The 56,133-nt window shown below is 59.6% G+C and carries 56 protein-coding genes (2 of these 56 only partly in view); 31 read left to right on the top strand and 25 right to left on the bottom strand.

Translation table 11 applies throughout. The features are described from left to right. Nucleotides 1-581: the 5' portion of a 3-hydroxybutyrate dehydrogenase gene (locus ACR0DJ_RS05960; protein ID WP_480684179.1), read on the bottom strand. The gene continues 193 nt to the left of window position 1, outside the view; 581 of the gene's 774 nt are visible here — the first part of the coding sequence; its start codon is at nt 579-581; the stop codon falls past the left edge of the window. A gap of 135 nt (nt 582-716) precedes the next feature. Continuing rightward, the gene (locus tag ACR0DJ_RS05955) at nt 717-935 is read right to left on the bottom strand and encodes a hypothetical protein (RefSeq protein ID WP_257598813.1); all 219 of its coding nucleotides are present in this window, start codon (nt 933-935) and stop codon (nt 717-719) included. On the opposite strand from ACR0DJ_RS05955, the gene ACR0DJ_RS05950 reads away from it, so the two are divergent. Beyond that, nucleotides 880-2,697: an extracellular solute-binding protein gene (locus ACR0DJ_RS05950; protein WP_480684177.1), complete on the top strand. Its 1,818-nt coding sequence runs from the start codon at nt 880-882 to the stop codon at nt 2,695-2,697. The genes ACR0DJ_RS05955 and ACR0DJ_RS05950 overlap by 56 nt on opposite strands. Nucleotides 2,698-3,256: 559 nt before the next feature. Then, on the top strand, nt 3,257-3,496 hold the full coding sequence (locus tag ACR0DJ_RS05945) for a hypothetical protein (protein WP_170344111.1): 240 nt from the start codon (nt 3,257-3,259) through the stop codon (nt 3,494-3,496). On the opposite strand, the gene ACR0DJ_RS05940 is transcribed toward ACR0DJ_RS05945, so the two are convergent. After that, entirely contained in the window at nt 3,485-4,108 is a 624-nt protein-coding gene (locus ACR0DJ_RS05940; protein ID WP_170344110.1) for a helix-turn-helix domain-containing protein, read from the bottom strand. The two genes, ACR0DJ_RS05945 and ACR0DJ_RS05940, sit on opposite strands and share 12 nt — an antisense overlap. Nucleotides 4,109-4,172: 64 nt before the next feature. Between ACR0DJ_RS05940 and ACR0DJ_RS05935 the strand changes: the two genes are divergently transcribed. The 4 genes from ACR0DJ_RS05935 (at nt 4,173) to ACR0DJ_RS05920 (ending at nt 9,348) form a co-directional block, all read left to right on the top strand. After that, a complete protein-coding gene (locus ACR0DJ_RS05935; protein WP_480684176.1) occupies nt 4,173-5,690 on the top strand; it encodes a class I adenylate-forming enzyme family protein in 1,518 nt (505 codons plus the stop codon). Then, nucleotides 5,687-6,346 (top strand): DsbA family oxidoreductase, encoded by a 660-nt coding sequence (locus tag ACR0DJ_RS05930; protein WP_257598816.1) that lies wholly within the window; start codon nt 5,687-5,689, stop codon nt 6,344-6,346. The genes ACR0DJ_RS05935 and ACR0DJ_RS05930 overlap by 4 nt, the downstream gene beginning before the upstream one ends. A gap of 76 nt (nt 6,347-6,422) precedes the next feature. Then, complete coding sequence (locus ACR0DJ_RS05925) at nt 6,423-7,631, top strand: multidrug effflux MFS transporter (RefSeq protein WP_480684175.1); 1,209 nt, start codon at nt 6,423-6,425, stop codon at nt 7,629-7,631. A 58-nt stretch (nt 7,632-7,689) separates the two neighbouring features. Beyond that, on the top strand, nt 7,690-9,348 hold the full coding sequence (locus tag ACR0DJ_RS05920; protein ID WP_480684174.1) for a tetratricopeptide repeat protein: 1,659 nt from the start codon (nt 7,690-7,692) through the stop codon (nt 9,346-9,348). 146 nt (nt 9,349-9,494) lie between these two features. Here ACR0DJ_RS05920 and mfd read toward each other — a convergent pair whose 3' ends face one another. Further along, a complete protein-coding gene (gene mfd, locus ACR0DJ_RS05915; RefSeq protein ID WP_480684173.1) occupies nt 9,495-12,953 on the bottom strand; it encodes a transcription-repair coupling factor in 3,459 nt (1,152 codons plus the stop codon). 21 nt (nt 12,954-12,974) lie between these two features. After that, nucleotides 12,975-13,499 (bottom strand): component of SufBCD complex, encoded by a 525-nt coding sequence (locus ACR0DJ_RS05910; protein WP_170344104.1) that lies wholly within the window; start codon nt 13,497-13,499, stop codon nt 12,975-12,977. 120 nt (nt 13,500-13,619) lie between these two features. On the opposite strand from ACR0DJ_RS05910, the gene hemB reads away from it, so the two are divergent. The 4 genes from hemB to ACR0DJ_RS05890 all read left to right on the top strand — a co-directional run bounded on the left by hemB (nt 13,620) and on the right by ACR0DJ_RS05890 (nt 18,472). Next, on the top strand, nt 13,620-14,618 hold the full coding sequence (gene hemB, locus ACR0DJ_RS05905) for a porphobilinogen synthase (RefSeq protein WP_257598820.1): 999 nt from the start codon (nt 13,620-13,622) through the stop codon (nt 14,616-14,618). Nucleotides 14,619-14,760: 142 nt separating this feature from the next. Further along, complete coding sequence (locus tag ACR0DJ_RS05900) at nt 14,761-15,336, top strand: lipid-binding SYLF domain-containing protein (protein WP_152458143.1); 576 nt, start codon at nt 14,761-14,763, stop codon at nt 15,334-15,336. Between the two features lie 168 nt (nt 15,337-15,504). Then, a complete protein-coding gene (locus tag ACR0DJ_RS05895) occupies nt 15,505-17,967 on the top strand; it encodes a penicillin acylase family protein (protein ID WP_480684172.1) in 2,463 nt (820 codons plus the stop codon). 109 nt (nt 17,968-18,076) lie between these two features. Beyond that, nucleotides 18,077-18,472 carry a nuclear transport factor 2 family protein gene (locus tag ACR0DJ_RS05890; protein WP_171362763.1) on the top strand — a complete coding sequence of 132 codons (396 nt, stop codon included), beginning with the start codon at nt 18,077-18,079 and terminating at the stop codon, nt 18,470-18,472. Between the two features lies 1 nt (nt 18,473). Here the strand turns inward: ACR0DJ_RS05890 and ACR0DJ_RS05885 are convergent, their stop codons facing one another. The 5 genes from ACR0DJ_RS05885 to trkA form a co-directional block, all read right to left on the bottom strand. Continuing rightward, nucleotides 18,474-18,779, bottom strand: a complete 306-nt coding sequence (locus tag ACR0DJ_RS05885) for a putative quinol monooxygenase (protein WP_480684171.1) — start codon at nt 18,777-18,779, stop codon at nt 18,474-18,476. Nucleotides 18,780-18,793: 14 nt separating this feature from the next. Further along, complete coding sequence (hflX, locus tag ACR0DJ_RS05880) at nt 18,794-20,071, bottom strand: GTPase HflX (RefSeq protein WP_257598824.1); 1,278 nt, start codon at nt 20,069-20,071, stop codon at nt 18,794-18,796. Beyond that, nucleotides 20,071-20,310 (bottom strand): RNA chaperone Hfq, encoded by a 240-nt coding sequence (gene hfq, locus ACR0DJ_RS05875; RefSeq protein ID WP_005982826.1) that lies wholly within the window; start codon nt 20,308-20,310, stop codon nt 20,071-20,073. Before hfq ends, hflX begins: the two co-directional genes overlap by 1 nt. 132 nt (nt 20,311-20,442) lie before the next feature. After that, the gene (locus tag ACR0DJ_RS05870) at nt 20,443-21,981 is read right to left on the bottom strand and encodes a TrkH family potassium uptake protein (protein WP_480684169.1); all 1,539 of its coding nucleotides are present in this window, start codon (nt 21,979-21,981) and stop codon (nt 20,443-20,445) included. Then, a complete protein-coding gene (gene trkA, locus ACR0DJ_RS05865; protein ID WP_480684168.1) occupies nt 21,981-23,357 on the bottom strand; it encodes a Trk system potassium transporter TrkA in 1,377 nt (458 codons plus the stop codon). The genes ACR0DJ_RS05870 and trkA overlap by 1 nt, the downstream gene beginning before the upstream one ends. Nucleotides 23,358-23,453: 96 nt before the next feature. Here trkA and ACR0DJ_RS05860 point away from each other — a divergent pair, with 96 nt between their 5' ends. Continuing rightward, nucleotides 23,454-23,933: a hypothetical protein gene (locus ACR0DJ_RS05860; protein ID WP_425078362.1), complete on the top strand. Its 480-nt coding sequence runs from the start codon at nt 23,454-23,456 to the stop codon at nt 23,931-23,933. 18 nt (nt 23,934-23,951) lie between these two features. On the opposite strand, the gene ntrX is transcribed toward ACR0DJ_RS05860, so the two are convergent. From ntrX to dusB, 5 genes are all read right to left on the bottom strand, one after another. Next, a complete protein-coding gene (ntrX, locus tag ACR0DJ_RS05855; RefSeq protein ID WP_152458151.1) occupies nt 23,952-25,361 on the bottom strand; it encodes a nitrogen assimilation response regulator NtrX in 1,410 nt (469 codons plus the stop codon). After that, nucleotides 25,358-27,622 carry a sensor histidine kinase NtrY-like gene (locus tag ACR0DJ_RS05850; RefSeq protein ID WP_170344732.1) on the bottom strand — a complete coding sequence of 755 codons (2,265 nt, stop codon included), beginning with the start codon at nt 27,620-27,622 and terminating at the stop codon, nt 25,358-25,360. Before ACR0DJ_RS05850 ends, ntrX begins: the two co-directional genes overlap by 4 nt. Nucleotides 27,623-27,745: 123 nt before the next feature. Continuing rightward, the gene (locus ACR0DJ_RS05845; RefSeq protein WP_480684167.1) at nt 27,746-29,113 is read right to left on the bottom strand and encodes a response regulator; all 1,368 of its coding nucleotides are present in this window, start codon (nt 29,111-29,113) and stop codon (nt 27,746-27,748) included. After that, nucleotides 29,113-30,201: a two-component system sensor histidine kinase NtrB gene (locus tag ACR0DJ_RS05840; protein WP_425078363.1), complete on the bottom strand. Its 1,089-nt coding sequence runs from the start codon at nt 30,199-30,201 to the stop codon at nt 29,113-29,115. Before ACR0DJ_RS05840 ends, ACR0DJ_RS05845 begins: the two co-directional genes overlap by 1 nt. Beyond that, nucleotides 30,198-31,181, bottom strand: a complete 984-nt coding sequence (gene dusB / locus ACR0DJ_RS05835; protein WP_480684165.1) for a tRNA dihydrouridine synthase DusB — start codon at nt 31,179-31,181, stop codon at nt 30,198-30,200. The genes ACR0DJ_RS05840 and dusB overlap by 4 nt, the downstream gene beginning before the upstream one ends. A gap of 182 nt (nt 31,182-31,363) precedes the next feature. Between dusB and ACR0DJ_RS05830 the strand changes: the two genes are divergently transcribed. The 7 genes from ACR0DJ_RS05830 (at nt 31,364) to ACR0DJ_RS05800 (ending at nt 38,549) form a co-directional block, all read left to right on the top strand. Next, a complete protein-coding gene (locus ACR0DJ_RS05830) occupies nt 31,364-32,494 on the top strand; it encodes a bifunctional 2-C-methyl-D-erythritol 4-phosphate cytidylyltransferase/2-C-methyl-D-erythritol 2,4-cyclodiphosphate synthase (RefSeq protein ID WP_425078364.1) in 1,131 nt (376 codons plus the stop codon). Continuing rightward, the gene (locus tag ACR0DJ_RS05825; RefSeq protein ID WP_480684164.1) at nt 32,491-32,988 is read left to right on the top strand and encodes a phosphatidylglycerophosphatase A family protein; all 498 of its coding nucleotides are present in this window, start codon (nt 32,491-32,493) and stop codon (nt 32,986-32,988) included. Before ACR0DJ_RS05830 ends, ACR0DJ_RS05825 begins: the two co-directional genes overlap by 4 nt. After that, the gene (locus ACR0DJ_RS05820) at nt 32,985-33,461 is read left to right on the top strand and encodes a CinA family protein (protein ID WP_480684163.1); all 477 of its coding nucleotides are present in this window, start codon (nt 32,985-32,987) and stop codon (nt 33,459-33,461) included. The genes ACR0DJ_RS05825 and ACR0DJ_RS05820 overlap by 4 nt, the downstream gene beginning before the upstream one ends. Before the next feature lie 197 nt (nt 33,462-33,658). Continuing rightward, nucleotides 33,659-34,840, top strand: a complete 1,182-nt coding sequence (locus ACR0DJ_RS05815) for an ammonium transporter (RefSeq protein ID WP_257598833.1) — start codon at nt 33,659-33,661, stop codon at nt 34,838-34,840. A gap of 142 nt (nt 34,841-34,982) precedes the next feature. Continuing rightward, nucleotides 34,983-35,663: an orotate phosphoribosyltransferase gene (locus tag ACR0DJ_RS05810; protein WP_170344088.1), complete on the top strand. Its 681-nt coding sequence runs from the start codon at nt 34,983-34,985 to the stop codon at nt 35,661-35,663. 225 nt (nt 35,664-35,888) lie between these two features. After that, nucleotides 35,889-37,379, top strand: a complete 1,491-nt coding sequence (locus tag ACR0DJ_RS05805; protein WP_170344087.1) for a replicative DNA helicase — start codon at nt 35,889-35,891, stop codon at nt 37,377-37,379. A gap of 123 nt (nt 37,380-37,502) precedes the next feature. Next, the gene (locus ACR0DJ_RS05800; protein ID WP_480684161.1) at nt 37,503-38,549 is read left to right on the top strand and encodes a Hint domain-containing protein; all 1,047 of its coding nucleotides are present in this window, start codon (nt 37,503-37,505) and stop codon (nt 38,547-38,549) included. A gap of 45 nt (nt 38,550-38,594) precedes the next feature. Here the strand turns inward: ACR0DJ_RS05800 and ACR0DJ_RS05795 are convergent, their stop codons facing one another. Then, nucleotides 38,595-39,134: a GNAT family N-acetyltransferase gene (locus ACR0DJ_RS05795; RefSeq protein ID WP_480684160.1), complete on the bottom strand. Its 540-nt coding sequence runs from the start codon at nt 39,132-39,134 to the stop codon at nt 38,595-38,597. 241 nt (nt 39,135-39,375) lie between these two features. On the opposite strand from ACR0DJ_RS05795, the gene alr reads away from it, so the two are divergent. From alr to ACR0DJ_RS05755, 8 genes are all read left to right on the top strand, one after another. Next, a complete protein-coding gene (gene alr, locus ACR0DJ_RS05790) occupies nt 39,376-40,410 on the top strand; it encodes an alanine racemase (RefSeq protein ID WP_170344084.1) in 1,035 nt (344 codons plus the stop codon). Continuing rightward, on the top strand, nt 40,407-41,189 hold the full coding sequence (locus tag ACR0DJ_RS05785) for an MlaE family ABC transporter permease (protein ID WP_170344083.1): 783 nt from the start codon (nt 40,407-40,409) through the stop codon (nt 41,187-41,189). The genes alr and ACR0DJ_RS05785 overlap by 4 nt, the downstream gene beginning before the upstream one ends. Beyond that, nucleotides 41,186-41,932 carry an ABC transporter ATP-binding protein gene (locus ACR0DJ_RS05780; RefSeq protein ID WP_425078370.1) on the top strand — a complete coding sequence of 249 codons (747 nt, stop codon included), beginning with the start codon at nt 41,186-41,188 and terminating at the stop codon, nt 41,930-41,932. The genes ACR0DJ_RS05785 and ACR0DJ_RS05780 overlap by 4 nt, the downstream gene beginning before the upstream one ends. 97 nt (nt 41,933-42,029) lie before the next feature. Next, the gene (locus tag ACR0DJ_RS05775; protein ID WP_480684159.1) at nt 42,030-42,512 is read left to right on the top strand and encodes a cytochrome b; all 483 of its coding nucleotides are present in this window, start codon (nt 42,030-42,032) and stop codon (nt 42,510-42,512) included. 77 nt (nt 42,513-42,589) lie between these two features. Next, complete coding sequence (locus ACR0DJ_RS05770; RefSeq protein WP_170344080.1) at nt 42,590-43,042, top strand: paraquat-inducible protein A; 453 nt, start codon at nt 42,590-42,592, stop codon at nt 43,040-43,042. Between the two features lie 174 nt (nt 43,043-43,216). Continuing rightward, the gene (locus ACR0DJ_RS05765) at nt 43,217-43,975 is read left to right on the top strand and encodes a DNA repair protein (protein WP_480686233.1); all 759 of its coding nucleotides are present in this window, start codon (nt 43,217-43,219) and stop codon (nt 43,973-43,975) included. Between the two features lie 121 nt (nt 43,976-44,096). Beyond that, nucleotides 44,097-45,461 (top strand): DNA repair protein RadA, encoded by a 1,365-nt coding sequence (gene radA / locus ACR0DJ_RS05760; RefSeq protein WP_480684156.1) that lies wholly within the window; start codon nt 44,097-44,099, stop codon nt 45,459-45,461. A gap of 40 nt (nt 45,462-45,501) precedes the next feature. Then, entirely contained in the window at nt 45,502-46,095 is a 594-nt protein-coding gene (locus ACR0DJ_RS05755) for a CvpA family protein (RefSeq protein WP_170344077.1), read from the top strand. A gap of 52 nt (nt 46,096-46,147) precedes the next feature. Here the strand turns inward: ACR0DJ_RS05755 and ACR0DJ_RS05750 are convergent, their stop codons facing one another. Continuing rightward, a complete protein-coding gene (locus ACR0DJ_RS05750) occupies nt 46,148-46,300 on the bottom strand; it encodes a hypothetical protein (protein ID WP_480686232.1) in 153 nt (50 codons plus the stop codon). A gap of 439 nt (nt 46,301-46,739) precedes the next feature. On the opposite strand from ACR0DJ_RS05750, the gene purF reads away from it, so the two are divergent. From purF to ACR0DJ_RS05735, 3 genes are all read left to right on the top strand, one after another. Further along, on the top strand, nt 46,740-48,263 hold the full coding sequence (gene purF, locus ACR0DJ_RS05745) for an amidophosphoribosyltransferase (protein ID WP_257598839.1): 1,524 nt from the start codon (nt 46,740-46,742) through the stop codon (nt 48,261-48,263). Between the two features lie 299 nt (nt 48,264-48,562). Further along, nucleotides 48,563-48,811: a hypothetical protein gene (locus tag ACR0DJ_RS05740; protein ID WP_170344074.1), complete on the top strand. Its 249-nt coding sequence runs from the start codon at nt 48,563-48,565 to the stop codon at nt 48,809-48,811. A gap of 42 nt (nt 48,812-48,853) precedes the next feature. Next, nucleotides 48,854-49,498, top strand: a complete 645-nt coding sequence (locus ACR0DJ_RS05735) for an SDR family NAD(P)-dependent oxidoreductase (RefSeq protein ID WP_170344073.1) — start codon at nt 48,854-48,856, stop codon at nt 49,496-49,498. A 60-nt stretch (nt 49,499-49,558) separates the two neighbouring features. Here ACR0DJ_RS05735 and ACR0DJ_RS05730 read toward each other — a convergent pair whose 3' ends face one another. The 4 genes from ACR0DJ_RS05730 to ACR0DJ_RS05715 all read right to left on the bottom strand — a co-directional run bounded on the left by ACR0DJ_RS05730 (nt 49,559) and on the right by ACR0DJ_RS05715 (nt 52,076). Beyond that, nucleotides 49,559-50,401 carry an ATP-binding protein gene (locus ACR0DJ_RS05730; RefSeq protein WP_170344072.1) on the bottom strand — a complete coding sequence of 281 codons (843 nt, stop codon included), beginning with the start codon at nt 50,399-50,401 and terminating at the stop codon, nt 49,559-49,561. Between the two features lie 116 nt (nt 50,402-50,517). Continuing rightward, nucleotides 50,518-51,399 carry a twin-arginine translocase subunit TatC gene (gene tatC, locus ACR0DJ_RS05725; RefSeq protein ID WP_170344071.1) on the bottom strand — a complete coding sequence of 294 codons (882 nt, stop codon included), beginning with the start codon at nt 51,397-51,399 and terminating at the stop codon, nt 50,518-50,520. Continuing rightward, complete coding sequence (gene tatB, locus ACR0DJ_RS05720; RefSeq protein WP_117868757.1) at nt 51,396-51,854, bottom strand: Sec-independent protein translocase protein TatB; 459 nt, start codon at nt 51,852-51,854, stop codon at nt 51,396-51,398. The genes tatC and tatB overlap by 4 nt, the downstream gene beginning before the upstream one ends. 6 nt (nt 51,855-51,860) lie before the next feature. After that, complete coding sequence (locus ACR0DJ_RS05715; RefSeq protein ID WP_152458176.1) at nt 51,861-52,076, bottom strand: twin-arginine translocase TatA/TatE family subunit; 216 nt, start codon at nt 52,074-52,076, stop codon at nt 51,861-51,863. Nucleotides 52,077-52,298: 222 nt separating this feature from the next. On the opposite strand from ACR0DJ_RS05715, the gene ACR0DJ_RS05710 reads away from it, so the two are divergent. Together ACR0DJ_RS05710 and ACR0DJ_RS05705 are read left to right on the top strand one after the other, a co-directional pair. Then, nucleotides 52,299-52,604 carry a hypothetical protein gene (locus tag ACR0DJ_RS05710; protein WP_257598840.1) on the top strand — a complete coding sequence of 102 codons (306 nt, stop codon included), beginning with the start codon at nt 52,299-52,301 and terminating at the stop codon, nt 52,602-52,604. Between the two features lie 21 nt (nt 52,605-52,625). Next, a complete protein-coding gene (locus ACR0DJ_RS05705; protein ID WP_480684152.1) occupies nt 52,626-53,297 on the top strand; it encodes a helix-turn-helix transcriptional regulator in 672 nt (223 codons plus the stop codon). A gap of 62 nt (nt 53,298-53,359) precedes the next feature. Here ACR0DJ_RS05705 and ACR0DJ_RS05700 read toward each other — a convergent pair whose 3' ends face one another. The 4 genes from ACR0DJ_RS05700 to ACR0DJ_RS05685 all read right to left on the bottom strand — a co-directional run. Continuing rightward, the gene (locus tag ACR0DJ_RS05700; RefSeq protein WP_257598841.1) at nt 53,360-54,523 is read right to left on the bottom strand and encodes a LysM peptidoglycan-binding domain-containing protein; all 1,164 of its coding nucleotides are present in this window, start codon (nt 54,521-54,523) and stop codon (nt 53,360-53,362) included. 62 nt (nt 54,524-54,585) lie between these two features. Further along, entirely contained in the window at nt 54,586-55,236 is a 651-nt protein-coding gene (locus tag ACR0DJ_RS05695; protein ID WP_152458180.1) for a protein-L-isoaspartate(D-aspartate) O-methyltransferase, read from the bottom strand. After that, entirely contained in the window at nt 55,233-56,015 is a 783-nt protein-coding gene (surE, locus tag ACR0DJ_RS05690; protein ID WP_257598842.1) for a 5'/3'-nucleotidase SurE, read from the bottom strand. Before surE ends, ACR0DJ_RS05695 begins: the two co-directional genes overlap by 4 nt. A 114-nt stretch (nt 56,016-56,129) precedes the next feature. Next, nucleotides 56,130-56,133, bottom strand: the final stretch of a protein-coding gene (locus ACR0DJ_RS05685; protein ID WP_170344066.1) for an ABC transporter ATP-binding protein. Its footprint extends 1,091 nt past the window's final position; only the last 4 of its 1,095 coding nucleotides appear in the window; its start codon lies beyond the right edge, outside the window; its stop codon occupies nt 56,130-56,132.

The raw sequence follows: 56,133 nt of genomic DNA, 5'->3' as shown, positions 1-56,133 counted from the left end.
ATCTGCGACTCGACCAGCGGCGTCAGCACATATCCCGGGCAGATGGCGTTGCAGGTGATCGGCTCCTGCGCGGTTTCCAGCGCTACGGTCTTGGTCATTCCCACCACGCCGTGTTTGGCCGCAACATATGCCGCCTTGTAAGGGGATGCCGTCAGACCGTGGGCCGAGGCGATGTTCACCACCCGTCCCCAACCCGCCTTGCGCATCATCGGCAACGCGGCCGCCGTGGTGTGAAAGGCCGAGTTCATGTTGATTGCGATAATCGCGTCCCACTTTTCAACAGGGAATTTGTCGATCGGCGAGACATGCTGAATCCCGGCATTGTTCACCAGAATGTCACAAGACCCCGTCTGTTCGATCAAGGATCGGCACTCCTCGCCCTTGGACATGTCGGCCTTGATGTAGCGCGCATTGGTTCCGGTCTCTTTCGCAATTTCGGCGGCCAGCGCGTGATCTTCATCGCGATCGGTAAAGGAATTCAGAACCACATCGGCACCGGCCTTGGCCAGCTCGCGCGCGACGCCCAGCCCGATGCCCGAATTTGATCCCGTGATGATTGCCGTTTTGCCGGACAGGCTCATGTCCATTCTCCCTCAAGCGTTGATCAGGCGCACCATGCCATGCTGCACCTGCAAAGAAAACGGGGAAACACTTCAGATTGGAATCCCGGCCTGAGACTTCGCGACGCACAAAAAAACGCCCGCACGAAGCGGGCGTTAAGTTATTGAGGCAGGTTTCATACAGGCAAGAAACCTATCGAGCAGTGCAACCTTTATAAGCAATTCTGCGCCTTGGTCCAAGCTAAAAGTTTGATAATAAGAAAAATCATCACTACGGTGAACACCAACAAAATAAGGCCAGAGCAGGATTGTTTCCAAAATGAGCCCGGATTTTCTCCGTCCGTTTCGATCCCTTTTGGCGGGAATCGCCAGCATTTTCGTGATCTCCGTCGCCCATGCAGAATCGTCTCATGGCATAGCTATGTATGGGGACCCGGCCCTACCACCGGATTTTGTGTCACTCCCATACGCCAACCCGGATGCCCCCAAAGGCGGCAAAGCGGTGTTCGGAAACACGGGCGGCTTTAACAGCCTGAACCCGTTTTTGCAAAAAGGCACCGCGCCATGGCAATTGCCGTTCTGGACCCACGAAAGCCTGATGGGGCGATCCTGGGACGAACCTTTCACACTTTACGGGCTGTTAGCCGAATCAGTTGAGACCGATCCAGACCGGTCCTGGGTCGAATTCACCCTGCGGGAGGAGGCGCGTTTTTCAGACGGCACCCCGGTCACGGTCGATGATGTGATCTGGTCTTACGAGACTTTGGGCACCCGGGGGCATCTGCGCTATCGCGGGCTTTGGGGCAAGATCGACAGTATCGAACAAACCGGCCCGCGTTCGGTACGGATCACGTTCAATGAGCCCGACCGAGAGCTTGCGCTGCTGGCCGGGATGCGCCCGATCCTGAAAAAGGCGCAATGGGAGGGCAAGGATTTCGCGGATGCACAACTGCATGATGTGCCGATTGGAACCGGCCCCTATGTGATCGAAAGCTACGAAGCGGGGCGCTTTGTGAATCTGCGACGCAATTCGGACTATTGGGGGACCGACATTCCGTTTCGCCGCGGCACCATGAACCTTGATGAGCTGCGGATCGAATTCTACGGCGACGGCAGCGTCTTGTTCGAAGCTTTCAAAGCCGGAGAGTTGTCGGCCATTCGTGAATTCAATGCCGACAAATGGGACACGCAATACAACTTTCCCGCCGTGCAGCGCGGCGACGTCATCAAGACTGAAATTCCGCATGGAAAACCGTCGGGAATGACCGGGTTCGTGATGAACACACGAAAGGCTCCGTTCGACGACTGGCGCGTGCGCGAAGCGCTGATGCTTGCCTTCAACTTCGAGTTCATCAACGACACGATAACCGGTGGCGCCCAACCAAGGATCACGTCTTATTTCTCGGGGTCCGACCTTGCCATGCAGCCCGGCCCGGCCCGGGGGCAGGTTAAAGACCTGTTGCTTCCTTACGCTGACATCCTGTTGCCCGGCACGCTGGAAGGGTATGAACTGCCGAAGGGGGACGGATCGGCCCGGAATCGGTCAAACCTTCGCAAGGCCACCAAGCTTTTGAGCGAGGCAGGCTGGACCGTTCAGGACGGCGAACTGCGCAACGGAAATGGTGATGCCTTTCAGGTGACTTTCCTGCTGCAACAGGGCGACAGCGAGATGGCAACCGTGGTCGAGATCTATTCCCGCGCGCTGGAACGTCTTGGCATCCGGGTCACGACGGAACAGGTCGACAATGCCCAATATGTCGGGCGCACGTCTGAACTGGACTTTGACGTCACGACGTTCCGCCGGGCACTTTCTCTGTCTCCTGGCAATGAACAGCGTCTTTATTGGGGCAGCGAAACTGCTGATGCCCCCGGCACACGCAACCTGATGGGCGTATCCTCGCCCGCAGTTGATGCCATGATCGATGCCATGCTGGCCTCAAAAACCCGCGAGGACTTTACCGCCGCCACCCGTGCGCTGGACCGGGTACTGACAGCAGGCCGCTATGTCATCCCGATCTGGAGCTTTGACATCGGACGCATTGCGCATGTCAAAGAACTGAAGCACCCGAAAACCCTGCCCATCTATGGCGACGGTCCGCAATACATGCCAGAGGTATGGTGGTACGACGCCCGATAGAGGCGTGATCCACAGGCCAGCCGATGGATATGTGATCCCGGCTGGTCCTTCCAAGCGGGCATTCCGAACGTCGGAGGCTCGAAGCTCCACCTGTTCCGTACAATCTCCGGTCAGAAAGTTTCCATCAGTCGGCAAAATTCAGCACATTGCCACGTCATACAAGATATCGTTTGATCGCACACAAACCGCCATAAAGTGCTGCCAACACCATCATCACCGGGTGATCCCGCAGGAAACGCCCTCGAACAGTTTTACTCATCCATAAAAATCTGTATATAAACGGCATATTTAGCCCTCAGAAACAGCCGGAGACAGCCCAAGATCCCGGACTGCCCGGACAATCTGACGCTGGAAACCAAAGAACAAACGGGCCCGCCGCCACTCACACCAAATGTAGGCCCGTCGGCCCGTTGCGGAAACTTCGCAGCGGGCACAAATCCCCCTCGAAAAAGCGTGGTCCAGCGCTGCGACATTTTGTCATGTCTTACCCTGCGGCACCCTATCCGTACTCTGGTATCGGGGGAGAGCAGTCCTAATCGTTGCTAAGGGAAGCTCATTGATGATGAACTGGACCGATCTTACGAACGACTGGAATGCGGCATGCGAACGCGCAAAGCGGCGTTTCCCGAACCTGCGTGACAAGGACATGATGCGCGTGTTGAAGGATCGAAAAGGGTTTGAAGCCTATTTGGCCGAACGTCACCAACTTACGATGAACGAGGCGCATGAAGAGGTCGAAGATTTCCTGTTCACCGAAGGGCTGAACCGGGAATTCAGCCGAACCGCTTTAGGCAAGTGATGTGACCCAAAGGATCGTCGCGTCTTCGTCACTGACGGAAATCACGTTGTGGCCCATGCTGCCGTCGTAATACGCACTGTCCCCTCTGCGCATCTCAACCGGCTCGTAAAACTCGGTGTAAAGCTTGACGACACCGGTCAGCACATACATGAATTCTTCACCGTCATGGCGCACCCAGCCGTCAAATTCATCCATTGATCTTGCACGGACCCGCGCACGATAGGGCAGCATTTGTTTCTTGGTCAGGGTTTCGGCCAGCAGCTCGTGTTCATAGGTTGTCGTGGCATGGGCCGTGCCGTCGCCCACACGGGTGATCGCCATGCGTCCGATCACCTGATCGCGCTGGGGCGGCGTGAACAGTTGCGGCACAGAAATCTCCAGCCCGGTCGCAAGCTTCTTGAGCGCGTCGTAGGTCGGCGACATCTGCCCGTTTTCAATCTTGCTGAGGGTCGAACGTGCCAATCCGGCCTGACTGGCCGCCTGTTCCAATGTCCATTCCCGCGCTTTGCGCAGTTCTCGCACACGTGCGCCAAGGTCCAACGGTTCGACTTCGGTATGGGCGCCAGAGTCGCGGGCAATTCGGATCAGAGATTTGGGATCTTGAGTGCTCATGACCCTTCTATAGGCCCGGCCAGCCACGCTTGCAACGCGACAGGCGGCGCGATAGCCAGAGGCCATGTTGTCAATCTTCGATCAGGGGTCGCCCGCACCCTGCCCCGCGCCATTCAATCTGGCGGCTCATGTTCTGGGCCGCGCCGATCACGCGCCGGACAAAGTGGCCTTGTCAGTATTGCGCCCGAATGGCGCGCTGGACTGGACCTATCGCAATCTGAAAGCAGCCGTGCTGGGCACCGGCGCGGGGTTGCTGCGGGCCGGGTTGAAACCCGGTGATATTGCCCTGATGCGGTTGGGAAACACGGTGGATTTCCCGATTGCCTATCTGGCGGCAATTGCCGTGGGTATCGTGCCGGTGCCGACATCGTCGCAGCTGACGGAACCCGAAACCGCCAAAATGATCGACGAGCTTTCTCCGGCGGCCATACTGCGTGATCCGGGCGTTGCCTGCGCCTCGCATTCCAGGCAGATCGGGCTGGACGCGTTGAAAGCGATGCGAAACCTGCCCCCGGCAGATTTTGACATGGGCGATCCGGAACGTATGGCCTATGTCGTCTACACCTCTGGAACTTCGGGCAAGCCTCGGGCCGTGGCCCATGCCCATCGGGCAATCTGGGCGCGGCAGATGATGGTGGATGGCTGGTATGGTCTACGCGAGACCGACCGGCTGTGTCACGCGGGGGCTTTCAACTGGACCTATACGCTGGGCACTGGGTTGATGGATCCATGGACCATGGGGGCAACCGCCCTGATCCCGGAACCCGGCACCGATTTAACGGCCCTGCCAGAGTTGCTGCGCCAGCATGGCGCAACGATCTTTGCTGCGGCCCCGGGGGTCTTTCGCAAGTTGGTGCAAGGGCGCAATCGGTTGGAGCTGCCAGACCTGCGCCACGGATTGTGCGCGGGTGAGAAACTGTCGCGCGCCCTGCACGAACAGTGGCTGAACGCCACCGGCACCGAGCTGTTCGAAGCCTACGGCATGTCCGAATGCTCTACCTTCATTTCCTCCAGCCCGAACCATCCTGCGCGCGGCGACGCATTGGGACAACCGCAACCCGGGCGTCGTGTGGCGATCCTTGGTCCGGACGGTCCGGTGCCACAGGGGCAGGAAGGCACCATCGCCATTCACCGGTCTGACCCCGGGTTGATGCTGACCTATCTCAACGCACCCGATGAGGTTGAAACGCGGATGCAGGGTGAATGGTTTCTGACTGGCGATCAGGGGGCCATGGCAGTGGATGGCCAAATCAGCTATCTGGGCCGCGACGACGACATGATGAACGCGGGTGGCTATCGCGTGTCCCCGGTCGAGGTCGAAGCCGCCCTGTCCCGCTTTCCGGGCATCACCCAAGTCGGCGCAGCGGCAGTCGAGGTCAAACCGGACACATTTGTGATCGCGGCCTTCTATACGGGCCCGGAAAAGCTGGACGATGCGGCCTTGCGCACCTATGTCGAAGCCAACCTGGCGCGGTACAAACAACCCCGCGCCTTCATCCATCTGCCTGCCCTGCCGACCGGCGGAAACGGCAAACTCCTGCGCCGGGCGCTGCCGGCCTATTTCGAGGCACCAACAAAATGACCCAGACCGTCAAGCTCGACATCCTGTCCGATCCGATCTGCCCGTGGTGCTATATCGGCAAGACTCAACTGGACAAGGCGCTGGCCAACGCGCCCGACCACCCCTTTGTCATTGAATGGCATCCGTTCCAGTTGAACCCTGACATGCCGGATGCGGGAATGGATCGGCGCGAATATCTCGAGCGCAAGTTCGGCGGCAAGGACGGCGCGGTTCGCGCCTATGCGCCGGTGGTGGAACAGGCCGAAAAGGCAGGTTTGAACATCAACTTCGAGGCCATGGAACGTACCCCCAACACGCTGGACGCCCATCGCCTGATCCATTGGGCTGGCATCGAAGGCAAGCAGAACGAGGTGGTGGATGCGCTGTTCGACGCCTATTTCGTACAGGGTCGCGACATCGGCGACCACGAGGTGCTGGCCGACATCGCAGACAGCACCGGAATGGACGCAGCCGTGGTCATGAAGTTGCTGAAATCAGACGCCGACCGCGAGGAAATCCGCAACCGCGATGCTCATTCCCGCAAAATGGGCGTCAGTTCGGTCCCGACCTTCATCGTTGCGAACCAACATGCAGTTCCCGGCGCGCAACCTCCTGAAATGTGGGAGAAAGTGATCGCTGAAATCATGTCTCAACTTGAGGCTTCCCCTGCAGAATAGCACAGAGGTCTGTGCAATTTTCCAGTCTGGCCTATGCCGACCCGCCGTGATAGCGCGAACGGGTTAGGAGTGCTTCATGGCCAATCGCATGTCGAAGGCGGAATTCATCGCACTGATTGCAATGATGTTCGCCACCATCGCCTTTTCGATCGATTCAATGCTGCCTGCGCTGCCCGAGATCGGCGCGCAGCTCAGCCCCGATGACGTTAACCGTGCCCAACTGATCCTGACGTCATTTGTATTGGGCATGGGGATCGGCACGTTTTTCACCGGCCCTCTTTCGGATGCGCTGGGACGCAAGCCGGTCATTTACGGCGGCGCGGCCCTATACATTGCAGCCTCAGCGGTTGCGTGGGCCAGTTCTTCACTGGAACTGGTCTTGATTGCGCGTGTGGTTCAGGGCCTGGGCGCCGCAGGTCCGCGCGTGGTGGCCATGGCGATCATTCGCGACCTGTATTCGGGCCGCGAAATGGCGCGGATCGTCTCGATTGCGATGATGATTTTCACGTTGGTACCCGCAGCGGCACCGATGTTGGGCGCCGGTGTGATCGCCCTGTTTGGCTGGCGCGGGATCTTCGTGTCTTTCATTCTGTTTGCGTTGGTCATCATTTCCTGGATGGGTGTTCGCTTGCCGGAATCTCTGGCCCGGGAAAACCGCCGTCCCTTCCGCATTCCGCTGATGTTCTCGGCCGCGAAGGAAATGTTTTCCCATCCGACCGTGCGCCTTTCGATCATGGTTCAGACGCTTTGCATGGGGGTGCTGTTCACCATGCTGACAATGGTTCAGCCCATTTATGACGTAATCCATGACCGCGCCGAAAGTTTTCCGTTCTGGTTCGGGTTCGTGGCGCTGATGTCCGGGTCGGCCAGTTTGCTGAACGCGGCACTAGTGGTGCGTGTGGGCATGCGCCGGATGGTGACATGGGCGCTGGGTGGGCAAATCCTGATCACCGCTTTTGTCATGACGCTCAACACCATGCACCTTTCGCCGGACGCTTCATTTGCGCTGTTCGTGTTCTGGCAAACCATGGTGTTTTTCATGGCCGGCGTGACGATGGGCAACCTGAACGCCATCGCGATGGAGCCGATGGGGCATATTGCCGGAATGGCAGCCTCGGTCATCGGATCGATTTCGACGGTGCTGGCCGCCGCCATCGCCGCACCAATCGGGCTGTTGTTCGACGGTTCGATCACGCCTTTGACCTTCGGCATCCTGAGCATGTGCATTCTGGCCTTCGGGCTTATGCTGCATATGGGCCGCGTTGAAGAACGCCTGCCAGCCTGATCTGTGCGACTCGTCAGAAACGCGCTACTCTCGACCTGAACCGAGCGGAGGGCTTCTGATGCGTGAATACTATGATCTGGGCAGCTATTCCTGTCCGGTAACGACCTCCGTTCCCGAGGCTCAGCTGTGGTTCGACCGCGGCCTGAACTGGACCTATGGGTACAATCACGAAGAAGCCGTGGTTTGTTTCCAGCGTGCAGTCGAACATGACCCCCAATGCGCCATGGCATACTGGGGCGTCGCCTATGCAGCCGGGCCAAATTACAACCTGCCATGGGACTTGCAGGACAAGCAGGGACGCAGCAAGGCGCTGGCGCTGGCTTATGATGCCATGCAAAACGCCCTTCGATTGGCGGACCGCTGTACGCCTGTCGAGCAAGCTCTGATCCGAGCCCTTCCAGCGCGATACCCGCAGCGGGATCCGGCAGAGGACATGCACCGGTGGGATCACGAGTTTGCCGAAGCAATGCGCGCGGCGTTCGCCGCGCACCCCGATCATGCGGACCTGCGCACCATCTACGTCGAGGCGCTTTTGAACCTGACGCCCTGGAAAATGTGGGACCTGCAAACAGGCCAACCGGCAGATGGCGCTGCGACGCTTGAAGCGCAAGAGGCGTTGGAATGGGTCCTGTCCAACGATCCGGCCGCCATGTCTCATCCCGGCCTGCTGCACCTTTATGTTCACCTGATGGAGATGTCGCCCACCCCGGAAAAAGCCCTGAAAGCCGGTGATGTCCTGCGCACATTGGTGCCCGATGCGGGGCACCTGGTGCATATGCCGACGCATATCGACGTGCTGTGCGGCCACTACCACAACGTGGTGCATTGGAACGAAAAAGCCTCGGACGCGGATCTGAAGTATTACGAACGCGAAGGCGCGTTCAATATCTACACCGGCTACCGCCAACACAACTATCACTTCGCCATCTACGGCGCGCTGTTTCTGGGGCAGATCGAACCTGCCCTGCGCGCCAATCAGGGTTTGTGGGAAACGACGCCCGAAGAAATGCTTCGCATCGAAAGCCCCCCCATGGCGGATTACTTCGAAAGCTACATGTCCATGGGGCCGCACATCCTGATCCGCTTTGGCCGCTGGGAAGAGGCCAGGGCGCTGGAGCTGCCCTCCGACCCGGATCTCTACCGCACCCTGACGGCCACGACCCACTACGCCCGCGCCATCGCACTTGCCGCAACCGGTGATGTTGTCCATGCCGAAGCGGAAGAGAACCTGTTTCTCGCAGCCAGGGAATGCGTTCCGGAAACGCGCAGGCTGCACAACAATCGTGTGATCGACCTGCTGGAAATCGCGCGAGAGATGCTGCGCGGTGAGATCGAGTACCGAAAGGGCAATTTCGAGATCGCCTTTGCCCATCTGCGCCGCTCGGTCGAACTGGACGACACCCTGCCCTATGACGAGCCCTGGGGCTGGATGCAGCCCACCCGCCACGCGCTTGGCGCATTGCTGTTCGAACAAGGTCATGCGGCAGAAGCAGAGGCTGTCTATCGCGAAGATCTTGGCCTTGGCGGTTCGCTCAGCCGCGCTTCGATCCATCCCGACAACGTGTGGAGCCTGAAGGGGCTGTACGATTGCCTCAAAGCCCGCGGGGAAGATGTTGAAATCCTACAGGTCAAACAACGCCTGGATCTGGCTCTGGCCCGGGCAGATCGGGCGGTTGCGGCGTCCTGTTTTTGTGCGCAGGCTGCAATGCGTGAATAATGTGCGATGAATCGCGCTGCCGCGCGATGCCTCCGGCGGGGATATTTTTGGCCAGATGAAGCCGGGGTCCGTTACTTCATCTGGCCGCAAATATCCCGGGGGAGATGCGCGGAACGCGCAGCGGGGGCAGAGCCCCATCTTGCCTATCAGCCAGCCTTGGTCTTCTTCTTTTCCGCGACCACCTTTTCAGCAAGGTCACGGGCAATCGCAAAGGCCCCTTTGATCTTGTCGCTGTCTTTCTTCCAATCCCGGCGCACGACGATCTTGTTATCCTTGACCTTGGCCATGCCGCGCTGGTTCTGAATGAACTCGACCAACCCCTGAGGGGATGCGAACTTGTCATTGTGGAACTGGATCGTCGCGCCTTTCGGGCCTCCGTCCAGCTTGGCAATGCCCGCCCGTTTACACATGGCCTTGATACGCACGACCAGCATCAGAGTGTTAACCTCTTTCGGCAGTTTGCCGAAACGGTCGATCAACTCTGCGGCAAAACCTTCCAGTTCCACCTTGGTCGACAGCGATGACAGGCGCCGATAGAGGCCCAGACGAACATCCAGATCGGGCACGTAATCCTCGGGAATCAGAACCGGCACGCCCAGATTGATCTGCGGGGCCCACTGGTCATCAGCATCCGACAGCCCCTCCATCTCACCCGCTTTGATCTTGGCGATCGCCTCTTCCAGCATGGACTGGTAGAGTTCATAGCCTACATCGCGCATCTGACCGGACTGTTCTTCGCCCAGTAGATTGCCCGCGCCTCGGATGTCCAAATCCTGCGAGGCCAAAGTGAACCCGGCACCTAACGTGTCCAGAGAGCCCAGAACCCGCAGGCGTTTCTCGGCAGTGGCGGTCAGCTTCTGCCGTGGTTTGGTGGTCAGGTAGGCATAGGCGCGGGTTTTGGACCGCCCCACCCGGCCCCGGATCTGGTAGAGCTGCGCAAGACCGAACATATCGGCGCGGTGCACGACCATCGTGTTCGCCGTCGGAATGTCCAATCCGCTTTCCACAATGGTCGTGGCCAGCAACACATCATACTTACCGTCATAAAACGCGTTCATACGGTCATCGAGTTCACCCGCCGCCATCTGGCCATGTGCGACCACATAGGACAGTTCCGGCAGTTGGCTTTTCAGGAACTCCTCAATCTCGGGCAGGTCCGAGATGCGAGGGACGACGTAGAAACTCTGCCCGCCGCGATAGTGTTCACGCAGCAGCGCTTCTCGGATCGTGACCGCGTCGAATTCGCTGACATAGGTTCTGATCGCCAGACGGTCGATAGGCGGGGTGCCAATGATCGACAGATCGCGCACCCCGGTCAGCGACAATTGCAAGGTTCGCGGAATCGGGGTTGCGGTCAGGGTAAGAACATGGATGTCCGAGCGCAGTTGCTTCAGCCGTTCCTTATGCCCCACACCGAAGTGCTGTTCTTCGTCGATGACCAGCAGACCCAGATTGTGAAACCTCATGTTCTTGGCCAGCAGCGCATGGGTCCCGATCACGATATCCACCGTACCGCGGGCCAAACCTTCGCGGGTTTTCTGGGCCTCTTTCGCCGAGACAAAGCGCGACAATTGCCGAACCTCCAGAGGAAAACCGCGGAACCGTTCCCTGAAGCTTGCGGCATGCTGGCGGGCCAGCAATGTTGTCGGAGCCACGACCGCAACCTGCACGCCGGACATGGCAGCGACAAAGGCGGCGCGCATCGCCACCTCGGTCTTGCCAAAGCCGACGTCACCGCAGATCAGCCGGTCCATCGGCGCGCCCGAGTGCATATCCTCCATTACATCCGAGATCGCCCTCAACTGGTCGTCGGTTTCCTGATAAGGGAAACGGGCGCTGAACTCCTCCCACGCGTGCGGCGGAGGGTCCATCACGGGAGCTTTACGCAAGGCACGTTCCGCCGCGATGCGGATCAGCTTGTCGGCCATCTCGCGGATGCGTTCTTTCAGCTTGGCCTTCTTGGCCTGCCAGGCGCCGCCGCCAAGTCGATCCAAAAGCCCTTCGTCATGGCCGTATTTCGACAGCAGTTCGATGTTTTCGACCGGCAGGTACAGCTTTGCCTGCTCGGCATATTCCAGCAGCAGGCATTCATGGGCGGCTCCGGCGGCCGTGACGACCTCCATCCCCATGTAACGACCGATCCCGTGATCCACATGCACCACCAGATCACCGGGGCTGAGGGATTGGGTCTCGGTCAGGAAATTCTCGGCCTTGCGGCGCTTCTTGGGTTGGCGGATCAGCCTGTCGCCCAGAACATCCTGTTCGGCGATCACCGTCAGGTCGGGGGTCTCAAAACCGTGCTCCAGCGCCCAGACGGCAAGATGCAGGCCGCGCTTACCGATACGCGTGCCATTTGTTATCGGAATCGCCTCGGCCAGACCTTCATCCTCGATCAGGCCGGTCAGACGTTCGCGCGCACCTTCCGAATAGGACGCAATAAGCACCGGACCTTTGTCGAGCCTGGCGGTGATGTGGCTGGCCAAAGCACCGAACAGGCTGATGCTTTCCTGCTGACGTTCGGGGGCAAAGTTGCGCCCGATCCGCCCGCCCGCATCGATGACACCCGGGCCCGACGCCTGCGGCAAGGGGCTGAACTGCATGAAACGCCGATCCGCGACGGCCGCCTCCCACGCGGCATCATCCAGATACAGCAGCCCCGGAGGAGTGGGTTTGTAGACCGTATCCATACGGGATCGGTTTTCCAGCGCCAGACGCCGGGTTTCGTATTGATCGGCAATCGTCTCCCATCGGGCCAGTCTGGCCGGTGTAACCTGATCATCGACAGTGATCGTGGCATCCGGCAGATAATCAAACAGTGTTTCAAGCTTCTCGTGGAAGAAGGGCAGCCAATGTTCGATGCCCTGATGTTTGCGACCGGCGCTTACAGCCTCGTAAAGCGGATCATCGGTTCCGGCAGCGCCGAATTCGATCCGATAGTTCTGGCGGAACCGCGTGATAGCCGCATCATCCAGAATGACCTCGGACACCGGAGCAAGTTCGACCACGTCCAGCTTTTCGGTCGTGCGCTGAGACACGGGATCAAAACGGCGCGCGCCGTCCAGTACGTCTCCGAACAGGTCCAGACGGACGGGGCCCGATTCACCCGGAGGGAAGATGTCGATGATACCGCCGCGAATGGCATAATCGCCCGGCTCCATCACGGTGGGGCTTTGCGTGAAGCCCATGCGCACCAGGAAGTTCCGCAGCGCGGTCTCGTCAATGCGCTGATCGACGCGGGCGGTAAACGCCGCTTCGCGCAACACGTCTCGCGCCGGGACGCGTTGGGTAGCCGCATTCAATGTTGTCAGCAACACGAATTTCTGCGGCATCTGGTGAACCAGCGCCGCCAGCGTGGCAACGCGGGCCGCCGAGATATCCGCATTGGGGGACACCCGGTCATAGGGCAGACAATCCCAGCCCGGAAACACGAAGACCGGCATGTCGGGGGCAAAGAAAGCCAGCGCGGCGCGCATCGCCTCCATCCGCTTGTCGTCACGTGCGACATGGGCCACCGGCCCGTTGCTGCGGGCGATTTCGTTCAGCACAAGCTGCGCGTCAAACCCTTCGGGGGCGCCGCCAACTGTCACGTGGTTCGGAGCCTTCATCGCCTCGCCTTTCAGATTTTGCTATCCCAGAACGCCAATCGAGATGTTCTGATACATGCCCCAGAACGAAGTGACCAGTATCGAGATCATGCCTATGATCTGGGTATAGAGCCGACAGCGCGCAATGGTTTTCGAAACCGAGTCGAGCGTCAGTTCCTGCCGCCGCAACCGTCGTGCATGCACGATGTTCACCAGCAGAACAAGCGTCAATGGAAACAGAAGAAGGAACACGGCCTGCGCGAACTCGACGCCGTAATAGAACCCCAGCGTGGCCAGTCCGGTGAACAAAAAACTCCCGAACGCCAACAGGATGGTTCCTGACATGTCGACGATCAAAAGTATCCGGTTGGTGTGTATGCGAACGATGTCGAGAAGGTCGATCTCGACCTGCCCGCCAATGCGTCGGGCACGCACCACCAGATCGTAGGGAATGCCCATCACCCAGTGACTGGCCGATGACCAGACAACCGCCAGCACGATCCAGAACCAGAGATTCGAGAAGCTGCGCATGTCGATGACTTCAAAGATCGAAGAGTACCAGTCCAAACCCAACCCTTTATTCCAACCACTCAGAGAGGTTCGGCCACGCTGCCGCGTCCATTGATACCCTTGAGACCTTTGTGAATTCATGCCACCCAATGCACGAATGTTCAAGGAGAACGCGCCATGAAACCGACCATTGCCCCTTATCCCATGACCCGCTTTCGGCGTGCCCGTCAATCCCGGGCAATCCGCGGGCTTGTGCGCGAGAACACCTTGACCACGGATGACCTGATCTGGCCCGTTTTCGTACGCGACGGCGAAGGGATTGAAGAGCCCGTTCCCTCGATGCCGGGCGTGGTTCGCCGGTCGGTGGATCTGATTGCAAAAGCGGCCGTCGAAGCGCAGGCGCTTGGAATCCCGGCGATCTGCATCTTTCCCTACACGGATTCTGCGCTGAAAACAGAAGACTGCGCCGAGGCCTGGAACCCCGACAACCTGTCGAACCGGGCCATCCGGGCGATCAAGGCGGCAGCCCCTGACATCGCGGTGATGACGGACGTGGCGCTGGACCCTTACAATATCAACGGTCATGACGGTTACGTCGTCGACGGCGAGATCGTGAATGATCAGACCATCGAAGCGCTGGTCAAGATGACCCTTGCCCAGGCCGACGCCGGAGCCGACATCATCGGACCTTCGGACATGATGGACGGCCGGATCGGGGAAATGCGCCGCGCTTTGGAAGGCGCCGGGCATCACAACGTGATGATCCTCAGCTATGCCGCGAAATACGCCAGCGCTTTTTACGGCCCCTTCCGCGACGCCGTCGGCGCCTCGGGCGCGCTGACCGGTGACAAGAAAACCTATCAGATGGACCCGGCCAACTCGAACGAAGCCCTGCGGCTGATCGAACGCGATCTGACCGAGGGCGCGGACATGGTGATGATCAAACCGGGGATGCCTTATCTGGATATCTGTCGCCGTGTGAAAGACAGCTTTGGTGCACCCACCTATGCCTACCAGGTCTCGGGCGAATACGCGATGATCCAGGCGGCCGCCCAGAATGGTTGGATCGACGCAGAAAAGGCGATGCTGGAAAGCCTGCTGGCCTTCAAGCGCGCCGGGTGCGACGGTATTCTGACCTATTTTTCGCCTCAGGTTGCCCGCATCCTGCAAGGCTAAAACCCCGAAGAGTCGCAATTTTTCGCCGACAAGCCCCCTTGAGCGGGCAGCTTTCCCGTGACACATCGCCCTAATCGGCGTATCCTTGCCGGCAAGATCGGGATGACCCGACACATCAGGCACAGTTACAGAGAAAAAAACCATGAGCAGTTCCAACTCCCCCCGACTGAACCGTCGCGGCTTTGCTTTGGGCATGGCAGGCCTGTCCCTGACCGCCGCCTGCGGCAACGGCGTCGGCAATTCAAACTCGGCCATGATCGACGCCCGCGTCGATGCCACGCTGACCGAAATGTACAGCCGGTATCCCAACACCGTGGAAATCGCGAACAAAGCCAACGGCATGTTGGTTATGCCCCTGATCACCGACGCCGGATTGATCTTCTTTGGCGGCGCCTACGGCCAAGGCGCGCTGCGCATCAACGGCGCTACGGTCGATTACTATTCTGCAATTTCCGGAACCGCAGGTCTGCAAATCGGTGCGCAGCAATATGCGCATATCCTGTTCTTCATGACCGAAGATGCGCTGAACGATTTCCGCCGTTCCAGCGGATGGACAGCCGGTGCCGATATTGGATATGTGGTTGACGCAACAGGGAATTCCTTGTCCACGGACACGACAACACTGCGTTCGCCGGTGCTGGCGGTGGTCTTTGGCCAGGCCGGTCTTAAATTCGGCGCGACCGTCGAAGGAACGAAATATACCCGCATCATTCCATAACCCGGATTACCACTTCCCCCACACATGGCCCCGTCGCAGCACAACACTGCGGCGGGGCATTTGATTTCAACCCTTCCCGCGCAGGTTCTTGCCGCGTTCCTCTTTCGGTCGGACCGACCATCCTCTAGTCTCTGCGCAACATTCGTCTGAACAAGAATTGAGGCAGTAATGGGTCTTGTTTTCCGCTGGCTGGTGCGCATCGCGTCGGGTCTGATCATTTTGATCCTCGCCGCAATGGGCCTTGTCTATTTTTTGGCCAGCCAATCCCTGCCGGACTATGACCAAACGCTTGAGGTCGACGGTCTGACCGCGCCGGTCGAGATCGTACGCGACACCGCCAACGTACCGCATATTCTGGGCCAGACCGATCCCGATGTGTTCTTTGGTTTGGGATATGCCCACGCACAGGATCGACTGTGGCAGATGACGGTCATGCGCCGTACCGCACAAGGCCGTCTGTCCGAGGTCTTTGGCCCGCGCACGCTTCACATCGACAAGCTGTTGCGCAGGTTGGACCTTTATGGGCTGGCCCACCGCTCGGTCGAGGTGCAGGACGATTATACCAAGGCCGCCTTGCGCGCCTACTCTGCCGGAGTCAATGCCCGCCTGACCGAGATCAACGAAGAGGCGCTGGGTCGCGGCGCACCCGAGATGTTCCTGTTCAACGCCCCGGTCTCGCCCTGGCAACCGGGTGACAGTATCGCAATAATCAAGCTGATGGCGCTGCAACTGTCAGGCCACCTGACCGATGAAGTTCTGCGCGCGCGCACGTCCTTGATGCTGAACAACCCAGAACGTCTGGCCGACATCCTGCCCGACGTTCCCGGACCCGGCATTGCCGCGCTGCCCGAATATGCCACCCTGTTCCCAGAACTTCCGCGTTATGCTGCGGGAACGGACATTCCCGAAACACCTCTTTCACCCCTTCCCAAACGTGGTCTGGCCGGAGCTTCAAATGCCTGGACCGCCGCGCCGTCACGTTCTGCAAGTGGCGGAACCCTGTTGGCCAACGACCCTCATTTGGGTTTCACTGCGCCCGGGATTTGGTACCTGGCACATCTCGGCCTGGAAAAAGGCGGTGTCATCGGGGCCTCGATCCCCGGTGTGCCCGCCATCATGACCGGACGCAGCGACCGGTTGGGATGGGGGCTTACATCCTCGTATCTTGACGATCAGGACGTTCATATCGAGCAGCTTAATCCCGACAACCCCGAGGAATACCTGACCCCGACCGGCTTCAAGAAGTTCCGGACCCGCCCTTCGATCATCGAGATCAAGGGGGAAGCTCCGGTTACGCTGACCCTGCGCTGGACCGAGAACGGGCCGGTGCTGCCGGGCACGGACTACAAGCTGGAAACCATCACCCCGCCGGGGCATGTGGCATCGCTGTCCTGGACGGCACTCAGCCCGCAGGACACGTCGATGTCGGCGTCCATGGCGCTGATGAACGCCGACAACGTCGAACAGGCCATCGCGGTCGGCGAACAGTTCATCGCGCCTTCTCAGAACCTGTCGCTGGTCGACAAGACGACCATTGGGATGAAGCTGATCGGCGCCATGCCTCGGCGTGATCCGCAAAACCAAAGCCGTGGGCGTATCCCCTCGCCCGGCTGGATCGAGGCCAATCGCTGGCAAGGCCGCCTGCCCTATGCCGACAACCCGGAATTCGTGGCCCCCGTCGGCGGTGTTCTGGGCAACACGAACAACAAGATCATCGACCGCCCGTTCCCGGATCACGTCTCGTATGAATGGGGCGATACGCAGCGCGTGCATCGCTGGGAACGCCTGATGCAATCGCGCGAGGTGCATACCCGCGACAGCTTTATCGAGGCACAGCTGGACACGGTCAGCTTTACCGCGCGGTCCCTGTTGCCGCTGATCGGTGCCGATCTGTGGTTCACCGGGGCTTCGGCCCCCGAAGGAACGCCGGAACGCCAGCGCCAGATCGCGCTGTCGCTGCTGGCGGAGTGGAACGGTGAGATGAACGAACACCTGCCCGAGCCGTTGATCTATGCGGCCTGGCTGCGTGCGCTGCAAATCCGGCTGATCTCGGACGAGCTTGGGCCTCTGGCCAGCGAATACAAACATGTCGAACCGCTGTTCATCGAACGGGTCTATCGCGACATTGACGGCGCGGGTGTCTGGTGCGACGTGGTTCAAAGCGCACCGGTCGAGACATGCACCGAGATGGCGCGGCTTGCGCTGGACGACGCGCTGATCTGGATATCTGAACGATATGGTAGCGCGCTTGAATCCCTGCGTTGGGGCGACGCGCATCAGGCAACTCATGATCATCCCGTGCTGGGCTCTGTCCCGATATTGCGGTTTTTTGTGAACATTCGCCAATCGACCAGCGGCGGCGACAACACATTGCTGCGAGGCCGCACCTCAGGCGAAGGGCCTGATCCGTTCCAGAACGTGCACGGCGCCGGGTATCGCGGTGTTTATGACTTTGCTGACCCCAACAGCTCGGTTTTCATAACGGCGACCGGGCAATCGGGTCACTTCCTGTCGCGCTACTATGACGATCAGGCGCAGCTGTGGCGGCGCGGCGAATACATCCCCATGTCACTGGACCTTGATCTGGCCCGCGCCGCGGCTGTCGGAACAACCAATCTGATCCCGCGATAATCCGCCTATTCGGCAAGTCCCCGCCCCGATTTTTCGGCCCTCGTGGCGCCCAAGGTCAAATTCGCCTAACATTATCAGACTGATTATGTGGGACCAAAGGGGGGCGAGTATGGCCAGTATTCGGGATGTCCTAAATAATCTTGCGCGCGACTACGCAATCGCATGGAGTTCTGGCGACGCTGACGCAGTTGCCGGCTTCTTCGCGTCAAACGGGCAGATCACCTTCAACGATGGCGAACCAGCCAAAGGACGCGAAGCAATCGCCAACCTGGTACGCGAATCCTACGCCAGCTTTCCAGATCTGGAAGTGCGCTGTGACATGATGCGATGGGCCGGAACGCATGCCATTTTCGTCTGGACCCGCGAAGGGCACCACGCCGAAACCGGCAATCACGTTGTCACACGTGGATGGGAGGAATGGGAACTGACGTCAGATTACCTTGTACAGTCTTCGTTGGGCTGGTTCGACGCGGGTGACCACCAACGGCAGATAGACGGGGCCTGACTCAACGCCTGTTGGATGCGCGTTCTATCCTGTAGTCTCGCGGTATCCCCTGAGTGACCCGCGACCAGTCAGACGCCCGTGTCCGGGCCTGATGTGCATCGAAAGCCTGCTGATCCGCAAACACTTCTGACACGTTGAACCGACCCGGACAGGTCTGATCCTCGATCACGTCGAAAGATATACAGCCCTGTTCCGCGCGGGTCAGTTTCACATGGTCCGGCAACGCTGCGCGCGCCTCCTCCAGCCGGTCCGCAGGCACATCTATATGGCCGTTCAGGAACACTCTTTGGTCCGGCTTGTCAGACATATCCAGCCCCAACGCTAATTCTTCAACGCCTCGAACTGAGCCGCTTGTTTCTCGGTCCACAGAACGGTGATACGAAACCCGTCCTCGGTCTGTTCTTCGCTGCTTACGACATCCTGGCGGAACAACCAGGCCCGCTTGTCCCCGTCAGAGAAAGACAGATCCAATACCGCCTCACGCCGTGCACCTTGCAGACGCATCGCGATCTCGGACAGCAAAGGTGCGATGCCTTCGCCGGTGACCGCCGAAATCGCAAAAATCTCGGGATCTCGGTCCGCGCGCGCCAGCGTTGCCTCGCGCTCATCGGCGCTCAGCAGATCTATCTTGTTCCAAACCTCAAGCCGGGGCCGCTCGTCGTCGACGCCCAGCGAGGTCAGGATCGCCTCGACATCCTGCGCCTGCGCCTCTGTTTCCTCGTGGCTGATATCACGCACATGGACGATCAGATCGGCACCCAAGACCTCTTCCAGCGTCGCCCGGAAGGCTGCCACAAGCTCGGTCGGAAGGTTCGAGATAAAGCCCACCGTGTCCGACAGGATCACTTCGGGGCCATCAGGCAGTTGCACGCGACGCATGGTCGGGTCCAGCGTGGCGAACAGCATGTCCTTGGCCATTACCTCGGCCCCGGTCAAGTGATTGAACAGCGTGGATTTGCCTGCGTTTGTGTAGCCCACGAGAGCGACGATCGGATAGGGCACCTTGGCCCGGGCGGCACGGTGCAGTGTCCGGGTCTTGACCACCTTCTGCAACTGCCGCCGCAAGCGCACCAGTTGTTCGTCAATGGCGCGGCGGTCGGCTTCGATCTGGGTTTCGCCGGGTCCGCCGACAAATCCCAAACCACCGCGCTGGCGTTCAAGGTGGGTCCAGGCCCGTACCAGCCGCGTCCGCTGATAGCTGAGCGCCGCCATCTCGACCTGCAACACGCCTTCCCGCGTACGGGCGCGATCGCTGAAAATCTCAAGGATCAACCCGGTCCTGTCGAGGATCTTGACCTTCCACGCCTTTTCCAGATTGCGTTGCTGCACCGGTGTCACCGGCCCGTCGATCAGAACCAGTTCAACTTCGTTGTCGTGAAAACGCTCACCAAGTTCTTCAATCTTGCCGCTGCCGAACAAATACCCGGCCTGCGCGCGTTGAAGGCGCACGATTTCGGATCCGATCACATCCAGATCGGGCAATGCGGCGGCCAGTGCCACCGCCTCTTCCAGCGCCGGTTCAGGGACACGGCGCTGTTCATCTGATTTGATTTCGGGATGCAGCACCCAGGCCCGGGTGCGCATCCGGTCATGTTCCATCAAGAGGCGTCTTCGCCCTCATACAGGTTGATCGGCTGTGACGGCATGATGGTCGAAATCGCGTGCTTGTATACCAACTGCGACTGTCCGTCGCGGCGCAACAATACGCAGAAATTGTCGAACCAGGTGATAACACCCTGCAATTTCACGCCGTTGATCAGGAAAATCGTGACCGGAACCTTAGCTTTCCGTACATTGTTCAGGAAGGCATCCTGAAGATTCTGTCTGTCCGAAGCCATATTTTTATAATCTCGCCATTGTTCTTGCTACGCGCTGCGGACCAACGCGCTCCCTCCGGCAGAGTATGGAGTGCTACGCACAGATATTCCAGATGAAAAATCAGGCGTTAGCCACCGCAAGTTACACCCGGCTCAATCCCGCCAAAGCGACGGGGTGATCAGGGCGATGATCGCCAGCGTTTCCAGGCGACCTACGACCATCGCCGCGCACATCGTCAGTTTAGCACCCGCGGAGAGGTCGATCAGGCGAATTTGAACGTCCGTGGCCAACTCGATCAACGGCCCCGTCGTGCTGAGCGTGGCCACGCTGAGCACCATGGCCTGTTCGAACCCGGACCCCATCGCCGCCAGCAGAAGGTTGAACACGGCAAGAGTCAGCGCAAAGAGCATCAGAAAGATCCAGGCGATGAACGCCCCATCGCTTTGAATGCGGCGATTGCCACCCCCTGCACTGCTGATGGACGAAGGATAGATCAGGCGATCAATCTCACGCGCGCCGTTCAGATACAGGGCGAAGACCCGCAACAGTTTGACCCCCCCGGCCGTCGTCGCGACGCCTCCGCCGATCAATGCCAGCCCCATCAACAGCAAACCGGGCGTTCCCAAACCCGACAGTTGCTGTGCGTCGTTCCAGTTCGCGCTTTCAAAGCCGGCCGTCGTCAGGAAAGCCAGAACGGTGAACAGCATCCCCCAAATGACCTGCAAAGCCTGCATTGGTTCCATTTGACCACCGATTTCCGTCACGCCCGCAACAACCCGGAAGAACAACAGGATTGCGACAGCCAAGACAATCATCAGACCGATACGAAACTCCGGGTCCTTATCCAGACGGGAATAGCCCGTTGTCGCGGTATCCTTCGAAAATGTCAGCCGCGAGAGCGCAAAGAACAGGAACAGAAACAGGATGGCTTCGCCCGTAAACCCGGCCTGCGCCCCTTCCATGCCCCCGACCGGAGAGATGCCGGACGTGGCCATTACTGCCATCGCATGGCACACGGCCGTCAGACCGACTTCACCCGAGATCAACAGAAGAACCCAGATCACGGTCGTCAGCCCGACATAGACTGGCGTCAGGGTCCTGGCGACACGGATCAGACGGCCACGCGGGTCCACGCGTTCGCTCTGTGCCACCCCTGACACCGGGCGCCCCGGCTGGCCTCTGGTGGTGACTTCGAACCCGCCAAGCGACAGCGGCGCAAGGATCGCCGCCGCGGCGATCCACATCAGCAGGCCCCCCATCCAACCGACCATGGCGCGCCACAAATGCAATGGGGCCGTCAGACGGGCCGGATCCGGAAACAGGTCCGCCCCCGTGGTCGTCAGAGAACTGACCATATCGAAATAGGCGTTCAGAAAGGTGGTGGTTCCAAGCGCGTCGTGAAACGGGATCGCAAGAAAGATGGGCAGCAGCGTGAAACAGCCCAGCATCACCGCCAACTGCCCCAACGTGCCGCGCCGGGGTATGCGGTTGGAGGACGCCATCGCGATCGTAGCCACCAGAAACAAGCCCAGTATCCCGGAATACAGAAAGGATCGTGACGTGTCGTGATCATCCAGTGCCAGCGCATAGATCGCCGGAATCCACATGGTCAGGGATGCAATGCCCCAGATCAGCAGGAACAACGGCAACCGCCGCAACAATCCAACCCGTTGTGTCCTTGCATGCGCCATCAGAAGAAATCGATTGAGACCTGCATCAGGCGTTCAACCTCTGGCACGTCCTTGGCCATGGCAAAGATTGCGACCACATCTTTTTCATCGATCCGCAGGCTGCCGGTCGGTCGCAGAACGTCGTCTCCCTTGCGGACTGCGCCCACAAGCACACCCTCGGGGAAGTCGATATCGCGCAGACGTTGCCCGGCCATGGGCGAGGTCGACAGAACCTCGGCCTCGATCACTTCGGCCTCGGCATCCCCGATGGAATAGACCTGACGCACCCGCCCATGGCGGATGTGTCGCAGGATCGAGCTGACGGTTGTCGCCCGCGGATTGATATAGGCATCGATCCCCAGAGGCCCCATCAGGGCCACCATGCTGGGGTCGTTGATCAACGCAATCGCCAGAGCACAGCCTTCGGCCTTGGCACGCACCGCGGCCAGCATGTTCGTACGGTCGTCATCCGTAACCGCCAGCATCGCATCGGCCCGCTCGATCCCCGCCTCGCTCAGCAACCCGGCATCCAGCCCGTCACCATGCAGCACGATCGTCCGTTCCAGAGCTTCGGCGGCAAGCTCAGCGCAATGGCGGTCGCGTTCGATGATCTTGGCCCGCACACGGCTTTCGCGTTCTTCCAGCGTTCTGGCCACTTCCAGCCCGACATTTCCGCCGCCCACGATCACCACGCGATCCTGCCGCTTCTGCGCCTTACCGAACACTTCCATGGTGCGATCCACGTCCTTGACGTTGGTAAAGACATAGCATTCGTCGCCCACAAACAGCTGATCATCGGATTCGGGGGCAAACAGCGTGCCTTCGCGCCGCACCCCAACCACGATGGAACTGAGGGTCGAGAACAGATCCGTCAGCTGCCGCAACGGTGTATTCACGATCGGGCAATCCTCTTCCACCCGCACCCCAAGCAGCTGCGCCTTGCCGTCCATGAAAATCTCGGTGTCAAAGGCGGATGGGGCAGACAGGCGGCGCATGGCAGCGGCGGCAACTTCGCGTTCGGGACTGATCACCACATCAATCGGCAGATGATCACGACGGTACAGATCCGAGTGGATCGCCTCGAGATAGGATTTCGACCGCAGGCGCGCGATCTTGCGCTGGATCGAAAAGACCGAGTGCGCCATCTGGCAGGTGACCATGTTCACCTCATCCGAATGGGTGGCGGCGATGATCATGTCAGCGTCACGGGCCCCTGCCCGTTCCAGCACGTCCGGGTAACTTGCAAACCCGGCGATCCCCTGCACATCCAGCGTTTCCGTCGCCCGCCTTACAAGGTCGGGGTTGCTGTCCACGACGGTGACATCGTTCAGCTCGCCCGAAAGATGCCGCGCGATCTGCCAGCCGACCTGCCCCGCACCGCAAATAATGACCTTCATGCTTCTGGCCCTTCTGCCTGAAAGGATTGAATGACAGATGCCCCCAGAGCGGTCAATTGAATTGTCATCGCAGCCCGGCTGCGGCAAGATAAGCGCATGAAAACGCTGTTTCCTATACTGCTACCTCTGATGGTGTTGTCCTCATGCGGACCTCTTTCGCTTTACTACCGCGAAGGTGAAACCGTGTCGCGCCTGCAAAAAGAGACCACCCAGTGCCAGCTGAAGGCGGTCAAAGAGGTGCCGGTAGCCAATCAGATCCGCCAAAGCCCGCCAACCTATTGGCCGGGGCGTACCTATTGCGACGGCAGTGGTCGTTGCTATCAATCGCCCGGCTGGTGGCAGCCCGGCCGTGTTTATACCGTGGATGTGAATCAGGGCCTGCGCAACACGGTCGAAGCGCAATGCATGGCCCAGAAAGGGTTTCGACCCGTCAGCCTGCCGCCGTGCAAGCAGAACGTGAAATCACGCGTGCCCGCAACGCGAACGACAACATTGCCACCGCTCAACAGCGCGTCGTGCTTTGTGAAATTCGATGACGGCTCGTTTCAGATCATAACGCCCGGTCAGGCCGGCTGAGGCCCTGCGACCGGCAGGTTATTCTGCCGGTTCGGGTTCATCGATTTGCGCCACGCGCGCGCCGGATTTGTTCGAAGTCACCACGCCCAGCGATTTCAGTTTCCGATGCAGGGCACTGCGTTCCATGCCTACAAAGCTGGCCGTTCGGCTGATATTGCCGCCAAACCGGTTGATCTGTGTCAGCAGATACTCTCGCTCGAACGCCTCGCGGGCTTCGCGCAACGGCAAGGTGGCCAGCGCGCCAGACAACACGACACGACCTGAATCTTCTGCCTTTTCTTCCTCGTTGGGCAACTCACGCGCCTCGATCGGGCCGGAGCCATCGCCAAGGATCAGAACCCGCTCGATCAGGTTCTTGAGCTGGCGCACGTTGCCGGGCCAGGTCATCGTCTGCAACAGGGCAACGGCCTCTTCCGACAATTCCCTGATCGGCAAACCCTGAGTTTCGTTGCACATCTCAATAAAGTGCTGCGCCAGAACCGGGATATCTTCGCGCCGATCTTCCAGTGACGGAACGGCAATCGGAACGACGTTCAGACGGTGGTACAGCTCTTCCCGGAAGCGTTCAGCCGCGATTTCCTCGTCAAGATCCTTGCTTGTTGACGAGATTACGCGAAGATCCACGCGCACCTTGTCACTGCCACCGACACGCTGGAACTGCTGATCCACCAGCACCCGCAGGATTTTTGACTGTGTCCCAAGGGGCATGTCGGCAACTTCGTCAAAATAGACCACGCCGCCATGTGCTTCTTCCAGCAAACCCGATTCCACGCCGCGTTCTGCCGATTCCCGGCCAAACAGCACCTCTTCCACACGCTCGGGTTCGATCCCGGCACAGTTTACCGTGACAAATGGCGCATTGGCGCGATTGGAATGGGCATGGATGTACCGTGCTGCAATCTCCTTGCCGGACCCCGCAGGGCCGCTGAGCATCACGCGGCCATTCGACTTGGTCACCTTATCCAACTGCCCCTGCATGGCGCGGAACGCGGCGGATTTGCCGATCATGTCGGAATTGTTGACTTCTTTCCGCTTCAGAGACGCATTCTCGCGACGCAGGCGAGAGGTCTCCATCGCGCGGCGGATCACCACCATCAACTGGTCTATGTTGAACGGCTTTTCGATAAAATCATACGCGCCCTGCTTGATTGCGGCGACGGCAATTTCAATGTTGCCGTGGCCAGAAATGATCACCACCGGCACGTCCGGGTTGTCACGTTTCACCGCTTTCAGGATGTCGATGCCATCCATGCGGCTGTCCTTCAGCCAGATATCCAGGATCAACAACCCCGGCGGTTCCGAGTTGATTGACGCCATGCACTCGTCCGAGTTGGCCGCCAGCCGGGTTGAATAGCCTTCGTCCTCCAGAATGTCGGACACCAGCTCGCGAATATCGCGTTCATCATCTACGATCAGAATGTCACTCATCTTTGGCCTGCTTTCAGTTTGTTGGTTCTAATTGCCTGCTTCTGTGGCGCTGCCGTTGGGGACACTGTAACCCCCGGCAATCGGATCACGGCCATCGCGCCAAAATGGTCCTGTCCGTCAAATACGGGCGCATCCTCGAGGGTCAGCGCGCCGCCATGCTCTTCTATGATCTTCTTGACGATGGGCAGGCCCAGCCCGGTCCCTTCGTCACGTGTCGTTACATAGGGTTCAAACAGCCGTGCCCGATCCACGGGCAGACCTATCCCGTTATCTGCAATGGTGATAACCGTACCCGCGTCATCACTGGTAACCGCCACTTTGATCTGTGGCAGAAGGTTGTCGGGCGCCCCTTTTTCTTTAAGGGTTGCAATGGCTTCCCCGGCATTCTTGATGAGGTTGGTCAGCGCCTGATTCAGCATGGTTGCATCCACATCCGCCATGATAGGCTGTTGCGGCAGATCGGCATCGATCTGCACATCCGGCTGCCCGGCCTGTTGCAGCAGGACCGCCTCATGCACCAGATCAACAAGGTTCTCTTCCCTGCGCTCGGGTTCAGGCATCCGTGCAAACTTCGAGAATTCATCCACGATGCGACGCAGGTCGTTGGTCTGCCGCACAATCACGTTGGTCATCGAATCCAGGCTGCTGCTGTCTTCCTCGTCCAGCTTGCGTGAGAACTTGCGCTTGATCCGTTCCGCGCTCAGCTGGATCGGGGTCAAAGGGTTCTTGATCTCATGCGCGATGCGGCGGGCCACGTCACCCCAGGCCGCCATCCGTTGGGCGCTGACCAGATCGGTGACGTCATCGAAGGCAACCACATATCCTTCCAGGCCCCCGTCTTCTCCGCGCCGGATGGCCATGCGGACCAACAGGTTCTCAAGCCGCCCCTTGCGGGTCACCTTGATTTCTCCCTGAACGGCCTCTTGCCCGCTGTCCTTCAGACTTTCGAACAGGGGCAGAAATTCCGGCACTGCAATGCCGATGGCAAGATGCTGCTCGCCCCTGGTCCAATCCAGCAACCGCTCGGCCGAGCGGTTCACGAAGGTGATGCATCCTTCCGGATCTACGCCAACGACACCGGACGTGACCGAGCTGAGCACCGAGTCGAACAGACGGCGCCGGCTTTCAATCTGCCGCGTGTTCTCCAACAGCGTATCCCGCTGTCCTTTCAACTGCCGGGTCATCTGGTTGAAATACCGGCCCAGCATCGCGATTTCGTCGTCGCTGGCTTCTTCAATCACCTGAACGCTCAGGTCACCGGCCCCAACCCTCTGTGCCGCAGTGGTCAACCGCCCCACGGGACGCGACAGCCGTTCGGCAAACCACATGCCCAGGGACATTGCCGCAAGGATCAGGATCAAGGCAAAGCCCAGATACAACAGGCCGAACTCGAACAGCACCCGGCCCCGTTCACTTTCAAGCTGTTGGTAGAACTGTGCCGTTTCCTTGGTATCGTCCAGCAGCGTCAACAACTGTCCGTCCACCTCGCGGCTGACATAGAGATAGCGATCCAGATAAGCCTTCAGAGGAACCAGCGCACGGAACTCGTTGTTGGGCCAGTCGGCGATGATCAGCAAGCCCTTGTCGGTGGCTTCAGCAATCTGTTCGGGGGTTGGGGCTTCGTAGTTGAACAGGTAGGACCGGTCCCCACGCGATTTGATTTCGCCACCGCCGTCGATGACATAGGCTTCGCGCAGCCCCCGTTGAATCTGAGCCTGCCCCTGCGCCAGAACTTCACGCAGTTCAGCGTCGGAGATATAGAAATCCAGCGATCGTGCATTATCCAGATATCGCGCAAGAACAGACGCGTCTTGTATCAATCCCTGGCGGTGTTCCTGTTCATAGGCTTCTGCTGCCGTCAGCGAAGATCCCACAACCTGACGCACGCGGTCGGAAAACCAGCCCTCAAGGCCGATATTGACGGTCAAACCGGCAAAAATCGCCACGGTCACGGTTGGTACCAGCGCCAGCAGAGTAAACGCCCCAATCAGGCGCAAATGCAGGCGCGAACCCGCCGACTTGGCCCGTCGTGCGGCAATCAAGCTGCCAACCTGTCCAAGCACAAGTGCTGCAACAACCAGAACGTAAACAAGGTCGGCCAACAGAATCAGTCGCAAGGTCGGTGCCGTCGCACCAAGATCGAAAGGACCGATGACAAGGTAAGTGGCCAGCGCCAGAACGGGGCCCATGAGGACCAGCCCCAAAGTGCCAAAATTGCGCAGTTTCCGTGATTTACGCCATCGACTGATCGATGGGATCATCCCGCTCTGTGCTCGGGTTGCCACTGTCTGCCCTCATCCTGATGTGCCACTTGCGCGGCTTACCGCCATATATCGTGATCTTTTCCCAACAGATGCCGGGATGCCACGGTTTGTGTGGCGATATTACATCAGTTTGCGTCGACGTGTCACCTGAATATCGAGATCCGTAATCTTTTTTCGCAGCGTATTTCGGTTGATTCCCAGCAGATCGGCACATTTCGCCTGATTTCCGCCGGTTGCATCCAGTGCGATTTCGATCAGTGGGGCCTCAACTTCACGCAATATGCGCTGATACAGACCCGGGGGCGGCAGAATGTTGCCGTGCAGGTCAAAATACCTCCGCAAGTGACGCTCGACCGAAGTCGACAGCTTTTCGCGTTCGCCACCGCTCAGGACCGGTTCTGCCTCTGGCTGGCTGCCCAGCACCATTTCCACTTCAGTTTTCGTGATTTCGTCAGCGCGGCTGGTCAGACCCAGCCGGCGCACGGCATTTTCCAGTTGCCGTACGTTCCCAGGCCAGGAATAGCGCCGCACCAGCTCTACCGCCTCGGGGCTGAGCCAGCGCTTGGTGCCGTTCTCCCGCTCTTCCCGCATCAGGAAATGCTCGGCCAGCAACGGAATGTCGTCCACCCTTTCTCGCAATGACGGTACGTGGATCGTGGCCCCGCACAGACGATAATACAGGTCCTGGCGGATACGTCCGTTCTCCATCCCTTCGGTCAGGTCCGACTGGCTGGTGGCCATGAAACGGGGAACGTGATCGCCCGGTGTGTCCATCATGCGGACGATACGCGCCTGAAGCTCATCATCGATATCTGCGATTTCGTCTATCAACAATGTGCCGCCGCGAACCCGCGCCATCACGCGCGCCGGGCCCTCCAGATCGCGCAATTCGGCAGCGGTGACAGTGACAAAGGGCAAGGTTCGACGGTCGGAGAAATCGTGAATGGCCCGCGCAATCAATGACTTGCCCGTGCCGCTTTCGCCGGAGATCATGACCGAGAGATCCGTGTTCATCACCCGCGCAACCAACCGGTACAGGGCCTGCATCACCGGTGTACGCCCGACCAGAGGCAGTTCTTCGGGGCGCTCGCTTGTGCCTTCGGTTGGTACTGGCTGGGCACGTTGTTTCTGATCCAGCGCCCGCGCCGTCCGTTTCATCAGATCCGGCAGGTCGAAGGGTTTTGGCAAATAGTCATAGGCATCCGCCTCTGTCGCCTGAATCGCCGTCATGATGGTGTTTTGTGCGGAAATCACGATCACCGGCAAACCGGGGCGGTCTTCGGCAATCTTCGGCAGCATCTCAAGCCCGTTTCCATCGGGCATGACCACGTCGGAAATCACCACGTCCCCTTTTCCCTCGCCGACCCAACGCATCAATGTGGTCAGCGACGAGGTCGCGTGCACCTTGCACCCGGCACGCGTCAGGGCCTGTGTCAGAACAGTGCGGATCGTGCGATCGTCGTCCGCGACCAGTACGGTGCCATCCATCAGGTGCTCTCCTTCTTGTCCTCGATTGCGTCTCGCGGCGCGCGGCGCAGTGACAGTTTGAATACCGTTCGCCCGGGCACGGATTCGGCCGAAATCCAGCCGTCATGGTCCGAGATGATCTTGCTGACCAGCGCCAACCCCAGGCCGGTGCCGTTTTCCCTGCCGGATACGAACGGATCGAAAATGTCGCCACGGATGTCTTCAGGCAGCCCCGGACCATCGTCGATGATCTCGATCTGCAAGGGCAGCGAGTGCCCCGACCCGTCACTGCGACGCAGCCGGAAGGAATGTTCGAAATAGGTGCGCAGGCGGATCGTTCCGCCCTGCGGCCCCGCCGCCTCGGACGCATTCTTAAGCAGGTTCAGGACCACTTGCAGAAACTGGTCCGGGTCTCCATAGGCCAGCGGCAGCGACGGGTCATAGTCTTCGATGATCGTCATATCCGCACCAAATCCCAGCAACGCGGACCGTCTTGCGCGATCCAGCACATCGTGGATGTTGACCGGCTTGAAGTCAGGTTTCTGAAGGTTCCCGAATTGCTCGACCTGTTCCAGCAGTTTTACGATCCGGCGGCTTTCGGCGACAATAAGATCAGTCAGTTCAAGATCTTGCGGCGGTATATTCATGCTGAGCAACTGCGCCGCACCGGTGATCCCGGCCAGCGGGTTCTTGATCTCGTGCGCCAGCATTTCCGCCATGCCGATGGCGGATTGTGCCGCGGATTTGACCGTATTCCCCCGCGTCATCCGACCTGCCAGTTCACGAGGCGAGATGATCATGATCATGGACCCCGGATGCCCGACCAAAGGCGCAATCTGCAACGCGCATTGCAGCGGCGCCCGGCTACCCGATCCCACATCCACATCATTCACGAACAAAGGTGTGCCCTGCCAGCGGGCGCGCTCGAACGCCTCTTCCAACGGCGCGTCCACGGCGATCTGATCCCACACCGGATGGCCGATCACCGATTTGCGCGACGCGTTCAGAAACCCCTCACCGGCAGCATTCACATCGGATATCCGGTCCTGTTCATCAATAATGAACGCCGGAACCGGCAGCGAGTTCCAGATGCTGGCGTCAGAATTCATGCCGCCACCTCGTCCGTGACGCTGAGCGCATCCGCCAACAGGCGCAGCACTTCCCCCGGATCGCGTGACGTCAAGACCGCCCGGCGCAGAGGCGCAGGTGTTGCGGCTTCGTCCATGTACCACCCCAGATGCTTGCGGGCGACACGCAGACCCAGATCGGTGCCGTAGAAATCCAGCATCGACTGATAATGCGCGCGAACCATATCAATCAGATCAGGACCGGTCGGAATATCGGGCGTCTCGGCCCCGTACAGGTCGTGACAGATTTGCGCCAACAGCCAGGGCTTGCCCTGAGCACCACGACCCACCATCACCCCATCCGCGCCGGACTGGCGCAACGCGGTTCGCGCGGCGTCAGTGTCCACGATATCTCCGTTCGCGATGACCGGGATCGAGACGGCCTCTTTCACCGCCCGGATCGCCCGCCAATCAGCGTGACCCTTGTAGAACTGACAGCGTGTGCGGCCATGGATCGTGACCATCTGAATACCCGCGTCCTGAGCGCGGCGCGCCACGTCGGGCGCGTTCAACAGATTGTCGTCCCATCCCAGCCGGGTTTTCAGCGTCACCGGCAGATCGACCGCGCCCACAACGGCCTCGATCAGTGCCAGCGCGTGATCCGGCGTTTTCAGAAGGGCCGAGCCGGAATAACCGTTTGTCACCTTCTTGGCGGGGCATCCCATGTTGATGTCGATCACGCGCGCGCCACGATCGGCCACCTGACGGGCCGCCTCGGCCATCCAATGGGCCTCGCGCCCTGCCAGTTGTACGGCGGTGTTTTCCACATCCGCGGACAGTTCCGCCCGCTCCCGCACGCCGGGTTTGGCCTGCACCATCTCCTGACTGGCGACCATTTCACTGACCACCATGCCAGCACCAAACCGCATCACCAGATCGCGAAACGGGCGGTCGGTGATTCCGGCCATGGGGGCCAGCAAAACAGGCGGTGCTATTTCCTTGTCGGCAAGGTGCAATGTCAACGCGCTTAATCCTTGGGCAGTTGTGGTTTTGATATCGTTTTCTGCGCATATGAACAACAAAACGGCGCGCAACAAGCCCGCAAAACTATCATCTGCCCATTTTTTGAGCACATGACCATGGGTGATTGCCTCTGCATTCACCGCCGCCTAAACAATGCCCATCACGAGGAGAGCACACACATATGACAACAGCCGCCATCATAGTCGCCGCCGGTCGCGGGTCGCGCGCCGGGGGTGGCGTGCCAAAGCAATGGCGCAGCCTTGCGGGCCGGCGGGTGGCCGATTGGACGATCGAGCGCTTTCGAGGACAGGTGGATCACATAGTTCTGGTGCTGTCCGACGAAGATAGCGCCGCATGGGAAGACTTCCGTGAAACCGACCTGATCCTGGCTTCGGGCGGAACGGATCGCGCGGGATCGGTGCGCAACGGATTGGCTGCTCTGGCCGACCGGAACGTGCAGCGCGTTTTGATCCACGACGTTGCACGGCCTTGCGTCACGCGCCGCATCATCACCGACGTTCTGAACGCCCTGGAAACATGTCCGGCGGCGGCGCCCGGGCTGGCGGTGACAGATGCGCTGTGGATCGGGCGTGAACAGGTTGTGACCGGCACGCAGGATCGCAGCAACCTGTTCGCCGCGCAAACTCCGCAAGGGTTTCACTATGACGCCATCACCGCCGCTCACGCTGCCCATCCGGGCGGCGCGGCAGATGATGTCGAGGTTGCCCGAGCCGCCGGGCTCGATGTCTGCATCGTACCGGGCGATGCCGACAATCTGAAAATCACCCGCCCCGAGGATTTTGCCCGGGCGGAACGCATAATGGGAACGGACATGGATGTAAGGCTGGGCAACGGGTACGACGTGCACCGTTTTGGCGATGGGGATCATGTGATCCTTTGCGGTGTGAAGGTGCCGCATGACCGCGGGCTGCAAGGCCATTCGGATGCCGATGTCGGGATGCACGCAGTCACAGATGCGATCTATGGCGCACTGGCACAGGGCGATATCGGACAGCATTTCCCACCTTCGGATCCACAATGGAAAGGCGCAGCCAGCGAGATTTTCCTGCGCCACGCGGTCGAGTTGGCGGAACGGATGGGATACCGTATCTCGAACGTCGATTGCACGTTGGTCTGCGAATATCCGAAAATTGGCCCGCATTCAGAAACCATGCGGGAAAAGATGTCTGAGATCATGGGCCTGCGCGCAGATCAGGTTTCGGTCAAGGCGACAACGTCCGAGCGTCTGGGCTTTACCGGCCGCGGCGAGGGCATCGCCTCGCTCGCCACAGCCTGTCTGGTGAAGGCATGAACGCGGCACAGATGATCGGGACTGTCGGCGGCGTTGGCTATTTGCGCCCCGCCCCCGGCACCTGGGGATCACTGGTGGCCCTGCCGATGGCCTGGGTATTGCACACGCTGGGTGGTTTCCCGCTGCTGGCGATCGCAACGGTTGCGGTTTTTTTCGGCGGCCTTTGGGCCACGCGGGTGATGACCAGGGGTCAGGATGACCACGACCCGTCCGAAATCGTCATTGACGAAGTCGCAGGCCAGTTCATCGCGCTTTGGGCGATTTCCTATCCGTCCTGGGCGCATGGAATCGACATTACCGCGCTCTGGCCCGGCTGGGTTGCTGGGTTCATCCTGTTCCGTCTGTTCGACATCACCAAACCGGGGCCCATTGGTTGGGCTGATCGCCGCGGAGATCCGATGGGCGTGATGCTGGACGACGTGATTGCGGGTGTTTTTGCAGCCATCGGCGTGATGGTTCTGGCAGGTATAGCACACGGAGTTCTGGGGCTATGAACGTGACAGACCTGCTGGACCGCGCCAAGGCGCAAGGCGTGATGATCGCCACCGCCGAAAGCTGTACCGGCGGCATGGTCGCTGCGGCCCTGACTGACATTCCCGGCAGCTCTGCCGTCGTGGATCGGGGTTTCGTCACCTACACCAACGAATCCAAACAGGACATGCTGGGCGTTCAGACCGAAACGCTGAACGCGCACGGTGCGGTTTCCGAAGAGGTTGCCCGCGAAATGGCCGAAGGCACGCTGCGCAATTCATTGGCGCAACTTGCCGTCTCGATCACCGGTATTGCCGGGCCGGGCGGGTCCGAATTCAAACCCGAAGGGCGTGTGTGTTTCGGGTTGGCCGCCGAGGGGCGGTCGACGCATGTCGAAACCGTCGAATTCGGCGCACCCGGTCGCGATGCCGTGCGTCGCGCGGCGCGTGACCACGCCTTGGCCCTGCTGTATACGGCCCTTTCTGCAGGCGCCTAAACTTTCAGCACAAGACCCCTGAAACCGCTCCTTTTGCAGTCAGTGGAAAAAAGGCCGCCAAAACAGGCGCTTTTTTTCGCCTTGCCTCTTTTTTCTCCAACCGACGGTGGCTTGAAACAGCCCACACCGCTCACACAGCGCCGATCCGTGCCGAATTTCGACGGACCGGCGCACCCATCCGGAAGGGAGAATGGCCCATGAACGGAGCCGATACAGCCTGGATCATCGTTGCAACCGCGTTGGTCCTATTCATGACATTACCGGGCCTCGCCCTGTTCTATGGCGGCCTCGTGCGTGCCCGAAATGTCCTCAGCGTGTTCATGCATTGCTTTTCAATTGCCTGTTTGATGAGCGTTCTTTGGCTGGTCGCTGGGTATTCCATCGCGTTCGGCCCCGGTGAAAGCGGGCTTTGGGGTGGTTTGGGCAAGGTCTTCTTAAACGGCGTCGACGTGGACAGCCTTGCGGGAACCCTGCCCGAGATCCTGTTCTTTGCCTTTCAGATGACCTTCGCCATCATCACCCCGGCGTTGATCGTGGGCGCCTATGTCGAACGTGTGGGCTTTGGCTTTGTCCTGACCTTCTCGGCGCTGTGGATGCTGCTGTGCTATGCGCCCGTGGTGCACTGGATCTGGGGCGGCGGGATGCTGGCTGATGGCGGCATTCTGGGCGAGATCGGCGTGCGCGACTTTGCGGGCGGTATCGTGGTGCACGAAACCGCTGGTCTGGCAGCCTTGATCATCGCGGTCATCCTCGGGCCGCGCCGCAACCGCACGACACCACCGCACAACCCCGGTTATGTCATGATCGGTGCCGCAATGCTGTGGGTCGGCTGGTTCGGTTTCAACGGTGGTTCGCAACTGGCCGCTGATGGCGGAGCGGCGATGGCCCTGACCGTCACGCACCTGTCCGCAGCCACCGCTTCGCTGAGCTGGGCCCTGTGGGAACGTATCCGTTTTGGCAAGGCCTCGATGGTCGGTCTTGTCACGGGCACAATCGCGGGTCTGGCCTCGATCACGCCGGCTTCGGGCTTCGTCGGTCCGGTTCAGGCCCTGATCATTGGCGCGGTGGCCGGCGTTCTGTGTCAGGAAGCCGTCAGCGTGGTGCGCAACAAGCTGAATATCGACGACACGCTGGATGTCTTCGCCGTGCATGGCGTCGGCGGTATCTTCGGCACGCTCATGATCGCCCTGTTTGGCCTTGGAACCTGGACCGCGCAGTTGGGTGGGCTGATTATCGTGGGTGTCTTTACGGCAGTTGTCACGTTTGTGTTGGTCAAACTGGTTGCACAGATCACGCCACTTCGCGTAGACGCCGAGACCGAGACAAATGGCCTCGACCTCTCGGTACATGGCGAGCGGGCCTATGACATGAGCAGTTAAGCCCACCTTGGCTGCCCATCGCCCGCAAGGGCAAAAGCGGACCTCTTGGGGGTCCGCTTTTCTTTTGTCCAATCCCTCTCGACTCCGGCCCAAGGGTCGGGCTATCAGCCCGCAACGTGTTTTCAGCCCCGAGGTTTGCACCATGATCCCCAGTTCCTTTCCCGACAGCACCGAAATCGCCCGCCTGACCGCACGGATGTTGCTGGAGATCAAAGCCGTGCATTTCAACTCGCGGGAACCGTTCACGCTGGCCAGCGGGCTGCCCAGCCCGACCTATATCGACTGCCGCAAGCTGATCTCGTATCCGCGCATCCGATCGACCCTGATGGATTTCCTGACCGTCACGGTGATGCGGGACGCTGGCTTTGAGGCATTCGACAACATCGCAGGCGGGGAAACGGCGGGCATCCCCTTTGCCGCCATGGTCGCCGAGCGCATGGCCCTGCCCATGACTTACGTTCGCAAGAAACCCAAAGGTTATGGCCGCAACGCCCGAATCGAAGGTGCGATGAGCGAAGGTGAACGTGTGTTGCTGGTCGAAGACCTGACAACCGACGGCGGCTCGAAACTGTCCTTTGTCGATGCGATCCGCGAAACCGGCGCCACCTGCGGGCACACCGCCGTCATTTTCTACTACGGCATCTTCCCCGAGACCGAGAAAACGCTGGGTGATCATGGCGTCAAGCTGCACTCGCTCTGCACATGGTGGGATGTTCTGGCCGAGGCCAAGGCACAGAAAGCCTTTGACGACGAGACCCTTAGCGAAGTCGAGGCCTTTCTGAACGATCCGCGCGGCTGGCAAGAGGCCAATAAACCAGCGTAAACCTGTTGTGGACGGAATGGGGATAAACCCGGAAGAATCGGACAGCTCGCCACGATATATGGTGACTTTCCCCACAATTCCTACATAATAAGGGATGCAGACGCCGGCATCCAAGCGGTCTGGAAAGTTATCCCAAGGCTTTACCCTAAGTTAGCCACAGGTATTTCCAGATAGCTTGCGGTGGTGTTTCATGTGTAGAACCTCGGGACGGGCAGCGGGGACAAAATGAACGAGATCAGCAGTATCGAGCAGGCAGCGGCACAGATTCAGAACGCCGAAACCATGCCGCATTCCATTGAGGCCGAACAACAGCTTCTGGGTGCGATCCTGACCAACAACGACCTGTATGACCGGGTCGCCTCGATCATCGGGGCTGAACATTTCTATGATCCGGTCCATGCTCGGATTTACGAAGTGGCCTCGGCCCGTATTGCAAAGAATGCGCTCGCCTCGCCCGTGACGCTCAAATCGTTCATGGCCGAGGATGAGGGTCTGAAGGAACTGGGCGGTCCCGCCTATCTGGTCAAACTGGCCGGCGCTTCGATCAGCGCATTCGCGGTGCACGACTATGCCCAGATGATCTATGACCTTGCCATCCGGCGCGAGCTGATCCGGCTCGGCCGCGACATCTCGGACAAGGCGGCGCGGGTCGATGTCTCGAGCGAGCCGAAAGAACAGATCGTCGAGGCCGAGCAGCAGCTTTATCAGCTGTCCGAGCAGGGCCAGACCGAACAAGGCTTTCAATCCTTCCTCAAGGCCGTCACCGAAGCCGTCAACGTCACCAACGAGGCCTACCAGCGTGGCGGCGGCATGGCCGGGATTTCCACCGGTCTGGCCGATCTGGACAAGCAATTGGGTGGGTTGCACCCGTCCGACCTGATCATTCTGGCCGGGCGTCCATCCATGGGTAAAACCTCGCTGGCCACCAACATCGCCTTCAACGTTGCCAAGGCCTACAAGCGCGGGACTAAGCCCGACGGCAGCGAAGGTGCGATCGATGGCGGCGTTGTCGGCTTCTTCTCACTCGAGATGAGTGCGGAACAGCTTGCTGGCCGGGTTCTGGCGGAAGCCTCGGAGATCTCGAGCCACAAAATCCGTCAGGGCGACATGACCGAGGCCGAATTCCGCCGTTTCGTGGATGCGGCCAAGGAACTGGAAGCCTGCCCTTTGTTTATTGACGACACCCCTGCCTTGCCGATCTCGCAACTTGCCGCCCGGGCACGTCGGTTGAAACGGACCCACGGGCTGGACTTGCTGGTCATCGACTATCTACAGCTGTGCCGCGGCATGTCCGACAACCGGGTGAACGAAATCGCCGAGATCTCGATGGGCATGAAAGCCATCGCCAAGGAACTGAACATCCCGGTCGTTGCGCTTTCACAGCTGTCCCGTCAGGTCGAAAGCCGCGACGACAAGCGCCCGCAACTGTCCGACCTGCGCGAATCCGGCTCGATCGAGCAGGACGCCGACGTGGTGATGTTCGTGTTCCGCGAGGAATATTACAAGGAACGGGAAAAGCCCGGCGATCACGAACTGGAAAAGATGGAAGAGTGGAAGCAGGCGATGGAACGTCTGCATGGCAAGGCCGAAGTCATCGTCGGCAAGCAACGTCACGGGCCCATCGGTACGGTCGAATTGTCGTTCGAGGCACAATTCACCCGCTTTGGCAATCTGGTCAAGCCCTGGCAACAGGGCGGTGAAATCGAGGGTTATTGATCACGTAAAGAACGCCCGCCCCGTGCTGGACACGCCAAGCCCTTTGGTGTTTTCCCTGCCCGGTGTTAACGTGACGGTGTTGTTCAACCAAAACGTGCCATTTCCGCCCGGAGACCCACAGATTTGCCCGCGATCATATCGGAAATAAGATATCGCAACGGCCCGAACTTTGCTCCGGACGGAGATTACATTGAAATCCGTGTCCCCGTCGGAACCGATGTCACCGGGTTGCAGGTCGATGTTTACAACGCCAACGGCTCGGTACGCAGTTCGACGGATGTCGACACCGGAACGATGACCACCGTGGGCGGGTTCGACTATTACGTGATTTCGGCGCGCATCAACCGATTAGGGGCGGTCTCTCTTTCTGACAATGGTTCGGTTCTCAGCTTTGTATCCTTTGACTCGCAGGTGACAGCGACCCAGGGGCCGGCCAGTGGCCAGACCTCGACCCAGATCGGCAGCAACGGCACGGACGATACCGCGTCGCTGTCATCGAAGGACGGGGTCAACTTTGTCGAGGATCCCAACCCCAGCCCCGGCGCCCCCTGTTTTGCTTCGGACACCCTGGTCCTGACGGACCGTGGCGAAATCAGGGTTCAGGATATCTGCCGGGGTGACAGGGTGATGACGACCGGAGACAGCTCGGCAACCGTTCGGCTTGTTCTGTCCCGGCACCTGCGCCAGGCCGATCTGTTAAAAACACCCGAACTGCGCCCAGTCCGCATCACGGCCGGCGCCCTGGGGCACGGCCTGCCCCGCCGGGACCTGACGGTTTCACGACAGCACAGGATGCTGGTCCGTTCGGACATCGCGCAGCGCATGTTCGACTCAAGGGAGGTTCTGGTCTCGGCCATCCGGCTGACAGACCTACCGGGCGTTTACGTGGATCGGGACGCGACGCAGGTGGTTTACCATCACGTAGTCTGTGACCGTCACGTGGTTCTTTTTGCCGAAGGCGCGCCAAGTGAAAGCCTGTTTACCGGCCCCGAAGCTCTCAAATCCCTTCCGCCCGAAGCGTTGCACGAGCTGTTGCAGATTTTTCCGGGTCTCAGCTGCGATAAAGATATGGACCCTGCCTTCTATATCCCCAGCGGCAGGCGGCAGAAAAAGCTGGTGACCCGACATGTCCGGAACAGCAAGGCGATCATAGATCAGGCCCTGTTCTAGGCTGTGGAACCAAGGCCATCGACCAAAGCGAAAAACCAATCCCACTCACCACAGCGCCGGGTTGTTCAGTGCGGAAACGCATTGCGATGGGCCTTTCAAAGGCTTCAGTTCGTGACCATCCAACGCCTGACCCAACCAGCCATGCGGATGGCTGAGTTTCAGCGGTGGCTGGGCATTATCCTCGGTGATCTGCACAAATCCCGTTTTGCAATAATAGGCCGGGTCGCCATAGGTCAGTGCCACATCCACACCTGATGCCCGCAAGCGATCCAGACCATAAGAAATCAGCGCCTGTCCAATACCTGTTTTTTGCGAACCAGTTTGCACCGCCATCGGCGAGAGGATGAACACATTGCGCGTATCCTGCGAAAACGTCATCCGGGAAAAGATGGCACAGCCAAGCAGCTCGTGATCGTGATGCGCCGTGCACACCAGAATGTCTTCAGGCGGCGTGCTGTTGACCAATTCACGTACGAACGTACCAATTACTGCGCCCTCTTCCGGCCCTTCCGATGCGGAAAAAACGTCTGCAAAAAAACTTGTGATCTGTGATGGGTCTACGGCCAATCCGCTAGAAAAATCCATGACTTCCTCATTGGTTGACGGTGCGCCCTCGCCTTCGCCGGGACAGAACGATCCTGTTCACAGGATCGCTTTAACTTGGATGTGAAGACAATCCCCGAACCGGGAAATTACAGCGGCAGGTTGCCGAATCTTCCGATTTTTTGGTGTTTTCCGCCACAACAGACGAAACACCGTCATAAACCTCCAGGTAAATGCGCCATTCCCTCTTGACCTTGGACGGCGCAATGTCATGAACAGTGCCATGAGTACTGCACGTTTGACGATCAATCTTCAGGCGCTCGCCAGCAATTGGCGGGCGCTCGACGCGAAAACCGGGGTCGAAACCGGTGCCGTGGTCAAGGCCGATGCCTACGGGCTGGGTGCCGGGCCCGTCAGCGACACGCTGGCCGAAGAGGGCGTTCGCAAGTTTTTTGTGGCTGCCGCAGAAGAAGGCGCCGCTGTCCGCCAGGCGGTCGGTCCAGGCCCGATGATCTGTGTCTTTTCAGGGCATATGGAAGGCGATACCCAATTGCTGCTCGCCAACGATCTGACACCATTGATCAATTCGCCAGAGCAGTTCCAACTCCACCAACACGCCCTGCCCAACCATCCGTTTGGCATTCAACTGGACAGTGGCATGAACCGGCTGGGCCTTGAACCCGCCGACTGGGCCGAATTGCGCCCAAAGGCCGAGGCGATGTCACCGGTTGTCATCATGTCCCATCTGGCCTGCGCGGACGAGCCGGACCATCCGATGAACCAGCAGCAGCTTAGAACCTTCCGAGAGATGACCGAAGGTGTCGCCGCGCCGCGTTCTCTGGCCGCGACCGGCGGCATGCTTTTGGGTCCCGAGTTCCATTTCGATTTCTGCCGCCCGGGCATCGGTCTGTATGGCGGCCTGCCCTTTGCGGACGCCAAACCCGTTGTCACGGTCGATCTGCCTGTCATCCAGGTGCGCAAGGTGGCCGTGGGCGAAACTGTTGGTTACGGCAACAGCTGGGTTGCGCGCCGACCCTCTCGTATCGCCACAGTCGCGGCGGGGTATGCAGACGGCCTGCATCGCGCCATCGGCGGCGGCATAGACACCTTCGCCGGCAATCAGCCCTGCCCGGTCGTCGGCCGTATCTCGATGGATCTGATCACGGTGGACGTCACGGACCTGCCGAAAGACCCGGAACGCCTGCGTATCCTGAATGGCCATCAGACCGTCGATGATCTGGCCGAAGCTGCCGGGACAATTGGCTATGAGATCCTCACATCAATGGGCAATCGCTATTCGCGGGGCTATGTGGAATGAACCCTCTCACCGCGCTCGGAGGTCTGGGCCGCACGGTTCTGAGCCTGCTTGCGGCCTTTGGCCGGGTGGCACTGTTCGCGCTTGATGCGATCTCGCATATCCTGCGTCCCCCCTTCTATCCGCGCGAATTTGGCATGGCCCTGCTGAACATCGGCTGGCTGTCTTTGCCGGTCGTCGGCCTGACCGCGATTTTCACCGGCGGTGCGCTGGCATTGCAGATCTACGCCGGCGGCGCGCGTTTCAACGCCGAAGCCGTGGTGCCGCAGATCGTGGCCATCGGTATGGTGCGCGAACTTGGCCCGGTTCTGGTCGGCCTGATGATTGCGGCGCGCGTGACATCCTCGATCGCGGCCGAGATCGCCACGATGAAAGTGACCGAACAGATCGACGCGCTGGTCACGCTGTCCACGCATCCGATGAAATACCTCACCGTCCCGCGCGTTCTGGCCGCCCTGATCACAGTGCCTGCTTTGGTGGCCGTGGGTGACATCATCGGAATTGCCGGCGGCTACACCGTGGCCACGCAGAACCTGGGCTTCAACCCGGCGGCCTATCTTAAAAACACCGTGGATTTCCTGGAAACCCGCGACATCGTCTCATCACTGGTCAAAGGCGCGGCCTTCGGCCTGATCGCAGCCACCATGGGCTGCTACTACGGCATGAATTCCGGCCGTGGCGCGCAGGGCGTGGGCCGCGCCACAAAAGGCTCGGTCGAGGCCGCCGCGGTGTTGATCCTGGCTGCAAACTTCGTTCTCACGGGGGTATTCTTCTCGCTATGATCCGGATGGAGAACGTACATAAAGCCTTTGGTGACAACCACGTGTTGCAAGGCATGAACCTTGAGATCCCCAAGGGTACCTCGATGGTCATCATCGGCGGTTCGGGCACCGGAAAATCGGTCGCCCTGAAATGCATTCTGGGCCTGATCAAACCCGACAGCGGCATGATCTATGTGGACGGCAAAGACGCCAGCAAAGGCGACCGAGATGCCTTTCTGGCCCGGTTCGGGATGCTGTTTCAGGGCGCGGCCCTGTTTGATTCACTGACCGTCTGGCAGAACGTCGCCTTCCGCCTGCTGCGTGGTTCTCTGAAACGTCCCACCGAGGAAGCCCGCGAGATCGCCATCGAGAAACTCCGCCGCGTGGGCCTGAAATCCGACGTGGCCGACCGCTTTCCGGCGGAACTGTCAGGCGGCATGCAAAAACGCGTCGGCCTCGCGCGCGCGATCGCCGCCGAGCCCGAGATCATCTTTTTTGATGAGCCCACAACGGGCCTCGACCCGATCATGTCCGGCGTCATCAACGACCTGATCCGCGAAATCGTGACCGAAATGGGCGCCACCGCGATGACCATCACCCACGACATGAGCTCGGTCCGCGCGATTGCCGACAATGTGGCCATGCTGCACGGTGGCGTCATTCAGTGGACAGGTCCGGTCGGGCAGATGGATGCGTCGGGTGATCCATACGTAGCGCAGTTCATCAGTGGCAGTGCCGAGGGGCCGATTGAGGCGGTGCGTTGAAACCTCCTGCGCTCGACAAAAAACTCAAAACTCATCGACGGAACTCCCGAAGTCATACGTTACACCAGTGTAACTCTTGTATTTTTGGAGCTTCCCCATGCCCACTTCTTATTCGCGCACCCAAATCGCCCTCCATTGGGCCATTTTCTTGCTGATCGCGGTTCAGTTTCTCTTTCACGAGCCGATTTCTGAGGCATGGGATCAAATCGAACGCGGATTACCCGTCTCTTTTCAAGCACCAGTCGCTCTCCATGTATTCGGAGGCCTGCTTATCCTTGCACTCGCGCTTTGGCGGATCGCATTGCGCCTGACCCGCGGTGCACCATCACTTCCGGAACAGGAAACCGCCGCGATGAAACTCGCGGCTCATGCGACCCATTTCTCGCTATATGCCTTGATGGTGCTTTTGCCGGTGACCGGTGCTCTGGCTTGGTTCGGAGGGATAGAAGCATCCGCCGAAGTGCATGAAGTCTTGAAAACACTGATGCTTGTTCTGGTTCTTCTGCATATTTTGGCCGCCCTGTTCCATCAGTTCGTCCTGAAAACCAATTTGATGGCCCGTATGAGGCGGGCAGAGTAACCTCCCAAACAAGCATCCTTGCACAGACGATCCAACGACGTACTGTTAGGCGGTCAAACGTAACAGAACTGGCCGCCATGACCCTCCGCCTCGCCACCCTCTCGCTGCTGATCCTCTACCCCATCGCGTGGTTCGCCCCGCTGATGCGTGCAGGGTTCCTGCCGATCTTCGGCCTCAGCGAAATCAGCGTCATCACCGGGCTGCAATCCCTGTGGAAATCCGATGTCTTCCTTGCGCTGATCGTCACCATCTTCGCCCTGTTTGCGCCTTACATCAAAACCATCGGCACCGCGCTGATCCAATGGAATCTGCTGGATGCCCGCGTCCAGCCGGCGCTCAACATCCTCGGCAAGCTGGCCATGGCCGACATCTTCCTGATCGCGCTTTACATCACTTTGGCCAAAGGCATCTCTTACGCGACCGTTGAGACCGCATGGGGTCTATACCTGTTTACAGCCTGCATTCTGGCCTCCATCGCGCTTGGCCATATTACAGAGATGACATCCACATCACGAAAAGCTCAGACCTAATTGATTGAAAACACAAATCTAAGTATCATCTTTATATTTCGAGCAGCAGTGTTTTGTAGTTTTCGGGTCCGCAGCGGATCGCACTAAGTCGTCAGATCACCTTCCGCTTTGGCCCGGTGTGTTCCGGTTTCAAGAAGGAGTTCGACGATCATGGCCGCCCTCCACAGTATTACAATGCAATTTCAGAATGCCTTTTTAAGACTGACATTTTTCCTGATCTGCCTGGCGGCCTTGTCGGCCGTTTCAGTCACGTTGTTGTCCGCTTTTGGCGTATTGCCCTGGCTCTCGATGCAGGCCGGATTCGGCGAGGCACCACCAGCGGATGCCGGCATGTTCATCCAGATCGGCCTGACAGCGCTAATTCTCATGCTGGCGTTTTACCTGCCGGCCAATGCCCGAATGATGGCGCTGGAAAACAACCACCGCAAATTCGCGCTCAACATGCATGACATCGCGCAAGCGTATCAAATGGCCCATGCCGCTGACCGTGGCGGGCTGTTCATGATGTCGTCCGAGTTTGACGCCGTAAAGGAACGTATGGGTTTTCTGCGCCAGCACCCTGATCTGCAATCGCTTGAGCCAGAGATTCTGGAACTGGCCGCACAGATGAGCCAGATCAGTCAGGAACTGGCCCGGACCTATGGCGATGCGCAGGTCGAACGCGCGCGGATGTTCCTGCAACAGCGGCAGGAAGAGATCGAGCTGTTTCAGCGGCGTCTGGAAGAAGCGCAGGTCATCCAGAACGAATTGCGCCAGTGGACGCGGGATGTGGAAATGGAAGAGACGATCGCCAGGTCGCAACTTACCCGTCTGCGGGATGAGCTGTTCGAGCTTCTGCCCGAATTGTCCACCCAACTACAGGCTCCACGCAATGAGAGTTCTTCCAAGGCGGCCAGCGTGATAGCAATGTCGCCCCTTCGACCAGCGGAATAGGCGCGACCGCGCCCGCTGCGGGCGATGGCCCATCGGGGCCTGAGGCCGCAGCGCGCCACCGGCGGTGACGAAAGCCGACAAGGGCTTGAAGAACCGCCCAACCTCGGGCACGAAGAGCGTCATGGCAAAGACGACATCCTTCTCCTGCTCGGCCTGCGGCACGACGCATACACGATGGTCCGGGCGCTGCGATGGGTGTGGCGAATGGAACACCATAGTTCAGGACGCGCCCCTTTCGGCTGGCCCGGCCAAAAAATCCCTTGGCGGAAAACGCGGCCAGTCCATTGCACTCACGGATTTGTCGACCGAGGAAACACCGCCGCCCCGCACCCTCTGCGGGGTTGAGGAGCTCGATCGTGTTCTGGGCGGCGGGCTGGTCCCGGCCTCGGCCCTTTTGGTGGGCGGAGACCCCGGCATCGGGAAATCCACCCTGCTGCTGCAAGCCGCAGCGCGTTTTGCGCGTGCGGGCGTGAAAACCATCTATGTCTCGGGCGAAGAAGCCAGCGCACAGGTTCGCATGCGGGCCCGCCGTCTGGGGCTTGAGGACGCCCCAGTTCAACTCGCCGCCGAAACCAATCTGCGCGACATCCTCACAACGCTTGAAGCGGAAAAACCCGGTCTGGCCATCATCGACTCGATTCAGACCATGTGGGCAGACAATGTCGACAGCGCACCCGGCTCTGTTTCACAAGTCCGGGCTGCGGCACATGAATTGACCACGTTTGCAAAACGGCACGGTGTTTCGATCATCATGGTTGGCCACGTCACCAAAGAGGGCCAGATCGCCGGCCCTCGCGTGGTCGAACACATGGTTGACACGGTGCTTTATTTCGAGGGCGAGCGCGGCCACCAGTTCCGCATCCTGCGCGCAGTCAAGAACCGCTTTGGCCCGGCGGACGAAATCGGTGTATTCGAAATGACCGGCAAGGGGTTGGCACAAGTCACCAACCCATCGGCCCTGTTCCTGTCCGAACGTGGCAAACCAAGCCCCGGCTCTGCTGTTTTCGCCGGAATTGAAGGTACCCGCCCCGTGTTGGTCGAATTGCAGGCGCTCGTCGCACCCTCACCTCATTCGCAAGCGCGCCGAACCGTCGTTGGATGGGACAGCGGAAGGCTGGCAATGATCCTCGCAGTGCTCGAAGCGCGCTGCGGCATCCCCTTCGCGGGTCTTGATGTCTATCTGAACGTCGCCGGAGGATTGAAAATCAGCGAACCCGCTGCCGATCTGGCCGTTGCCGCTGCGTTACTGAGCGCACGCGAAGACACGGCCCTTCCCACGGATACGGTCGTTTTCGGAGAAATCTCGCTGTCAGGGGCACTTAGACCGGCCCCACAGACCGAAAACAGGTTGAAAGAAGCGCAAAAACTTGGTTTCACAGCGGCAATTGCTCCGGCAGGTGGCAAAACCGGCACTGTGGCAGGTCTGACACTCACCCGACCCTCTGATTTGGTGGGGTTTGTTGGCGAAACCTTCGGAGCAGGTTAAAGTCGCGCCCCGAGGGGCAGAAAAAGAACAGGCGAGGGCAATGGAAGGTTTTACAATAATTGACGGGGTGGTCGCCCTGATCATCGTGCTGTCGGGCTTGCTGGCCTACTCACGCGGGTTCATGCGCGAGGTTCTGGCCATTGCAGGCTGGGTCGCAGCGGCCGTTCTGGCATTCATCTTTGCCCCGCAGGCGGTACCGCTGGTCAAGGAAATCCCGGTGGTCGGAGATTTCCTGCGCGACAGCTGTGAACTGTCGGTGATCACCGGCTTTGCAGCAGTCTTCGCCGTGGCGCTGATCGTGGTCAGCATCTTCACGCCGCTGTTTTCATCGCTGGTCCAGCGCTCGGCTTTGGGCGGCCTGGATCAGGCGCTGGGGCTGTTCTTCGGCATCGCACGCGGCATTCTGCTGGTTGCAATCGCCTTCTTTGTCTATGACACGGTCATGACCGGCCAGTCCTATACAATCGTGGACGAAAGCCGCTCGGCCAAGGTGTTCGAGCAGTTCAGCAGCCAGATTGAAGAACAAAACCCCGAAGCGGCTCTGGGTTGGGTGACTGCACAATATGAAGAGTTGGTCGCCAGCTGCACGGCAGGAAACGAACAACCCGAAACCACGGCACCAGCTGACGGGTAATCTTGGGGTGCATAGCGTGAGGAAAGCCCGGCATCGTCCGGGCTTTTTCGATTCACATATACCCTTCCCCGCCACAAACCGTGCAGCGGATCGTTTTCAGCCCGAAACACCCGTCACACCGGCTGGAAATCGGTTTGCCAAGAATATCGCGGCTTTTGACAACTTCGCCCGCGCCGTTGCAGATCTGACAGGGTGCCCGCCCCATTCCCCGGCACCTGTGGCACCGTTGCTTGATCCGCTCCTGCTTGTTCTGTTGAGGTTTATGTTGCCACATTCCGGCCCTTTGCGTGCTTCACCCATCCTGACTTGCACTTATTGACTGGTATGACAGCACATATGATTGCACATGTCATCTTGTTCCTGACCCTGCCCCGATCCCTGAAATCCCGACCTGCGGCAATAGGTGAGTGGATCCTTTGATGACAGCCACGCCATTAGGCATTATGTGGAGGCCAACCCGCCACGGAATCGGAGCCACCGATCTTGTTCTTTCTGTACGAATGCGCGCTGGTCGTTGTGATGGTCGCCCTATTGGCGTCGTTGTCACCTGCCACCAAACCGACTGCACGCGCCTTGCAGAGGATCCGATGCCGAACTGCGGTCAACCCTCAGGTCAAATCGTCATAGAAGTTGGAGCCCCGTAAATGTGTGGGATTTTGGGAATCGCAAGCCGGACACATGATGTGTTTGCCGAAATCTATGACGGGCTGCTGATGTTGCAGCACAGGGGTCAGGATGCCTCTGGGATCGTGACCTACAACGGCGAATTCTTCCGCGAAAAGAAGGCCAACGGTCTGGTCAAGGACGTGTTCAATGCCCAGGATGCCGAAAGCCTGTTGGGTCGTGTGGGCATGGGTCATGTGCGCTATCCGACGGCGGGGTCCCTTAGCGCGGCCGAGGCGCAGCCCTTTTTCGTGAACGCCCCCTACGGCATCTATCTGGTTCACAACGGCAACATCACCAATACCGCTGAACAGCGCGAAAAGGTTACCGGCAAATACAGCCGTCACCTGCGCACCACGTCGGATTCTGAAATCCTGCTGAACGTGCTGGCCGACAAAGTGGCGGATGCGATCAAGGTGAATGGCAATCGCGAACCCATCCGCAATCTGTTTGCCGGTGTGAAGATGACGATGGAACGCGTTCAGGGCGCCTATTCCGTGATCTGTCTGGTCGCAGGCGTCGGCATGCTGGCTTTCCGCGATCCGTTTGGCATTCGCCCACTGTCGGTCGCCAAACGCGAAGTGGACGGAGACGGTGATGATTATGCCTTTGCCTCGGAAGACGTGGCCTTTGGCATCAACGGCTTTGAAAAGCTGCGTGATCTTCGGCCGGGTGAGGCAATTCTGATCGATCTGGACGGCAACATGCACGAGTTTCAGGCGGTCGAGGGCAAACTGACGCCCTGCATATTCGAGTATGTCTACCTGGCCCGTCCGGATTCTTTGCTGGACGGTGTTTCGGTTTACAAGACTCAGATGCGCATGGGCCAGACGCTGGCCAAGCAGATTCAGGAGTCGGGGCTGGAAATCGACCGGATCATCCCGGTGCCCGACAGCGCCCGCCCCGTGGCTCTGGAAGCCGCGAAGATCACCGGCATCCCCTATCGCGAAGGGCTGGTGAAAAACCGGTATGTCGGGCGTACGTTCATCATGCCGGGTCAGGCGGAACGGCAGAAATCCGTCCGCCGCAAGTTGAATGCCGTGCCGCTGGAATTCGACGGCCACAGCGTTCTGCTGATCGACGATTCCATCGTACGGGGCAACACCATCAAGAAGATCGTTCAGATGTGCCGCGACGCCGGGGCCAAGAAGGTCTATGTCGCCAGCGCCTCGCCGCCGGTGAAATACCCCAATGTCTACGGTATAGACATGCCCACCAAGGCCGAGTTGATCGCGAATGGCAAGGACATCGAAGAGATCCGCGAAGAACTGGGTGCGGACGCCCTGTTCTATCAGCACCTGGAAGACCTAATCTGGGCCGCCAAGGAAGGCAATCCCGAGATCGAAGCCTTCGACTGTTCCTGTTTTGACGGCAAATACATCACGGGCAGCGTCAGCGAAGGCTATCTGGACAATCTGGAAAACAGCAGCCGTGTCAGCCAGAAACGCGCTGACATGCAGGTCCCGGGCGGGTCCTGGAATGCGGCAAAACTGGCCTCGGGCTGAGCGGACGATACGGAACTGACATAGTCGGTTTTCCATTCTGAATGGCGAATCAGAACGGCGGATCGTTCCGGGCAGTCGATGGCCGTCGGCCGGTCCGGTTGCTGTCACGTGATGTGGATGAGTGGAAATTTGCCACAACCAGTCGGCGAAATCCACGCATTCACAAGGGCTTTTTTCAAAGGCGCCAAATCGTGATGACACCTGTCCGCGCAGCGCTTTTGTTCGCTTGAGCGTTTTGTTATCCGGCGGCCACCACTCACTCAACAAGGGGTTCCGGGCCATGTCCCGGACCACGGATCATGTCAAACGCCACAGTCAAAAGCGCGGCCACGCAGCGGGGCGCGCTGAAGAAGAATTCCGTCTCGGTTCTGGGCGTATTCGGGCCGAAAGCAGACATGCGCGCCCTGATGCGCCTGTCATCAGGCCGTGTGAAAGAGGTCAAACCCGGAAGCCGCGTTGCCTCGGGCACAGTGGTCGCGATTGATGAGCATGGCATCATGCTGCGACAAAGCGGCCAGACCAGGCGTATCGCCATCCCCGGCGGCTGATCACATCTTGACGCCCCGCGCGCGGGGGTTCAAACCGCAGGCATGACCGATACGACCAAAATCGCCCTGATAACCGGGGCCTCTCGCGGGCTGGGCGCTGCGCTGGCCGAAGCGCTGGCGCCCGAATACCACATCGTCGCAGTCGCCCGGACCACAGGCGGGCTGGAAGAACTGGACGATCGCATCAAGGCCAAGGGTGGCTCTGCCACGCTGGCACCGATGGACATCACCGATCCCAACGCGATGGCAACCCTGTGCCGTGGGATCCATGACCGTTGGGGCAAGGTGGATCTGTGGCTGCACACGGCCATTCACACCTCGGCGCTGACGCCGGTACATTTCGTCGACCCCAAGGAATGGACCAAGGCAGTCAACACGAATGCAAACGCAACTTCGGTTCTGATCCCATATGTCTCGCCCCTGCTGGGTGAAAACGGCCACGCTGTGTTTTTCGATGACCCGAAGGCCGGTGAGAAATTCTATGGCATCTACGGCGCCACCAAGGCCGCGCAAATGGCCCTGGCCCGCAGTTGGGCGGCCGAGACCGAACGTACCGGTCCGCGCGTCTCGATCGTGGAACCAGCGCCGATGCCCACCGCCGTGCGTGCCCGGTTCCACCCAGGCGAAGATCGCGACGCGCTGACGAGCACCGCAGATGAGGCCGCCCGGATTCTGGCGCTGCTTTAGGAAATGGCCCCGACGGGCCATGCCTCCGGCGGGGATATTTTTAGCCAGATGAAGATGGGATCAGGCGATATGAACGCCGTTGCGCCCGGCCAGATCGACGAAGAACTGCCAGGCGACACGGCCCGAACGCGATCCGCGCGTGGCCTGCCATTCAATTGCTTCGGCACGTAGGATTTCGGCGTCGACCGAAACGCCATAGGCCGCGCAATAGCGGTCGATCATGGCAAGGTATTCGTCCTGATCGCAGGGATGGAATCCCAGCCACAATCCGAAGCGGTCGGACAGTGATACCTTTTCCTCGACCGCCTCTGACGGGTTGATGGCGCTGGAGCGTTCGTTTTCAATCATGTCCCGCGGCATCAGGTGGCGGCGGTTCGAGGTCGCGTAGAACACCACGTTTTCCGGGCGACCTTCAATACCGCCATCCAGAACGGCCTTGAGCGATTTGTAATGCTGGTCATCGTGACTGAACGAGAGGTCGTCGCAAAACAGGATGAACCGATAAGGCGCCGCGCGCAGGTGGTTCAGCAGACGCGCGACCGAGCCCATATCCTCGCGCTGTAGCTCCACAAGCTTCAGGTCAGGATGATCTGCGCTCAGCGTGCCGTGGACGGCCTTCACGAGGCTGGACTTGCCCATCCCACGAGCGCCCCACAACAACGCATTATTTGCCTTGTAGCCGGCCGCGAAGCGGCGGGTGTTGTCAAGCAACGTGTCACGCGACCGATTGATGCCGACCAGCAGATCCAGATCGACGCGATTGACTTGTTCAACCGGTTCCAGGCGTTCCGGTTCCACATGCCAGACAAAGGCCGGGGCCGCATTGAAATCCGGTGTGGCCAAAGGCGCCGGCGCCATGCGCTCCAACGCGGCAGCAATACGGTTCAGGGCTTGGTCGTCCATCGGCTCCTCCGGTCAGATACGGATCGGTTCAAAGCATGTTCTGATTGGCGCAACAAGGCCCGCGAACGAAAAAGGCGCGCCCGGTCGGGGCGCGCCTCGGTTGTTGTTTCAGCAGTTTACTTGTCGTCTTCGAATTCCCGCATCAGATCTTCGTCTGCTTCGGCTTCTTCATCGTCATAGTAGCCGTCGGCACGCAACTGCTCTTCCCGTTTCCTTTCAACCCGGGCCACCAGGAAGATCGAGATCTCGTAGAGGCCATAGACCACGACGAAGAGGATAATCTGCGTGATCACGTCCGGAGGCGTCACGATCGCCGCCAGCACCAGAATGCCAACCACCGCATATTTGCGCATGGCCCCCAGACCTTCGGCGCTGACCAGCCCTGCCTTGCCCATCAGGGTCAGAAGAACCGGCAATTGGAAGCACAGCCCAAAGGCCACGATGAACTTGATCGTCAGGTTCAGGTATTCCTGCGCCGAGCCCTGAAACACCACGCTCAGCGGCGCTGTAGTTACTCCATCGGCCACGGCTTCACCTTCAGCCCCGAACTGCTGGAACCCAAGGAAGAAGTCATAGGCCAACGGCGTGACGACGTAGAAAGCAAAGCTTGCACCCAGAAGGAACATGAAGGGCGAGGCCAGCATGAAAGGCAGAAACGCATTCTTTTCCGACTTGTAGAGGCCCGGAGCCACAAAGCGCCACATCTGCATCCCGATATAGGGAAACGCCAGAATGAACCCGCCAAGCAGCGAGACCTTGATCGCGACAAAGAACCCTTCCTGTGGCGATATGAAGATCAGGCCGCAATCCTGTCCACGCTCATTCAGAACCTCACACAGGGGATTGGTCAGAAAGTTGAAGAGCGGCGTGGCCACCGTAAAGCAGATGATCATCCCGACCAGAAAGGCCACGACGCAGTGGATCAACCGCGTACGCAGCTCGGCCAGATGCTCGATCAATGGGGCCGAGGTATCTTCGATCTCGTCGGTCTTGGTCATGTTTCGCCTTCAGTCTTCAGCGCCGCTTCGGCTTCTTCGGCCTTGGCCAGGGCCTCGGCAGCTTCCTTGGCTTTGCGCTCGGCGGCGGCGCGGGCCGTTGAGGCCTGAATTTTCTTGGCCTGTTCGGCTCGCTCGGCTGCCAGTTTACCGGTTTCGCTGTCAGGATCGAACTTGGTGGGATCTATGCTTTTCGCCATATCCTGCGCGGCTTGTTTCACGCCATCCATGGCCGAGCCAACCGGATTCGCGGCGGCGTTGAGACCTTTCTTGATCTCGTTCACACCGGCCTGATCGGCCGCCTCGTTCATGGCGCTGCTGAATTCGCGTGCCATGCCACGGGCCTTGCCGACAAATCGCCCCACATTGCGGAACAAAACCGGCAGGTCCTTCGGCCCGACGACGATCAGGGCGACAATGCCGATGACCAGAAGTTCGGTCCAGCCCAAGTCAAACATCCGCGCTTACGCCTTGTCTTTCTCGGTTTCAGGCGTGACGTCCTTGGCCAGTTCCGACGCGTCCTGCTCCAGTTCTTCCGAACCGTCTTTGACGCCCTTCTTGAACGCGGTGATGCCTTTGCCGACTTCGCCCATCAGCGAGCTGATCTTGCCGCGGCCAAACAGAACCAGAACCACGACGGCGATCAGCAGAAGACCGGGAAGGCCGATATTGTTGAGCATGTCTCTTCTCCTTTTTCATCGACGCATATGCGCGTCGGGAATATGAACTGGGACCGTGTTTACGCCTCCAGGCCCTGTCCCAAAAGGGATACGGCACAGATTGAGGGCGAAAATTGACCTCATCTGCAAAAAACTATGGGCTCGCATTTTCCAACTGACAGGTCTATGTCAGTTGGGCGTCATTAAGAGGACGGTATCGAAACCTGGTCAACGGAGAACCAAATGACCCATGTTGCTGAAATCGTCACCTTCACTCTTGCCAACGGCACCACCCCTGAAGAGTTCGTGAAGCTCAGCCAAGCATCCGAAGCCTTTGTTCGCAGCGCGCCTGGCTTTGCCCACCGGCAGCTTAGTCAGGGCGCAGACGGGCGCTGGACCGACTATGTCGTCTGGACGGACATGAAGGCCGCGCAGGACGCTGCGGCGCAGTTCCCGCAACAGGAATGTGCAGCAGGCATGATGGCGGCCATCAACCCTGAAAGCGTTCAGATGCGCCATGAGGCTGTATTATGGAACATGACTGCCTAGGCGCGGTCCGGACGGCGTGTCATGCGCCGAACTGACCGCCTGTTCGATATCATCCAGATCCTGCGCGATGGCAAACTGCACCGCGCGCAGGACATCGCGAACCGGCTGGAAGTGTCGGTCCGCACCATCTATCGCGACATGGATACTCTGGTCGCTTCGGGCGTCCCGGTCGAAGGTGAGCGCGGCGTGGGTTACATGGTGCGCGAGCAGATCACCCTACCGCCGCTGAATCTGACCCCGGCCGAGCTCGAGGCCCTGAACCTCGGTATGGCCATCGTGGCCGAGGCCGCGGATCCAGAGCTGAAAGCCGCCGCGAACTCTCTGGCAGACAAGATCGATGCCGTTCTGCCCACACAGGTTGTGGCCGAAGCCGACAGCTGGAAATTCGCGGTCTACCCTTTTGCCGATGCAGCCCGCGGGCTTGCGCATATGGCTCCGATCCGCGCCGCCATCAAATCACGCCAGAAACTTCGGCTGTCCTACCGCCGCATTGACGGCATTCTGACCGAACGCACCATCCGTCCGCTTCACATGGAGTATTGGGGCCGCGTCTGGACACTTACCGCATGGTGCGAATTGCGAAACGGTTTCCGCGTCTTCCGCATCGACCTGATCGAATCCGTCTCGCCGCTGCCAGAGATCTTCGCAGACGAACCCGGCAAACGCCTGAGCGACTACGACCCAAACGCCTGACGCACTTCATCTTTTCAAAAATACTCCCGCCGAAGGCATGGCCCGAAACGGGCCATACGCCCTCATTTCAGGTAGGGATCCGGATCCACCGATTCAAACCCTTTGCGTACCTCGAAATGCACATAGGCATCATCCCCGCCCCTCAACTGCGCCAGCTTTTGTCCACGGCGCACACGATCCCCTTTCTTGACGGTGATGTCATCGACATTGGCATAGACCGTCAGCAGATCGTTTTTGTGTTTGAGAACGATGATCGGCACCTGATCCGCGTCCGCGGTAATCGCCGCAACGGTTCCGGCCTCAGCCGCGTTGACGGCTGTGCCAGGGGCCGCAGCAATGTCGATACCTTCGTTCTTGCCCTTTTTATAGCCGCGAATGATGGTGCCGCTGACCGGCAGCGACATGGCCGAAGATCGCGTGTTCGTCGGGGCTTCAGCCGTCACATCAGGGGCTTCAACCAGCGGCGCGACCTTTTCGTCGGGCAAGGGCTGCGTGGCACTTGGAGGCGTCGGCGTCGGCGATCCCTGCCCCGGCTCGGTTACCTCGGTGGCCGCAACCGGTGCCACAGCAGCGCTTTGACGTGGGGCGGGCTGGTTTTTAACGGGGATCAAAAGAAACTGACCTTCACGCACGGTGAAGTCAGACCCAAGGCCGTTCCATTCCGCCAGCGATTCCACCGGCACCTGATAGAGGCGTGAAATCGTATACGCGGTTTCGCCGCGCTTGACCTTGTGGCGGACTGGTTCTGGCCCGCTTGCGACCGGCGCCGGGGCTGGCTTGGCAGGCTCTAGCGTCGTTGTCCGGACGCCCCCCGTTTCAGGGGCCTGATCAATGGCGGCTCCGGCAACTGATGCGATATCTACGCCGCTGCCTGCACCCACCGAACGCGGCAAGGCGAGAACTTCGCCCTCTCGCAGGGTATCGGTCGTCTGAAGGCCGTTGAACCGCGACAGCTCACCCTCGGGCAGGCCGACACGCGCGGCCACATCGCGCACCGTGTCGCCCCGTCGGGCCACGACAACCTGGTAGTTCGGATAGGTTATCACCCCGCGGCTGTCGGGCGACGGGCGCGACGTTGTTGACGACTGCACTGCATCAGTGGTCGAAAATCCGCCGACCTGACCGCGGAGGTCATAATCTAGTGGCCCTTCACACCCGGCCAGAATGGCCAGAGCGGCCACTCCGGTCGCGCAGCGACGCATAGCTGATTTGGATACTGCACTCATAATTCTGTCCTCAACGCCTGCCCCTGTTGTCCGGGGTTCCGGCGACCAATTTACAAAGCCTGCTACGCCTCGTCCTTGCCAAGCCCCTCAAGCAGGGGCACGAAACGGACCGACGTCAATTCTTCATAGTCCAGACCGGCCTCGGTGCGCGTTACTTTGATCAACTGCTGCACCGTGTCCGACTGACCCACGGGTAAAACCATGATACCCCCGATTTTCAGCTGCGCCAAGAGCGGTCCCGGAGGGTCTTCGGCGGCTGCCGTCACAATGATCCGATCAAACGGAGCCTGTTCCGGCAAGCCAAAGGATCCATCCGACAACATGGCCGTGATATTCGTAAGCCCCAGATCGGCAAACAGCTTTCCTGTCTCGCTGACCAGCCGCCGATGGCGTTCGACCGTATAGACCCGGCGCGCCAGTTTCGACAGGATTGCGGCCTGGTAGCCTGACCCTGTTCCGATCTCGAGCACGGTGTCACGCGGCCGCACGTCCAGCGCCTGCGTCATGAGGCCGACGACCGATGGCTGACTGATCGTCTGACCGCAGGAGATCGGCAATGGCATGTCCTCGTAAGCGCGATCCGCGAACAGGCCGGTGACAAAGCGGCCCCGGTCAACCTGTTCCATTGCCTCCAGAACGCGCGCATCCGTGACCCCCCGTTTGCGCAGGGCAAACAGGAACTGCATCACGGTTTCCGGGTCCAGTCCGCTCATTCGACCGCCTTCAATGCCTCCAGCATGTCATATGCGGTCAAGTCGGCGCGCATCGGTGTGACCGAGATATAGCCTTCCAGATTGACCGCAGCATCCGTTCCCGGCGCTGTCGGGTTATGCTGATAGCCACCCTTGATCCACAGGAACCGCCGCCCCGAGGGCGAGCTGTGCGGCTCGACCGAAAAATGCGTGTCGCGCCGGAAACCCTGCGCTGCAACGCGCGTACCGCGCACCTCATCTGCCGGAACAGGTGGAAAATTCACGTTGTAAAACAGGCGGTAATCACCCTGCTCCGCCGGATTTGCATCCAGAATGCGCCGGACCAGATCGGCCCCGAACCGAGCGGCAGCTTCGAACGGGTCGTCCAAACCCAGATTTCGCGGGCCAAAATACTGTGACAAGGCAATCGCTGGAATACCTTGCAGCGCCGCTTCCATCGCGCCGCCAATAGTGCCCGAATAAAGCGTGTTCTCGGCCGAGTTGTTGCCCCGGTTCACGCCGGACAGGACCAGATCCGGTGGGCAGTCCGACATCACGTCATGCAACCCCGCCAATACGCAATCCGCGGGCGACCCTTCCGCCGCATATCGCCGTTCGCTCAGCTTGGCGATCATCGTGGGGTGGGTGTAACTGATGCAATGCCCGACGCCGGATTGCTCGAAGGCAGGTGCGACAACCCAAACCTCGCCATCAGGCCCTGCCAGTTCGGCAGCGATTGCCTCCAGCGTGATCAAGCCCGGAGCGTTGATCCCGTCGTCATTGGTCAGAAGAATACGCATTTGCCCGATTTACCCCCGCGTTTGGCCCTTGATAGACCCAGCCCCGCGATGCGGCAAGCGACGTGGACCTGCAATCTGAGGCTTTCGCGCACCACTTGCACGGAAATCGAGAGGTCAA

It is taken from the genome of Ruegeria sp. BF10 (assembly GCF_056538725.1).
Note: the sequence above shows the minus strand (reverse complement) of the source record. Positions and strands in the feature narration are given on the sequence as shown.

Bases quoted from the DNA above. Each gene is read 5' to 3' on its own strand.
- ACR0DJ_RS05950 (WP_480684177.1), top strand. From the start codon at position 880: ATGAGCCCGGATTTTCTCCGTCCGTTTCGATCCCTTTTGGCGGGAATC.
- ACR0DJ_RS05955 (WP_257598813.1), bottom strand. From the start codon at position 935: ATGCTGGCGATTCCCGCCAAAAGGGATCGAAACGGACGGAGAAAATCC.
- ACR0DJ_RS05945 (WP_170344111.1), top strand. From the start codon at position 3,257: ATGATGAACTGGACCGATCTTACGAACGACTGGAATGCGGCATGCGAA.
- ACR0DJ_RS05940 (WP_170344110.1), bottom strand. From the start codon at position 4,108: ATGAGCACTCAAGATCCCAAATCTCTGATCCGAATTGCCCGCGACTCT.
- ACR0DJ_RS05935 (WP_480684176.1), top strand. From the start codon at position 4,173: ATGTTGTCAATCTTCGATCAGGGGTCGCCCGCACCCTGCCCCGCGCCA.
- ACR0DJ_RS05930 (WP_257598816.1), top strand. From the start codon at position 5,687: ATGACCCAGACCGTCAAGCTCGACATCCTGTCCGATCCGATCTGCCCG.
- ACR0DJ_RS05925 (WP_480684175.1), top strand. From the start codon at position 6,423: ATGGCCAATCGCATGTCGAAGGCGGAATTCATCGCACTGATTGCAATG.
- ACR0DJ_RS05920 (WP_480684174.1), top strand. From the start codon at position 7,690: ATGCGTGAATACTATGATCTGGGCAGCTATTCCTGTCCGGTAACGACC.
- mfd (WP_480684173.1), bottom strand. From the start codon at position 12,953: ATGAAGGCTCCGAACCACGTGACAGTTGGCGGCGCCCCCGAAGGGTTT.
- hemB (WP_257598820.1), top strand. From the start codon at position 13,620: ATGAAACCGACCATTGCCCCTTATCCCATGACCCGCTTTCGGCGTGCC.
- ACR0DJ_RS05900 (WP_152458143.1), top strand. From the start codon at position 14,761: ATGAGCAGTTCCAACTCCCCCCGACTGAACCGTCGCGGCTTTGCTTTG.
- ACR0DJ_RS05895 (WP_480684172.1), top strand. From the start codon at position 15,505: ATGGGTCTTGTTTTCCGCTGGCTGGTGCGCATCGCGTCGGGTCTGATC.
- ACR0DJ_RS05890 (WP_171362763.1), top strand. From the start codon at position 18,077: ATGGCCAGTATTCGGGATGTCCTAAATAATCTTGCGCGCGACTACGCA.
- ACR0DJ_RS05885 (WP_480684171.1), bottom strand. From the start codon at position 18,779: ATGTCTGACAAGCCGGACCAAAGAGTGTTCCTGAACGGCCATATAGAT.
- hflX (WP_257598824.1), bottom strand. From the start codon at position 20,071: ATGGAACATGACCGGATGCGCACCCGGGCCTGGGTGCTGCATCCCGAA.
- hfq (WP_005982826.1), bottom strand. From the start codon at position 20,310: ATGGCTTCGGACAGACAGAATCTTCAGGATGCCTTCCTGAACAATGTA.
- ACR0DJ_RS05870 (WP_480684169.1), bottom strand. From the start codon at position 21,981: ATGGCGCATGCAAGGACACAACGGGTTGGATTGTTGCGGCGGTTGCCG.
- trkA (WP_480684168.1), bottom strand. From the start codon at position 23,357: ATGAAGGTCATTATTTGCGGTGCGGGGCAGGTCGGCTGGCAGATCGCG.
- ACR0DJ_RS05860 (WP_425078362.1), top strand. From the start codon at position 23,454: ATGAAAACGCTGTTTCCTATACTGCTACCTCTGATGGTGTTGTCCTCA.
- ntrX (WP_152458151.1), bottom strand. From the start codon at position 25,361: ATGAGTGACATTCTGATCGTAGATGATGAACGCGATATTCGCGAGCTG.
- ACR0DJ_RS05850 (WP_170344732.1), bottom strand. From the start codon at position 27,622: ATGATCCCATCGATCAGTCGATGGCGTAAATCACGGAAACTGCGCAAT.
- ACR0DJ_RS05845 (WP_480684167.1), bottom strand. From the start codon at position 29,113: ATGGATGGCACCGTACTGGTCGCGGACGACGATCGCACGATCCGCACT.
- ACR0DJ_RS05840 (WP_425078363.1), bottom strand. From the start codon at position 30,201: ATGAATTCTGACGCCAGCATCTGGAACTCGCTGCCGGTTCCGGCGTTC.
- ACR0DJ_RS05830 (WP_425078364.1), top strand. From the start codon at position 31,364: ATGACAACAGCCGCCATCATAGTCGCCGCCGGTCGCGGGTCGCGCGCC.
- ACR0DJ_RS05825 (WP_480684164.1), top strand. From the start codon at position 32,491: ATGAACGCGGCACAGATGATCGGGACTGTCGGCGGCGTTGGCTATTTG.
- ACR0DJ_RS05820 (WP_480684163.1), top strand. From the start codon at position 32,985: ATGAACGTGACAGACCTGCTGGACCGCGCCAAGGCGCAAGGCGTGATG.
- ACR0DJ_RS05815 (WP_257598833.1), top strand. From the start codon at position 33,659: ATGAACGGAGCCGATACAGCCTGGATCATCGTTGCAACCGCGTTGGTC.
- ACR0DJ_RS05810 (WP_170344088.1), top strand. From the start codon at position 34,983: ATGATCCCCAGTTCCTTTCCCGACAGCACCGAAATCGCCCGCCTGACC.
- ACR0DJ_RS05805 (WP_170344087.1), top strand. From the start codon at position 35,889: ATGAACGAGATCAGCAGTATCGAGCAGGCAGCGGCACAGATTCAGAAC.
- ACR0DJ_RS05795 (WP_480684160.1), bottom strand. From the start codon at position 39,134: ATGGATTTTTCTAGCGGATTGGCCGTAGACCCATCACAGATCACAAGT.
- alr (WP_170344084.1), top strand. From the start codon at position 39,376: ATGAGTACTGCACGTTTGACGATCAATCTTCAGGCGCTCGCCAGCAAT.
- ACR0DJ_RS05785 (WP_170344083.1), top strand. From the start codon at position 40,407: ATGAACCCTCTCACCGCGCTCGGAGGTCTGGGCCGCACGGTTCTGAGC.
- ACR0DJ_RS05780 (WP_425078370.1), top strand. From the start codon at position 41,186: ATGATCCGGATGGAGAACGTACATAAAGCCTTTGGTGACAACCACGTG.
- ACR0DJ_RS05775 (WP_480684159.1), top strand. From the start codon at position 42,030: ATGCCCACTTCTTATTCGCGCACCCAAATCGCCCTCCATTGGGCCATT.
- ACR0DJ_RS05770 (WP_170344080.1), top strand. From the start codon at position 42,590: ATGACCCTCCGCCTCGCCACCCTCTCGCTGCTGATCCTCTACCCCATC.
- ACR0DJ_RS05765 (WP_480686233.1), top strand. From the start codon at position 43,217: ATGCAATTTCAGAATGCCTTTTTAAGACTGACATTTTTCCTGATCTGC.
- radA (WP_480684156.1), top strand. From the start codon at position 44,097: ATGGCAAAGACGACATCCTTCTCCTGCTCGGCCTGCGGCACGACGCAT.
- ACR0DJ_RS05755 (WP_170344077.1), top strand. From the start codon at position 45,502: ATGGAAGGTTTTACAATAATTGACGGGGTGGTCGCCCTGATCATCGTG.
- ACR0DJ_RS05750 (WP_480686232.1), bottom strand. From the start codon at position 46,300: ATGGGGCGGGCACCCTGTCAGATCTGCAACGGCGCGGGCGAAGTTGTC.
- purF (WP_257598839.1), top strand. From the start codon at position 46,740: ATGTGTGGGATTTTGGGAATCGCAAGCCGGACACATGATGTGTTTGCC.
- ACR0DJ_RS05740 (WP_170344074.1), top strand. From the start codon at position 48,563: ATGTCAAACGCCACAGTCAAAAGCGCGGCCACGCAGCGGGGCGCGCTG.
- ACR0DJ_RS05735 (WP_170344073.1), top strand. From the start codon at position 48,854: ATGACCGATACGACCAAAATCGCCCTGATAACCGGGGCCTCTCGCGGG.
- ACR0DJ_RS05730 (WP_170344072.1), bottom strand. From the start codon at position 50,401: ATGGACGACCAAGCCCTGAACCGTATTGCTGCCGCGTTGGAGCGCATG.
- tatC (WP_170344071.1), bottom strand. From the start codon at position 51,399: ATGACCAAGACCGACGAGATCGAAGATACCTCGGCCCCATTGATCGAG.
- tatB (WP_117868757.1), bottom strand. From the start codon at position 51,854: ATGTTTGACTTGGGCTGGACCGAACTTCTGGTCATCGGCATTGTCGCC.
- ACR0DJ_RS05715 (WP_152458176.1), bottom strand. From the start codon at position 52,076: ATGCTCAACAATATCGGCCTTCCCGGTCTTCTGCTGATCGCCGTCGTG.
- ACR0DJ_RS05710 (WP_257598840.1), top strand. From the start codon at position 52,299: ATGACCCATGTTGCTGAAATCGTCACCTTCACTCTTGCCAACGGCACC.
- ACR0DJ_RS05705 (WP_480684152.1), top strand. From the start codon at position 52,626: ATGCGCCGAACTGACCGCCTGTTCGATATCATCCAGATCCTGCGCGAT.
- ACR0DJ_RS05700 (WP_257598841.1), bottom strand. From the start codon at position 54,523: ATGAGTGCAGTATCCAAATCAGCTATGCGTCGCTGCGCGACCGGAGTG.
- ACR0DJ_RS05695 (WP_152458180.1), bottom strand. From the start codon at position 55,236: ATGAGCGGACTGGACCCGGAAACCGTGATGCAGTTCCTGTTTGCCCTG.
- surE (WP_257598842.1), bottom strand. From the start codon at position 56,015: ATGCGTATTCTTCTGACCAATGACGACGGGATCAACGCTCCGGGCTTG.